Origin of the sequence: Geobacter sp., assembly GCF_030834625.1 — a bacterium.
Classification (GTDB): Bacteria; Desulfobacterota; Desulfuromonadia; order Geobacterales; family Geobacteraceae; genus Geobacter.
Map to the genome: position 1 here is coordinate 1 of NZ_JAUQXO010000029.1, position 44,133 is coordinate 44,133.

The 44,133-nt window shown below is 63.5% G+C and carries 41 protein-coding genes and 1 tRNA gene; 8 read left to right on the forward strand and 34 right to left on the reverse strand.

Features of this window, described 5'->3' with window-relative positions:
- The 5 genes from RCH91_RS07755 to RCH91_RS07775 form a co-directional block, all read right to left on the reverse strand.
- The coding region (locus RCH91_RS07755; protein ID WP_306534066.1) for an MFS transporter at positions 1-1,347 on the reverse strand (1,347 nt) is incomplete at its 3' end.
- A gap of 81 nt (positions 1,348-1,428) precedes the next feature.
- A complete protein-coding gene (locus tag RCH91_RS07760) occupies positions 1,429-2,295 on the reverse strand; it encodes a MaoC/PaaZ C-terminal domain-containing protein (protein ID WP_003086287.1) in 867 nt (288 codons plus the stop codon).
- Positions 2,279-4,426, reverse strand: coding sequence for an acetate--CoA ligase family protein (locus RCH91_RS07765; RefSeq protein ID WP_033995870.1), 2,148 nt, complete (start codon positions 4,424-4,426; stop codon positions 2,279-2,281). The genes RCH91_RS07760 and RCH91_RS07765 overlap by 17 nt, the downstream gene beginning before the upstream one ends.
- 109 nt (positions 4,427-4,535) lie before the next feature.
- Entirely contained in the window at positions 4,536-5,687 is a 1,152-nt protein-coding gene (locus RCH91_RS07770) for a thiolase (protein WP_033995868.1), read from the reverse strand.
- The gene (locus RCH91_RS07775; protein ID WP_003086280.1) at positions 5,684-6,070 is read right to left on the reverse strand and encodes a Zn-ribbon domain-containing OB-fold protein; all 387 of its coding nucleotides are present in this window, start codon (positions 6,068-6,070) and stop codon (positions 5,684-5,686) included. Before RCH91_RS07775 ends, RCH91_RS07770 begins: the two co-directional genes overlap by 4 nt.
- A gap of 157 nt (positions 6,071-6,227) precedes the next feature.
- On the opposite strand from RCH91_RS07775, the gene RCH91_RS07780 reads away from it, so the two are divergent.
- Entirely contained in the window at positions 6,228-7,028 is an 801-nt protein-coding gene (locus RCH91_RS07780; protein WP_003108626.1) for an IclR family transcriptional regulator, read from the forward strand.
- A 39-nt stretch (positions 7,029-7,067) separates the two neighbouring features.
- Here the strand turns inward: RCH91_RS07780 and wapB are convergent, their stop codons facing one another.
- From wapB to RCH91_RS07915, 27 genes are all read right to left on the reverse strand, one after another.
- A complete protein-coding gene (gene wapB / locus RCH91_RS07785) occupies positions 7,068-8,060 on the reverse strand; it encodes a 1,2-glucosyltransferase WapB (RefSeq protein ID WP_073657354.1) in 993 nt (330 codons plus the stop codon).
- A gap of 350 nt (positions 8,061-8,410) precedes the next feature.
- A tRNA-Ser gene (locus RCH91_RS07790) sits at positions 8,411-8,500 on the reverse strand.
- 93 nt (positions 8,501-8,593) lie between these two features.
- Positions 8,594-9,304, reverse strand: coding sequence for a phosphoribosylaminoimidazolesuccinocarboxamide synthase (gene purC, locus RCH91_RS07795; RefSeq protein WP_003108622.1), 711 nt, complete (start codon positions 9,302-9,304; stop codon positions 8,594-8,596).
- A 28-nt stretch (positions 9,305-9,332) separates the two neighbouring features.
- Positions 9,333-10,091, reverse strand: coding sequence for an MBL fold metallo-hydrolase (locus tag RCH91_RS07800; RefSeq protein WP_003123205.1), 759 nt, complete (start codon positions 10,089-10,091; stop codon positions 9,333-9,335).
- Positions 10,030-11,220 carry an outer membrane protein assembly factor BamC gene (gene bamC / locus RCH91_RS07805; RefSeq protein WP_003086271.1) on the reverse strand — a complete coding sequence of 397 codons (1,191 nt, stop codon included), beginning with the start codon at positions 11,218-11,220 and terminating at the stop codon, positions 10,030-10,032. Before bamC ends, RCH91_RS07800 begins: the two co-directional genes overlap by 62 nt.
- A gap of 17 nt (positions 11,221-11,237) precedes the next feature.
- The gene (gene dapA / locus RCH91_RS07810; protein ID WP_306534067.1) at positions 11,238-12,113 is read right to left on the reverse strand and encodes a 4-hydroxy-tetrahydrodipicolinate synthase; all 876 of its coding nucleotides are present in this window, start codon (positions 12,111-12,113) and stop codon (positions 11,238-11,240) included.
- Positions 12,114-12,155: 42 nt separating this feature from the next.
- Positions 12,156-13,409, reverse strand: coding sequence for a diaminopimelate decarboxylase (gene lysA, locus RCH91_RS07815; RefSeq protein ID WP_306534068.1), 1,254 nt, complete (start codon positions 13,407-13,409; stop codon positions 12,156-12,158).
- A 133-nt stretch (positions 13,410-13,542) separates the two neighbouring features.
- Positions 13,543-14,295, reverse strand: coding sequence for a fibronectin type III domain-containing protein (locus RCH91_RS07820; protein WP_306534069.1), 753 nt, complete (start codon positions 14,293-14,295; stop codon positions 13,543-13,545).
- Between the two features lie 82 nt (positions 14,296-14,377).
- Positions 14,378-15,754: an argininosuccinate lyase gene (argH, locus tag RCH91_RS07825; RefSeq protein WP_306534070.1), complete on the reverse strand. Its 1,377-nt coding sequence runs from the start codon at positions 15,752-15,754 to the stop codon at positions 14,378-14,380.
- A 101-nt stretch (positions 15,755-15,855) separates the two neighbouring features.
- Complete coding sequence (locus tag RCH91_RS07830; RefSeq protein WP_306534071.1) at positions 15,856-17,019, reverse strand: hypothetical protein; 1,164 nt, start codon at positions 17,017-17,019, stop codon at positions 15,856-15,858.
- Between the two features lie 10 nt (positions 17,020-17,029).
- Complete coding sequence (locus RCH91_RS07835) at positions 17,030-17,473, reverse strand: NUDIX domain-containing protein (protein WP_306534072.1); 444 nt, start codon at positions 17,471-17,473, stop codon at positions 17,030-17,032.
- A gap of 73 nt (positions 17,474-17,546) precedes the next feature.
- Entirely contained in the window at positions 17,547-18,767 is a 1,221-nt protein-coding gene (locus RCH91_RS07840; protein WP_306534073.1) for an argininosuccinate synthase, read from the reverse strand.
- 30 nt (positions 18,768-18,797) lie between these two features.
- Positions 18,798-19,709 carry an ornithine carbamoyltransferase gene (argF, locus tag RCH91_RS07845; RefSeq protein WP_306534074.1) on the reverse strand — a complete coding sequence of 304 codons (912 nt, stop codon included), beginning with the start codon at positions 19,707-19,709 and terminating at the stop codon, positions 18,798-18,800.
- Positions 19,706-20,908 (reverse strand): acetylornithine transaminase, encoded by a 1,203-nt coding sequence (locus tag RCH91_RS07850; RefSeq protein WP_306534075.1) that lies wholly within the window; start codon positions 20,906-20,908, stop codon positions 19,706-19,708. The genes argF and RCH91_RS07850 overlap by 4 nt, the downstream gene beginning before the upstream one ends.
- Positions 20,909-20,990: 82 nt before the next feature.
- Positions 20,991-21,869 carry an acetylglutamate kinase gene (argB, locus tag RCH91_RS07855; RefSeq protein WP_306534076.1) on the reverse strand — a complete coding sequence of 293 codons (879 nt, stop codon included), beginning with the start codon at positions 21,867-21,869 and terminating at the stop codon, positions 20,991-20,993.
- Positions 21,870-22,017: 148 nt separating this feature from the next.
- Positions 22,018-23,142: a hybrid sensor histidine kinase/response regulator gene (locus tag RCH91_RS07860; protein WP_306534077.1), complete on the reverse strand. Its 1,125-nt coding sequence runs from the start codon at positions 23,140-23,142 to the stop codon at positions 22,018-22,020.
- Positions 23,143-23,176: 34 nt separating this feature from the next.
- Positions 23,177-25,807: an alanine--tRNA ligase gene (gene alaS, locus RCH91_RS07865; RefSeq protein ID WP_306534078.1), complete on the reverse strand. Its 2,631-nt coding sequence runs from the start codon at positions 25,805-25,807 to the stop codon at positions 23,177-23,179.
- A gap of 52 nt (positions 25,808-25,859) precedes the next feature.
- A complete protein-coding gene (locus RCH91_RS07870; RefSeq protein ID WP_306534079.1) occupies positions 25,860-26,327 on the reverse strand; it encodes a regulatory protein RecX in 468 nt (155 codons plus the stop codon).
- Positions 26,328-27,491, reverse strand: a complete 1,164-nt coding sequence (locus tag RCH91_RS07875; protein ID WP_306534080.1) for a type IV pilus twitching motility protein PilT — start codon at positions 27,489-27,491, stop codon at positions 26,328-26,330.
- 3 nt (positions 27,492-27,494) lie between these two features.
- Positions 27,495-28,514 (reverse strand): recombinase RecA, encoded by a 1,020-nt coding sequence (gene recA, locus RCH91_RS07880; protein ID WP_306534081.1) that lies wholly within the window; start codon positions 28,512-28,514, stop codon positions 27,495-27,497.
- A gap of 125 nt (positions 28,515-28,639) precedes the next feature.
- Positions 28,640-30,772 carry an ATP-binding protein gene (locus RCH91_RS07885; RefSeq protein ID WP_306534082.1) on the reverse strand — a complete coding sequence of 711 codons (2,133 nt, stop codon included), beginning with the start codon at positions 30,770-30,772 and terminating at the stop codon, positions 28,640-28,642.
- 29 nt (positions 30,773-30,801) lie between these two features.
- Positions 30,802-32,043 carry a competence/damage-inducible protein A gene (locus tag RCH91_RS07890; protein ID WP_306534083.1) on the reverse strand — a complete coding sequence of 414 codons (1,242 nt, stop codon included), beginning with the start codon at positions 32,041-32,043 and terminating at the stop codon, positions 30,802-30,804.
- On the reverse strand, positions 32,040-32,489 hold the full coding sequence (locus RCH91_RS07895) for a phosphatidylglycerophosphatase A (RefSeq protein ID WP_306534084.1): 450 nt from the start codon (positions 32,487-32,489) through the stop codon (positions 32,040-32,042). The genes RCH91_RS07890 and RCH91_RS07895 overlap by 4 nt, the downstream gene beginning before the upstream one ends.
- Positions 32,486-33,658 carry a nickel pincer cofactor biosynthesis protein LarC gene (gene larC / locus RCH91_RS07900; protein WP_306534085.1) on the reverse strand — a complete coding sequence of 391 codons (1,173 nt, stop codon included), beginning with the start codon at positions 33,656-33,658 and terminating at the stop codon, positions 32,486-32,488. The genes RCH91_RS07895 and larC overlap by 4 nt, the downstream gene beginning before the upstream one ends.
- Positions 33,659-33,665: 7 nt before the next feature.
- Entirely contained in the window at positions 33,666-34,415 is a 750-nt protein-coding gene (gene larB, locus RCH91_RS07905; RefSeq protein ID WP_306534086.1) for a nickel pincer cofactor biosynthesis protein LarB, read from the reverse strand.
- A 155-nt stretch (positions 34,416-34,570) separates the two neighbouring features.
- On the reverse strand, positions 34,571-36,154 hold the full coding sequence (locus tag RCH91_RS07910; protein WP_306534087.1) for a peptide chain release factor 3: 1,584 nt from the start codon (positions 36,152-36,154) through the stop codon (positions 34,571-34,573).
- Between the two features lie 127 nt (positions 36,155-36,281).
- Complete coding sequence (locus tag RCH91_RS07915; protein WP_306534088.1) at positions 36,282-36,788, reverse strand: DoxX family protein; 507 nt, start codon at positions 36,786-36,788, stop codon at positions 36,282-36,284.
- Between the two features lie 152 nt (positions 36,789-36,940).
- Here RCH91_RS07915 and hemB point away from each other — a divergent pair, with 152 nt between their 5' ends.
- The 4 genes from hemB to RCH91_RS07935 all read left to right on the forward strand — a co-directional run bounded on the left by hemB (position 36,941) and on the right by RCH91_RS07935 (position 40,416).
- Positions 36,941-37,918 (forward strand): porphobilinogen synthase, encoded by a 978-nt coding sequence (hemB, locus tag RCH91_RS07920; RefSeq protein WP_306534089.1) that lies wholly within the window; start codon positions 36,941-36,943, stop codon positions 37,916-37,918.
- Between the two features lie 248 nt (positions 37,919-38,166).
- Positions 38,167-39,255, forward strand: a complete 1,089-nt coding sequence (locus tag RCH91_RS07925) for an MBL fold metallo-hydrolase (RefSeq protein ID WP_306534090.1) — start codon at positions 38,167-38,169, stop codon at positions 39,253-39,255.
- A gap of 92 nt (positions 39,256-39,347) precedes the next feature.
- Positions 39,348-39,731 (forward strand): antitoxin Xre/MbcA/ParS toxin-binding domain-containing protein, encoded by a 384-nt coding sequence (locus RCH91_RS07930; RefSeq protein WP_306534091.1) that lies wholly within the window; start codon positions 39,348-39,350, stop codon positions 39,729-39,731.
- Positions 39,691-40,416 (forward strand): RES family NAD+ phosphorylase, encoded by a 726-nt coding sequence (locus RCH91_RS07935; protein WP_306534092.1) that lies wholly within the window; start codon positions 39,691-39,693, stop codon positions 40,414-40,416. The genes RCH91_RS07930 and RCH91_RS07935 overlap by 41 nt, the downstream gene beginning before the upstream one ends.
- An 8-nt stretch (positions 40,417-40,424) precedes the next feature.
- On the opposite strand, the gene RCH91_RS07940 is transcribed toward RCH91_RS07935, so the two are convergent.
- Together RCH91_RS07940 and RCH91_RS07945 are read right to left on the reverse strand one after the other, a co-directional pair.
- Complete coding sequence (locus tag RCH91_RS07940; protein ID WP_306534093.1) at positions 40,425-40,859, reverse strand: type II toxin-antitoxin system VapC family toxin; 435 nt, start codon at positions 40,857-40,859, stop codon at positions 40,425-40,427.
- Positions 40,856-41,122, reverse strand: coding sequence for a ribbon-helix-helix domain-containing protein (locus RCH91_RS07945; protein WP_306534094.1), 267 nt, complete (start codon positions 41,120-41,122; stop codon positions 40,856-40,858). Before RCH91_RS07945 ends, RCH91_RS07940 begins: the two co-directional genes overlap by 4 nt.
- Before the next feature lie 169 nt (positions 41,123-41,291).
- Between RCH91_RS07945 and RCH91_RS07950 the strand changes: the two genes are divergently transcribed.
- From RCH91_RS07950 to RCH91_RS07960, 3 genes are all read left to right on the forward strand, one after another.
- The gene (locus RCH91_RS07950) at positions 41,292-42,005 is read left to right on the forward strand and encodes a hypothetical protein (protein WP_306534095.1); all 714 of its coding nucleotides are present in this window, start codon (positions 41,292-41,294) and stop codon (positions 42,003-42,005) included.
- 72 nt (positions 42,006-42,077) lie between these two features.
- Entirely contained in the window at positions 42,078-43,727 is a 1,650-nt protein-coding gene (locus RCH91_RS07955) for a hypothetical protein (protein ID WP_306534096.1), read from the forward strand.
- A 70-nt stretch (positions 43,728-43,797) separates the two neighbouring features.
- On the forward strand, positions 43,798-44,016 hold the full coding sequence (locus tag RCH91_RS07960) for a hypothetical protein (RefSeq protein ID WP_306534097.1): 219 nt from the start codon (positions 43,798-43,800) through the stop codon (positions 44,014-44,016).
- Positions 44,017-44,133: the final 117 nt, after the last annotated feature.

A 44,133-nucleotide genomic window follows, 5' to 3' on the forward strand; every position in this document is an offset into this window, starting at 1 on the left:
GGCCGCGCGCCGCTCGGCGGTATCCACGGCACTGCCCGGCGCTTGCCGTCGGGAAGCGCTCTCGGCATCGCGGGACTCGCGGTTCGGGTCGTAGAGCCGGTCCGCAATGAACAGCGCCGGGATCAGCCCGGTGAGCACGTAGGTGATGCCCATCACCAGGAAACCCGCGCCGATCGACACGTGGGTGGCCAGCAGGCCGATGCCGGCGGGCGCCACCGCCGCGCCGATACGACCCAGGTTGTAGGCGGTGCCCACCGCCGAGCCGCGGACGCGGGTGGAGAAGCTCTCGGTCATGTAGGTGGCCAGCACCCCGACCGGAACGCCGTAGATGAAGCCGAAGGTGATGAGGATCCAGAGGATGTTGGAAGGCGAGTGGTAGAACACGATCAACGGCATGAAGGCGGCGCTGCCGATGGCCCCGGCGGCGAAGGTCAGGCGCCGGCCGAAAAGATCGGCGCAGACACCGGCGGCGACCTTGCCGAGGATCATCGCGCTGTAGGTGCCGACCATGTAGCCGGTCATCGACTTGAAGTTCATCCCCAACTCGCTCTCCAGGTAGGACGGCATCCAGTTGTTGGTGCCGTAGTAGCCGAACAGCAGGAAGCAGGAGGTGAGGCTCCAGAGCAGGAACATGCCGCGCGTTTCCGGATCGCCCAGCATCCGTCCCAGCGGGCCGGCGCCGCCAGCCTCGGCGTGGCTCTGCGGAGCCGCGCCGGGACGCTGGCGCCCGGCCTGGGCCGCGAGCCAGGACGGCGACTCCGGCACCCAGGGCCGCAGGGCCAGGCAGCCCAGCGCCGGCGCCACGGCGGTGAAGAACAAGGTGCGCCAGCCGAACTCGGGGATGATCTGCCCCGCCAGCAGGGTCGCCACCAGGTAGCCCACGGTCCAGCCGGCCTGCATGGCGGCGAGGATGGTGGTGCGGTACTTGGTTCCGACGCACTCGGACATCAGGATGTTGCAGGCGACGAACAGCGAGCCGAGGCCGAGCGAGGCGACGAAGCGGATCAGCGCGAACTGCCAGTAGTTCTGGGTCAGCCCCAGCAACGCGGTACCGATGGAGAACAGCACGATGGTCCAGGTCACCACTCGCACCCGGCCGAAGCGGTCGCAGCACCAGCCGCCATAGATACCGCCGACGGCCATGCCGGCGAGAGTCAGGCTGCCGAGGGAGCCGGCTTCGAAGTTGCTCAGGCCGAATTCGGCCTTCAGGCTGTTGAGGCTGTAGGCCAGGAACATCAGGTCGACGCCGTCGGCGAGCAGGCCGAGGAAGCAGAAGACGAAGGCGATCAGCATGGTGCGCCGGGAGATGGCCGGCGCCGGGTTCGGGGAAAGCGCGGTTGCATTCATTATTCTTGTTCTCGCAAGCAGGATTTCGGTTGATCTTCACGGCAGCCCGACGGTCGTTCCCTCGCGCCACCGCCCTTCGCTTCAGTCCGGCCGCTCTGGCGGCGGACCTACCCGGCCGTTGTCCAGCACCACCACATCGCGCTCGACGACGCGAGTGCGGAACGAGCCGTCGCTCCACATCTCGGTACGCAAGGTCTCGCCGGGAAACACCGGAGCCGAGAAACGCACCTGCAGATGTCCCAGTTGCTCCGCGCGGTAGTCGGCGAGCCCGCGCAACACCGCGTGGAATGCCACGCCGAGGGTGCACAGGCCATGCAGGATCGGCCGCGGGAAGCCGGCCCGCAGCGCTGCCGCGGGCTCCGCGTGGAGCGGGTTGTCGTCGCCGTTGAGGCGGTAGTACAGGGCCTGCTCCGGACGGGTCGGCAGGTCGAGTCGCAGGTCGGGCGTCCGTTCAGGCAAGCGATGCGGCATTTCCGGCACCTGCCGGGAACCACCGAAGCCGCCGTCGCCACGAAGGAAGGTGGTGCTGCGGGCGACAGCCAGCACCTCGCCGCTGAGCGCGTCGCTGAGCACCTTCTCGCTGTAGAGCAGCGCGCCCTTGTCGGCGCCCTTGTCTACCAGACCGGTGACCCGGGTCCGACCGATCACCTCGCCTTCCGCCGGCAACGGCCGCCGCCACTCCAGGCGCTGCTCGCCGTGAACCAGGCGCAGCGCGTCCACGCCAGTCGCCGGATTGCCCAGCCAGAAGCCCGGATGACCGAGCACCAGGGCCATGCACGGCAATGCCTGGAGATCGCGGCACGGATCGACGTAGACCAGTTGGCGCTCGTCCAGCGGGTCGCCGCCCAGACCGAGGGTCAATGCGTAGAAGGCGCTGTCGCGCCGGCTGTAGCGCTGGCGTACTTCGGGGATCGGGTAGTTCAGGAGTACCTCAGGATCGAGCGCCATCGGCCACCTCCTCGACTTCCAACACCGCATCCACCGCCCAGGCGCCCTGGCCCTCCGGCAAGGCGATGACCGGGTTGAGGTCCACCGAGCGCAAGCGCTCTCCCGCCTCCCAGGCGAACCGCGAGAGATTCGACAGCAGCCGTGCCAGCGCCGCGACGTCGGCCCGCGGCCGGCCACGCGCGCCGAGCAGGAGCGGCGCGCCTCTGATGCTACGGATCATCGCCTCGGCTTCGTCGACCTCGAACGGGCAGCGGCGGAACACCACGTCCTGCAGCACCTCGACGAAGATCCCGCCCAGGCCGAACAGCGCCACCGGGCCGAACAGCGGATCGCGCTGGATCCCCATGAAGCACTCCACCCCACCCTGCAGCTGACGCGCCACCAGGACGCCATCGAGACGCGCCTGCGGCGCCTTCTCGGCGGCCCGGCGCAGGAGCAGTTGGAAACCGGCGCGTACCGCGTCCGCATCGCTTACGCCAAGCAGCACGCCGCCGATTTCCGACTTGTGCTGGATGTCCGCCGAGGCGAGCTTCAGCACCACCGGGTATCCGATGCCCTCGGCGAAGGCAACCGCCTCTTCGGCACTGCCCAGCACCGCCTCGGCGGCGGACTCGATACCGGCGCGCGCCAGCAGGCGCTTGGCCTCGGCTTCGCCGGGCGTGGAGGCGGGCAACTGTAGCCCGCCGGCAGGCCGGCGCAGGCGCAACGGCCGGGCGAAGGCTTCGCCGAGCCGCCCCATGGCCTGGATCGCCACTACCGCCCGGGTGGGGTCTTCGAACAGTGCGAAGCCGGCCTCCTCGTAGGGTGCCAGCTCCTCCCCCTCGCCCATCACCGAGACCACGAACAGACGCTCGGGATGAGCCTCCTTGATCCGCCGGAACTGCTCGGCCAGACGCGCGCCGATGGAGGCGGCGGTGCCGGCCTGGGTGAAGAAGGCGAGCAGCGAACGGTAGCCACCGTCGACCACCATCGACTCGGTAAAGTCGCGCACCAGCGTCAGGTCGTTCAGGGCCTGCGCGGTGCAGTCCACCGGGTTGATCGGCGAAGCGAAGGACAGCCGTGCCTTCAGCCGCTCCTGGGCCATGTCCGGCATCGGCGGCATCGGCAGGCCGACTTCCTCGGCGACATCGCTGACGATGATCCCGGCGCCGCCGCTGACGGTGATCATGCCGAGACTGTTGCCCAGCGGATAGATACGCCGGGTGGCGAGGTAGGCGATGTCCATCAGTTCCTCGGTGGTCCTGGCGCGGATCACCGCGTAGTCGTCCAGCACGGCGTCCAGCACCTTGTCGTCGCCGGCCAGCGAAGCGGTGTGGGACAGCGCCGCGCGGCTACCCAGGGCGCTGCGCCCGACCTTGTGCAGGATCACCGGCTTGCCGGCGCGATGCGCTGCCTCCAGGGCGGCGAGGAAGCTGTCGACGTTGCGGATGGATTCGGCGTAGGCCATCACCACGTCGATCTCCGGCGACTCCACCAGCCAACCGATGCTGTCGCCCAGGGTGACGTCGGCCTCGTTACCGGTGGCCACGCAGATAGGGGTTCCCAGGCGCCGCTGGCGCGCCATGCCGAGCAGGTGCGCGCCGTAGGCACCGGACTGGGTGGCGATGCCTACCCGGCCGGGCAGCGGTACGCCACGTTCCAGGCTGGTGGAGAAGAACGCGTAATAACCCAGGTTACTGTTGAACGCGCCCAGCGCATTCGGACCGAGCAGGCGCATACCGTGCTCGCGGGCAGCGGCTACCACCGCATCCTGCATCGCCGCGCCGGCCTCGCCGACCTCGCTGAATCCGGAAGAGAACACGATGGCACTGCGCGCCCCCTGGCGGCCCAGCGCCCGGACGGTCTCCAGCACCTGAGGCGCAGGCACCGCGACAATGGCCACGTCCGGTGCCTGCGGCAGCTCCGCAACGCTGGCGAAGGCCGGCAGCCCCTGGATTTCAGCACGATTCGGATTGACCGGGAGGATTTGCCCGGCATAGCCATGGCGCAGCATGTAGGCGATGGGACGGCCACCGATGCGGGTCGGGTCGCTGGAGGCGCCGATCACCGCGACCGAGCGTGGTTCGATCAATGGAGTAAGACTGGCGAAACGGGGAGCGTCGATGAGCTGTTGCGAGTGGTTCGCTGACATGGGTTCACCTGATCCGTTTGTCTGTGGCCGGCACGACAACCTTCTCGCGGGCGAGCGCGCCCGCGGGACGCCGCCACGGCAGCGCCCGGAAGGCCTGTCGGCCAGGGGTCTAGAGCGTGTCGCCGGTGCCGAGCAACGCGGTTACCTGGCTGGACAGCGTGCCGCCGTTGCCGTGCAGCAACGCCACGTCGGCCTTGGCCAACTGCCGCTCGCCGGCCTGGCGGCGGAGCTGGGTCACCGCCTCGATGATCAGGAACATCCCGTACATCCCCGGATGCACGCAGGACAGCCCGCCACCGTTGGTGTTCACCGCCAGCTCGCCGCCGGGCGCGATGCGTCCACCCTGGACGAATGGGCCGCCCTCGCCCTTGGCGCAGAAACCCAGGTCCTCGAGGAACAGCAGGGTGTTGATGGTAAAGGCGTCGTAGAGCATCACCAGGTCGATGTCGGCGTGCCGCACACCGGCCATCTGCATGGCTCGCGGACCGCTTTCCGAGGCCGCCGTCACGGTGAGGTCGGGCATCGACACGATCGAGCGATGCCACTGCGCTCCGGCCGCGCCAAGGAAGTACACCGGCGCATTGGGCAAGTCGCGGGCGCGCTCGGCGCGCACTACCACGCAGGCGCCACCGCCGTCGGTGACCAGGCAGCAGTCGGCGGCACTCAGCGGGTCGCTGACCATCCGCGCGGCAAGGACGTCATCGACGCTCAACGGCCCGCGGGCGAACGCCTCAGGATTCAGGTTGGCCCATTGCCGGGCAGAGACCGCCACCTCGGCGAGCTGCTCGCGTGTGGTGCCGTACTGGTGCATGTGCCGGCTGGCCGCCAGGGCATAGGCGGTGATCGGGTGGCGCGGCTTGTAGGGCGTCTCGTGCCATTGTGGCTCGCTCATCGATACCAGGCGGCCGCCGGCGGTTCGCTGGTTGGAGCCGTAGCAGATCAGCGCAGCGTCGCAGAGACCGGCCTCCAGTGCCAAAGTGGCCTGCAGCAGGTGCAGCTCGAAACTGGAGCCGCCGATATTGGTGCCATCCACGAACTTCGGGCGGATGCCGAGGTATTCGGCGACCGACAAGGTGGGAAAGGCATGGGAGCTGGTGGCGGCGAAGATCGCGTCGATGTCGGAAAGCTTCAGGCCGGCATCGGCAATGGCCTTGAGCGACGCCTGGCCGAGCAGTTCGATGGCGCTGTAGCCCGGCGCCTCGCCGACGCCGGCGCTACCGATGCCGACGATGGCGGTCTTGCTACGGATGGCCGCGCTCATGGTCGTCCCTCCTGGTGGGGAACGAACACCACGACATTGGCACCGTCCTGCTCGACGATGCGCGCCTGCACACGGGTGCCGATCGGCAGGCTCTGGTGCCCGTCGATCCGCGACATCATGCGCACGCCCTCGTCCAGGTCGACCAGCGCGACATTGTGATTGCCGCCGCGGGAGCGATTGACAGTGATCGCGTAGAGCGTACCCAGGCCGCTGGCGGGAACCCACTCGAGATCAGTCTCGCCGCTACCCGGCACCAACTGGCGCGGGTAGAACACATGGCGACCGCTGGAACGGCTGCGCTGCAACATGAAACGGCCCTGGGCGAGAAACGCAAGGTACTGCGCCTCAGGTCCCGGAGTACTGCCATCGGGAAGATCTGCCACGAGGTTTCTCCTTTGTTCTTGTCGACCTTTGCTGCAAAGTGCATCGCGCTGGACGCCGAACCGGATACTGCTTCCGTCCCCGGTTGTACGTTCCGGAAGGCCAGAATATATTCACTATCGTGAATGTCAATCACAATACTGAATGAAAAGAGGAAAAATGACCAAGGACGCCACAACCAAAGGCACCAGCAGCAAAGATGTCGGCGCGGTAGTGAACGCCATTCAGATACTTCGCCACCTAGCCCACGCCGACGGACCGCAAGGCGTGGCCGCCATCGCTCGCGCCACCGGCATCAGCCCGAGCAGCGCCTTCAATATCCTGCGCACCCTGAGCAACGAACGGCTGACCTCCTTCGACGATGCGGGCAAGACCTACCAACTGGGCCTTGGCCTGTCGGAACTGGCCGTAGGATTCGTCGGACGCAGCTATGCCGACCTGATCCAGCCAGAGCTGGAGCGACTGAGCCTTGCCCACCACATCCTCATCGCCCTGTGGCAAGTCACCGACGATGCGCACATCCGCGTCATCGCCCTTGCCGCACCGCCCGTCGCCCACGTCAACGTCGCCGTCGGCACGCGCCTGCCGGAACTGGTCGGCGCCGCCGGGCGTTGCATTGCCGGCCTGCGCGAACTGCCGGAGGACGAACTGCGCCGCCGACTGACCCGCGTGCGCTGGGAAAATCCGCCGAGCTTCGAGCGCTACCAGGCCGAAGCGTCCGAGGCCGTCGAGCGCGGCTGGGCTATCGACCAGGAACACCTCTACCGCGGCGTGAGCATGGTCGCCAGCGCCATCACCGACCGCGACGGACAACCGCGCTTCGCCATCTCCGCGATCGGCATCAGCGCCCAGCACCAGCCCGACGACCTGGAACGGATCGGCACCAGCCTGCGGGATACCGCGCGCTTCGTGAGCCGCGCGCTATTTCCCCAGGGCGAGGCACTGAAGGAGAAATCCTGAAATGGCATTCAACCCATTGAAAGATTAGCCGGCCAGCCGTCATCGACCCTCGACGCCGGTACCATCCTTCAACCCGAGGACCGGCAGATAACGGAGAAAGCGCCAGAATCGCTTCAGCGTCACCCGGTCCCACGCTCGCAGCGGCACCGAGCGGAACAACTGCCAGGCATATCGCCCATCCTGGACAACAGCCTTCTTCAGTACCTTGTTCAGGATCAGTTGCCGGGCCCGGCGATAATTCGGGTGAGCCCGATAAGGCTCGATGGCTTGCATATCCGCCTCGTAATTGAGCTTGTACCTGCCGGACAGACCGCTTCCATGCCGGCGATAACGCCCCATGTAGGCCGGCAGTCGATGAATTTCATAGCCCTGCGCCGCGATCCTTAGGGTGATCTGGAAATCCTGCACGCGAATCAACGGGTCGAAGAAATCCGCCCGCTTCATCGCTTCCATGCGGTAGAGCGCCGTCAGCGGCATGACCACCAGGGTCTCGGCCAATGCTGCATCGAACCCCCAACGCTCCACACACCCCTCGCTGAAACCGTCTCGCGCCACTTCGTTACCAGCACTGTCGATACAGATATTGAAACCGCCCACGCACCCGACCTCGGGGTGCGCAAGCAAGTAGTCGACGCGCGTGTCGAGCGCTCCAGGCAGGAGAATGTCGTCCAGGTCGGGAGTCATCACGAACTCGCCCCGCGCATGACGCAAACCGTGATTGAGCGCGTCGCTCACCCCTCGGTTAGCCTGGCGGTAGAGCTGGAAACCGTGACGCTCGCGGAGCATGGCGAGACGCTCATAGGTGTCGTCCGTGGATCCGTCATCCACCACGATCAACTCGAGATTGGGATAGCCCTGCGCGTAGATGCTGGCGATCGCCTCGTCCAGATACTTCGAGATATTGAAACAGGCGCAAACGACGGAAACGAGCGGACGCATTTCTTCCTCCCCAGCCCCGGCTCCGGGACTCGGCACAAACCGATATCCTGGCTGTCCGCCGGAGGGAAACCGTGCCATGCAGCTCGGCCACACATCCGCGGCGCCTTCAAGCGCCGGGATACTAAGAAGAACCGCACCGACCATCGAAACCGGCAGGTCGCCCGACGCGGCGCCCGAAGGACAGAAAATCGGAAGCGGTGGAGAAATGCGCGCTCAGCGCACCCACGAAACCCAGGCAGAGCGGGACGACCACCCAGAGGAGAAGGAAGGGCAGAACCAAGGAAGGGCCCGCAGCATTCCTAGGAAAGCTGCACGACCTGGCCGGCACCCGAAACCATGGCACGGCTTTTTCGCCCGCCCGGCAGAGGGGATGCCCGAACGCTCGCCAGAAAAGACAAAGCCCCCGGAACGCCAGGCATTCCAGGGGCTTTGCTCATATGTAATGGCGGAGAGATAGGGATTTGAACCCTAGGAGCCATTGCTGACTCAACGGATTTCGAATCCGTCCCGTTCGACCACTCCGGCATCTCTCCGTGCGGCGCGCATGATACCAGCTTGTACGAAGAACGCGAAGCTTTCTTGAAGATTTTTTCGCGTTCTTTCAGATGGTTGCGCGCGTTAGGAGGTTAAAGCGGCACGCCCAGGCGCTTGGCTACCTCTTCGTAGGCTTCGATCACATCGCCGAGGCCCTGGCGGAAGCGGTCCTTGTCCATCTTCTTGCGGGTTTCCTTGTCCCACAGACGGCAGCCGTCCGGGCTAAACTCATCGCCGAGGACGATCTGGCCATGGAACAGGCCGAACTCCAGCTTGAAGTCCACCAGCAGCAGACCGGCGTCGTCGAACAGCTTGTTCAGCACTTCATTGACCTTGAAGGAATAGGTCTTCATCTGCGCCAGTTGCTCGGGAGTGGCCCAGCCGAAGGCCTGGACGTGGGATTCGTTGATGAACGGATCGCCCAGGGCGTCGTTCTTCAGGAACAACTCGAAGGTGGGAGGAGTCAGGGCGATGCCCTCTTCCACGCCGAGGCGACGCACCAGGCTACCGGCGGCGAAATTGCGCACCACGCACTCGACCGGGATCATGTCGAGCTTCTTCACCAGGCACTCGGTATCCGACAGCAGCTTGTCGAACTGGGTCGGAATGCCGGCAGCTTCCAGCTTCTGCATGATGAAGGCGTTGAACTTGTTGTTCACCGCGCCCTTGCGATCGAGCTGTTCGATGCGCTTGCCGTCGAAGGCGGAGGTGTCGTTGCGGAACAGCAGGATGAGACGATCGGCATCGTCGGTCTGGTAAACCGACTTGGCTTTGCCGCGGTAGAGTTCTTCGCGTTTTTCCATGATGGGCTCCGCTTACGGGTAATAGGGCCTAGGCGATCTCGCGCCAATCCAGGCCTGAATGCTGATCGGCCACCTGCAGCCAGCCCGGATCGCACCCGAGGGTGTCGACGAAGGTTTGCCGGGCCAGCTGCGGCGAGTTGTTCTTTTCGCTGAGATGGGCCAGCACCAGGTGCTGCATGCGGCCCCAATCCAGCTGCTTCACCAGCTCTGCGGACTGATGGTTGTTCAAGTGCCCTCGCGAACCGCCTACGCGGGCCTTGAGAAAATAGGGATACGGGCCACCGGCAAGCATCGTGCTGTCGTGGTTGGCCTCGACCACCAGAGCATCCACCGCACGATAGCACTCCAGCACCTCGGCCGTGGCCATTCCCAGATCGGTGAGCATGCCGAAGCGCCGCTGCCCGTCGGACAGCACGAACTGGGTAGGCTCGCGGGCGTCGTGCGAGACGCCAACCACCTGCACTTCCAGCCCGCGGATCGCCAGGCGCTGGCCGGCCCTCAACAGCTCGGCGGGGTGCACCGGGCGGCGCATGCCGCTCAGGGTACCCGCACTGAGATAGACCGGGATTTGGTAATGCCGCGCCAGCAGTTCGACGCCATGGATGTGATCGGCGTGTTCGTGCGTGACCAGGATCGCGTCCAGCTGCGCGGGGCTCAGCCCCAGGCGCGCCAGACGCTTGATGATTTCACGCAGCGGGAAGCCGCAATCGATCAGTATCCGGGTGTCAGAACTGCTCACCAAGGCCGAATTGCCCCGGCTTCCGCTGCCCAGAACCGCGAACCGCATTGCGCATGCTCTCCTGGAGTTTTTCCAGTACGTTTTGCGCGACATCGGCCGGCGCAGAGGTGTTGATGTCCTTGTCGACGGTGACCTGCACGGCGTCGCTGACGGTGGTCAGGCGGACCTGGTAGCGCTGCGCCTTGGCGTCTTCCTCTTCCTTGGTCTTCTCGCCGCCGCCGAACAGGCGACTGAAGAACCCGGGCTTGTCTTCGTCGGGCTTCTTCGCCCCTTCGGCGATGTTCACGTAGTACACGCCAAGGCTGCGGTTGAGGTCGTCGACGCGGATATCGGCGTTATCCAGGGCACGCCCGACGCTGACCCAGGAGCGGTCGAAGTCGGATTGCAAGGTCAGCACCGGGTTGCCGCTGCCGTCCTTGCTCAACTCGAAGGTGCCGGGCGTGTCGTAGATCGAGTTGGCTGCCAGCAGGGAGACCGAGCCGCCCTGCTCGGCGCTGCGCGCCATGCTCGCGACCATCTCGTCGAGCAGCGCCGCGTCGAGGCTCGGCGCCACCGACTTGCTCGGCCAGCTCGGGCTGCTGGTGTCACCGGCGGCGCGGGTCTGGCTGAGCACGTAGACCTCGCTGGTATTGCTTTGCACGCCGGGCTCGATACGCACCCGAACCCGTGCCTGGCCGTCCGGCTCGACACCGCTCACGCGGCTGCTAAGGCGGCGTGCCAGCGGTGCGGAAAGCTGCGACAGCGATTGCCAGTCGGAACTGAACTCGCCGGTCTGCGGGCGCTCGTCGGCGATGCGGAAACCGTTCTCCTCGAAGAACTGCCGGGCCACCGGCCAGACCTCCGCCGGCGGACGCTGGGCCACGACCCAGCGGCTATCACCGCTGCGCTGCAGGCTGTAGTCGCTGATGTCGCCGGCGTTGGCCAGCGGCTGCGGACGCGGAACCTCGTACTCACCCTCTTTTTCGTGGGTGGTGGCGACGTTCAGCGGAATCGGCAGCAGCGGATCGAGCGGCTTGCTGTGCACCCCTTCGGGCAATTGCATGGGAGGCGTTTCGCGGGCGCCGAGGTAGTCGTCACCGCGGTCGCGGAAATAGCCCTCCGGCCCCCACAGCCAGCCGCAGCCGGAAGTGTTGCCGATAACCAGGGCGAGGGCGGTCAGTCCAGCCAGTCGCTTCATTGCGTGGAGCTCCTTGATCAAGCCAATACGCCGGTCTGGCGCATGGCCTGACGCAGCGGCTCGTGGCAACGCGGGCTGAGCCAGGTCAGGGGCAGGCGGATGCCCTCGGGGATCAGACCCATCTCATGCAGGGCCCACTTCACCGGAATGGGGTTGGATTCGATGAACAACGCCTTGTGCAGCGGCATCAGGCGGTCGTTGATGGCGCGCGCGGCAGCGGCGTCGCCGCGCATGGCGGCGGCGCACAGGTCGCTCATGGCGCGCGGCGCGACGTTGGCGGTCACCGAGATGTTGCCCTTGCCACCCAGCAGCATCAGCTCGACGGCAGTGGCGTCGTCGCCGGAATAGACGAGGAAGTCCTTGCCGACGCGCTCGATGACTTCCTTGGCGCGTTGCAGGTCGCCGGTGGCCTCCTTGATGCCGATGATGTTCGGCACCTTGGACAGGCGCTCGACGGTCTCCGGAAGCATGTCGCAGGAGGTGCGGCCCGGTACGTTGTAGAGGATCTGCGGGATCGCAACGGCTTCGGCGATATGGCGGAAGTGCTGGTACATGCCTTCCTGGGTCGGCTTGTTGTAGTACGGGGTCACCAGCAGCACGCCGTCGGCCCCGGCCTCTTTCGCCTTCTGGGAAAGCTCGATGGCCTCCTGGGTGGAGTTGGAGCCGGTGCCGGCGATGACCGGAACCCTCTTGTTGACCTGGTTAATGACAGTCTTCACCACGTCCATGTGCTCGTCGTAGTCCAGCGTCGACGCCTCGCCGGTGGTGCCGCAGGGGACGATGGCGTCGGTGCCGTTGGCAATCTGGAATTCCACGAGCTCCCGGAGCTTCTCGAAGTCGACCGCGCCGTTAGTGAACGGGGTGACGATTGCGACAATGCTTCCCTTGAACATAATTCGTTCCTCCTTCAGAGGTATATGAATCTGGGTTATGGGTTACAGAAACGACGCGATTCTCTCGCCTTTGACCAGTTCTTCGACGGTCTCGCGCTCGCGGACCACTTCGAACGTGTCCCCCTTTACCATCACCTCGGCCACTCGCGGCCGACTGTTGTAGGAACTGGACATGGCGAAACCGTAGGCGCCGGCGGACATGAAGGCCACCAGGTCGCCCTGCCTGAACATCGGCACCTCGCGCCCCTTGACCAGGAAGTCGCCCGACTCGCAGATGGGGCCCACGATGTCGGCGACGATCATGCCGTCCTGGTCTTTGGTGACCGCCTGGACCCCGTGGTAGGAGTCGTAGAGGGCCGGCCGGGCCAGGTCGTTCATGCCGGCGTCGATCATGATGAAGTTCTTTTCGTCACGGGCTTTGGTGTAGAGGGTCTTGGCCACCAGGATGCCGGCATTCCCCACCAGGTTGCGCCCTGGTTCGAAGACCAGGTGCATCCCCAGATCTTTCGTCGCGGCAACGATCTCCTTGCCGTAGTCGGCCGGCAGGGGGGGTTCTTCGGCGTTGTACTGGATGCCGAGGCCGCCGCCGCAGTCGAAGTACTTGAGGTCGATCCCCTGGCTGCGGAGCTTGCCGATCATCACCTTCAGCTTCTCGATGGAGTCCACGAAGGGGTTGACCTTGGTCAGCTGGGAGCCGATGTGCATGTCGATGCCGATGACGTCGATCCCCGGCAGGGTCTTGGCCCGCGCATACTCTTCCATGGCCCGGTCGATGGTGATGCCGAACTTGGCGTTCTTGAGGCCGGTGGTGATGTAGGGGTGGGTGCCAGGGTCCACGTCGGGGTTCACCCGGATGGCGATGCCGGCCTTCTTACCCATACGTGAAGCGATCTCGGAGATGCGGGTCAGCTCCTGCTCCGACTCCACGTTGAACATGAGGATGCCGGTGTTCAGGGCGTACTCGATCTCGTCGTCCTTCTTGCCGACGCCGGAGTAGACCACCTTCTTCGGGTCAACGCCGGCCTTGAGGGCACGGAAGAGCTCACCGCCGGAGACGATGTCGACGCCGCCGCCCAGGTTGACGAAGGTCTTGAGCACCGACTGGGTGGAGTTGGCCTTGACCGAGTAGCAGATGGTATGGGGTACGCCGGCAAAGGCCTCGTCAAAGGCGTTGAAATGACGGGTCAGGGTTGCGTGGGAGTAAACGTAGACCGGACTCCCCACCTTGGCGACGATCTCCTTGAGGGAAACATCCTCGGCAAAGAGCTCGTTACCCTTGTACTGAAAGTGATTCATGACTTCCTCCGTTTATAAAAAAGTGTCTCATCGCCACGGCGTAAATAAAAGTGGGTATTTGTATCATGGGAGGCGGTAAAAAGTCAAAAGATTAGAGGCTTACCGGCCTATCAGGAGTCTTCGAAGATTGCAGCTATTCCGGATCGGCCAGCTTTCCCTGCGCCTCGTTGGAAACGGCACCCTCCACGAGCTGGCCGTCGACGTCAACGACCGCCCGCACCGTGTAGACATAGGCGGCGCCCCGCTCCAGGCGTAGGTCTTCATACTGCCGATCGCTGATCGGCGTTGGGGTGAGGAGGACAAGGGTGCCGACGTCGTCGCCGCGCCGGCGATAGACGTAGGCGCCGACGGCCGTGCCGGCGGTGATCGAAGGGATTTCCCACTGGAGGACCACGCCGGTGGCGCTGGCCGTGGCGGCGAGGCGAGGGGCGGGCGGGGCCGCAACCTTGGTGCGGCGGGCCCGGTTGGAGGCGCTGCTCTCGGTGCCGTCCTTCTTGAAGGAGATCACCTTGTACTGGTAGATCGCGCCGTTGGTCACGTCCCGGTCGGCAAGAACGTAGCGACCGTTGAAGAACCGCACGTCCTGGAGATATTCGAGGTCAACGGTCTTGATGAGGGTATAGGCGGTGGGGCACTCCTCACAGTCCTGATCGGGGGGGAGCACCGGCCGGCGGTAGACCCTGAAGCCGGCCAGTCCCTCCAGCGGCCGCCCCCCTGCATCCTTGCCGGGCGCGGGCCAGGAGAGGTAGAACGCATCCTCCTTCTGCTCCACCGACAGGGCGCTGACCGGGGCCGGCACAAAGCTTTCGGGGGGGACCAGCGGCCCCTTCTTGCCGCAGGCGGAGAGGAGGAGAAACCCGATAAGAACAAGATATTTTGCTTTCATCTGTCCGTCCGTAGGGGCGAAGCATGGCTCGCCCTTGAAATACCACCAACCCGAGGACGAGGCATGCCTCGCCCCTACGCCATCATCGTCCCGCCTTGGCCCGCTCGATCTCCGCCTTCACCCGCTCCAGGGCGGTGCCGCCGGTGGCGGCCCGGGCGTTCACCGACGCCTCCAGGGTGATGGAGTCGAAGATGTCCTCGCCAATCTTGTCCGAGAACCCTTGCCACTCCTCCAGGGTCAGGTCGGGAAGGTCCTTGCCGTTGGCGATGCAGTAGGCCACGGTCTTCCCCACCACCTCGTGGGCGTCGCGGAACGGCATCCCCTTGCGGACGAGATAGTCGGCCACGTCGGTGGCGGTGGAGAACCCCTTGGCGGCCGCGGCCCGCATGTTCCCGGTGTTGATCCGCATCTCCCGCACCATGTCGGCGAAGATCTTGAGGCTCCCCTTCACGGTGTCGATGGTGTCGAAGAGGGGCTCCTTGTCCTCCTGCATGTCCTTGTTGTAGGCCAGCGGCAGGGCCTTCATGACCGTGAGGAGCGCCATGAGGTTGCCGTAGACCCGGCCGGTCTTGCCCCGGACGAGCTCCGGCACGTCCGGGTTCTTCTTTTGGGGCATGATGGAGGAGCCGGTGCAGAAGGAGTCGGTCAGCTCCACGAACTTGAATTCGCTGGTGGACCAGAGGATCAGCTCCTCGGAAAAGCGGGAAAGGTGCATCATGAGGATCGACGAGGCGGCCATGAACTCCAGGGCGAAGTCCCGGTCCGAGACCGAGTCGAGGGAGTTGCGGGTCACCTGGGGGAAGTCCAGGAGCTCGGCCACGTGCTCCCGGTCGATGGGGAAAGTGGTCCCGGCCAGGGCTCCGGCCCCCAGAGGAAGCACATTCATCCGCCGCAGGCAGTCCTCCATCCGACCCTTGTCCCGGGTGAACATCTCCACGTAGGCCATCATGTGGTGGGAGTAGAGGATCGGCTGGGCGGTCTGGAGATGGGTGTATCCCGGCATGATGACGCCGAGATTGGTTTCCGCCTGGTGGATGAGGGAATCCACCAGCATGTCCAGGTAGGCGGAGATCTCCACGATCTCGTCCCGGAGGTAGAGGCGGATGTCGAGGGCCACCTGGTCGTTGCGGGAGCGGCCGGTGTGGAGCCGCTTGCCGGCCTCGCCGATCTTCTCCGTGAGGCGCGCCTCGATGTTCATGTGGATGTCTTCAAGGGCCACGGAGAAGTCGAACTTCCCGGCCTCGATCCGGATGAGGACCTCCTGGAGACCGGTCACGATCTTCTCCACCTCGGCCATGGGGAGGATTCCCTGCTTGCCCAGCATCCGCGCGTGGGCGATGGAGCCCCGGATATCCTGGTGATAGAGCCGCTTGTCGAAGTCGATGGAGGCGGTGAACTCCTCGACGAATTTATCGGTCGGCTCGGAAAAGCGGCCGCCCCAGAGTTTTTCGTGTGCCATGGTTGTCTCCCGAATGTCCGTTCATTGTAGGGGCGATCCTTGTGATCGCCCTGATACCTTGATGTCGGGCGAATACAAGATTCGCCCCTACGTATCAGCCGTTATACGTCCTGCCCGATTTCGAATCCTGCCACCATTTCGTCTCCACTCACCCGCACCCATCCGCCGTCCTGGGACCAGCGCATGATCGTGTGCACTTTCAGGGGGACCCGTGTGGTGCGTGGGTCGATCTCGTGGTGGAGCGGCAGGTTGAAGTAGTAAAGCCGGGTCCCCGTGCCGAACCGGAGCCGGCAGACCGGCGCGCCGTCAAAATCGTCGGTAGCGAACTCGGAGAGTTGCACCGAGGCCAGGCGGTGGGTCCGGTTGATGACGACGGAGGAGTTGCCGAACACCCGGTCCCCAGGGGCATCTACGATCCGGGTTTCGTCTGAGGTGTTACCGAAGACGGTTACCGTCTCCCGCACCCCCGGCGTATCCTCCAGGTACTCGCCGTAGAACCCCGAGAGGACGTCCCGGTAGGCCCGGTGCTCCGGCTTCGGGTTGCACTGAACCACGAAGATGGTGTCCAGGGTCTGGCGGGTGCTGAAGTAGAGCTGGTTCGCGTGGTCGATGATCTGCCTGATGTTGGAGCTGTAGAGGTCGCGGTAGAGGTAGTCGAGACAGATCAGAACCATGAAGTTGAAGCAGGAGGGGCGGCTCCGGAAGAGGTAGAAGTGGCGCCCCCGGTAGAGGTCGTGGAACTTGTCCAGGAACTCCTCGCCGTGGAAGGGGTGCGATTTCGCCTCAAGGAAGACCCGGAGTTTCCCCGTCGCCTCTTTAACCGCCACGCAGCACCAGTTCACCGGCATCTCCAGCACGTCGCCCGAATCGATGTCCCGGTCCACCAGTTCGATGGCCTCGGCGTTGTCTTCCCGGAAACGCTCCAGCATTTCCCGGTAGCTCTTGAGGCTCACGTGCTCCACGCCGAACATGGTGACGGTGCTGGGGCGAAAGCGCCCGTCGATAAAGGCGAGCATCTCGTCGAAGCGGGCCACGGGAACATGGGTCTCGGGAAACATGAGGAAGTGAAGCTTCTTCAGGTTCCCCTCCCCCTCAGCCACCAGGTCGAGGATCGACCGGATCATCTCCCACTGGCGGTCGGGCTCAACGATGGCGAACCCCTTCTCCGCCCGCCGCAGGTGGTTCGGCACCTGGGCGATCATGCAGTGGAGGTGATGCCCCAGCGGGTATTCGAGATTCACCTTCTTGTCGATGATCTGGACCATGGGGACCTTGTCACGTCTCGCAGCTACAGAGTTCCGGGAAGAGTCTGCCGAGGATGAAGCGGGTCCCCTGCGGCATTTGGTAGCCAGCCAACTCGCCCCGGGGAACCCAGCGGGCCTCCTCCACCTCGTCGCGGTTGTGGTCGATGTCGCAGTAGAGGGGACGGCAGAGGTAGAAGAGGATGATGAAGTGATAGTTGTCCTCCCCCGGCGTCACGTGCTCGAAGACGTCGATGAGGCTGTCCACCTCCACCTGGAGTCCCACCTCCTCCATCACCTCACGCTGGAGGGCCGCGATGATCGGCTCACCCAGGTCGATCTTTCCCCCGGGCATGACCCATTCACCCTTGAAGGGGTTCACGTTCCGCTTGGTGAGGAGCACCTGACCGTCGCTGTCGACTATGACTGCGACGACGGAGGTGACGATGTGGTCTTTCTTGAATGTCTTGTCGGCCATGGGATATGCAAAGGGACACGGCAAACCGTGTCCCTGATGTCATGATTCAGAGAGTGCGGAAAAGGCGCGTTTTCTACTTCTTCCCCTGCATGAGCGACCTGATCCGCAGCCGCAGGGAGTTGATCTTGATGAACCCGGTGGCGTCGGCCTGGTTGAAGACCTGATCCTTCTCGAAGGTGGCGAAGTCCAGGTTGAAGAGGGAGTTGGTCTCGGACTTGCGCCCCACGGTGCGGCAGTGCCCCTTGTAGAGCTTCACCCGGGCCACGCCGTTCACGCACTTCTGGGAGTCGTCAATGAGGGTCTGGAGCATCTCCCGCTCCGGGGAGAACCAGTAGCCGGCATAGACCTGGCGTGCGTACTCGGGGATGAGGGAGTCGCGGATCCGCATCACCTCCCGATCCATGGTGATCTGCTCCACGGCCGAGTGGGCCTCGCGCAGGATGGTGCCGCCGGGGGTTTCGTACACACCCCGGGACTTCATGCCGACGGAGCGGTTCTCCAGGAGATCCACCCGGCCGATGCCGTGTTCGCCACCGATGTAGTTCAGGTGGGCCAGGAGCTGGGCCGGGCTCATCTTCTCACCGTCAACGGCCACGGCGTTGCCGTTCTTGAACTCGATCTCCACGAACTGGGGCTTGTTGGGGGCCTTCTCCGGCGCCTTGGTCAGGACGTACATGTTCTCGGGGGGCTCGGCCCAGGTGTCCTCCAGGATGCCTCCCTCGAAAGAGATGTGGAGCATGTTGCGGTCCGAGGACCAGGGGCGCTTCTTGGTGACGGGGATCGGGATACCGTTCTTCCTGGCGTAGTTCACGAGGGCCTGGCGGCTGTTCAGCTTCCAGTCCCGCCACGGGGCCACCACGGTGATGGCCGGGTCGAAGTGGTAGTAGGCCAGCTCGAAGCGGACCTGATCGTTCCCCTTGCCCGTGGCGCCGTGGGAGACGGCGTCGGCACCCTCGATCTTCGCAATCTCCATCTGCCGCTTGGCGATGAGGGGGCGGGCGATGGAGGTGCCGAGGAGGTAGTGTCCCTCGTAGATGGCGTTGGCGCGGAACATGGGGAAGACGAAGTCCTTGACGAACTCTTCCTTCAGGTCGTCGATGTAGACCTTGTCGGCGCCGGTGGCAAAGGCCTTGTCACGGATCGGCGCCAGCTCGTCGCCTTGGCCCAGGTCAGCCGAGAAGGCGATGACCTCGCAGCCGTACTCGTTCTTGAGCCACTTGAGGATGATGGATGTGTCGAGCCCGCCCGAGTAGGCGAGGACGATCTTCTTCACGTCTTTGTGCGCTTTGGCCATGTGGATCTCCTTTGGATAGGATAAAGTCAGTTACTTCATCAATGAAGCCATGATTGCTTTCTGTACGTGGAGCCGGTTCTCGGCCTCGTCCCAGACGGCGGAGCGGGGGCCTTCGATGACGCTGTCGGTGATCTCCTCCCCCCGGTGGGCAGGGAGGCAGTGGAGAACCATGCAGTCGGGCTTTGCCAGGGAAACCAGGGCATCGTCGAGGCAGTAGCCCTGGAACGCCACTTCGCGCTCCTTCTGCTCCCGCTCCTGCCCCATGCTGGCCCAGACGTCGGTATTGATGACGTCGGCGTCGCGCACGGCCTCCTCCGGATCTTCCGTAATGGTAATGCTTGACGTAGCGTTCTTCTGTGCCCAGTCCCAGACGTGCCGGTCGGGCTCATACCCGGTGGGGCAGGCCAAGGTCAGGTCGAAGCCGAGGATGGCGGCGGCCTCGATCCAGGTGTTGGCCATGTTGTTGCCGTCGCCGACCCAGGCGAATTTCAGACCCTCGTACGTTCCCTTGTGCTCCATGACCGTGAAGAGGTCGGCCATGATCTGGCAGGGGTGGAAGAGGTCGGTGAGGCCGTTGATGACCGGCACGGAAGAAAACCGGGCGAACTCCTCCACGATCTCCTGGCCGTAGGTGCGGATCATGACGCCGTCGCAGTAGCGGGCCATGACGCGGGCCGTGTCCTTGATGGGCTCGCCCCGCCCCATCTGGGACGTTCCCGAGGAGATGAAGAGAGGGTGAGCGCCAAGCTGAAAGACCCCCACCTCGAAGGAAACGCGGGTCCGGGTGGACGACTTCTCGAAGATGAGGGCAACGCTTTTCCCCTCCAGAAGCCGATGGGGTATCCCCTGCTTCTGGTTGTCCTTCAGCTCCCGCGTGAGGATGAAGAGTCCGTCGAGCTCCTCTTTGGTGTACTGATTGAGGGCCAGAAAGTGCCGGGTCATTGCGTCATCTCCTCCAGAATGCCGTCGAGGACGGCGATCATTTCATTCACTTCCTGCTTGGTCACCACCAGGGGGGGCACGAACCGGAGCACCCGGTCCTGGGCCACGTTGAGGAGAACGCCCCGCTCAAGCCCCTTGACCACGATGTCCCCGGCCGGAACGGAGAGCTCCATGCCGATCATGAGGCCGATCCCCCGCACGTCGGTGATGAAGGAATACTTCTCCTTGAGCCGCTCCAGCTCGCCCGTGAGGTACTCACCCATCTCCTCGGCCCGGTTCAGGAGCCCCTCCTCCAGCACCGCCCGGATGGCGGCGACGCCGGCGGCGGTGACCAGGGGGTTCCCCCCGAAGGTAGAGCCGTGGGTGCCGGGGGAAAAGGAGGCGGCGATCTCATCCTTCGCCAGCATGGCGCCGATGGGGGCGCCGCCGGCCAGGGCCTTGGCCAAGGTCATGATGTCGGGGACCGCGTCGAAGTGCTCGTGGGCGAAGAGCTTGCCGGTCCGGCCGATCCCCACCTGCACCTCGTCGAAGATGAGGAGGAGGCCGTGGCGATCACAGATCTCCCGCACCTTGCGGAAGTAGTCGGCGGAGGGGACCACCACGCCCCCCTCCCCCTGGATCGGCTCCAGCATCACCGCGCAGGTCTGAGGGGTGACAGCAGCTTCCAGGGCGTCGGCATCATTGAACGGGACGTAGGTGAAGCCGTGGAGGAGCGGGTCAAAGAACTTCTGCACCTTCTCCTGGCCGGTGGCGGAGATGGTGGCCATGGTCCGGCCGTGGAAGGAGGCAATTGCCGTGATGATCCCGTAGCGCTCGGCGTCGCCGGTCTTCTCCCGGGCGTACTTGCGGGCCAGTTTGATGGCCGCCTCGTTGGCCTCGGCGCCGCTGTTGCAGAAAAAGGCCTTGTCGGCGAAGGAGTGGGCGCAGAGGAGCTCGGCCAGCTCGATCTGGTTCGGGATGTGGTAATAGTTGGAGCAGTGGATCATCTCGGCGGCCTGCTTCTGGAGGGCCGCTACCACCTTGGGATGGCAGTGCCCCAGGTTGTTCACCGCCACGCCGGCGAGAAAATCCAGGTAGCGCTTGCCGTCGGCATCCCAGAGGACGCACCCTTCGCCCCGCACCGGCACCAGGGGATACCGGCCGTAGGTCTTCATGATGTATTTGTCAGCCTTGGCTATCCATTGAGCGGAAGTATTCATGGGGTTGATCCTCGTGCACAGGGTTGATGGTGCGCCTGTCCGTTTCAGGCCTCTTACCGGGGCTGGATGCCGACAGAGTAATTCATCGGTGGATCTCGGTGCCAACACCAACATCGGTGAAAATTTCCAGAAGAACCGCATGGAGGACCCGGCCATCGATGATTGAGGCCTTCTTGACCCCCTCCTCGATGGCGTCAACACAGCAGGTGACTTTGGGAATCATGCCGCCGGTGATGACACCGTCGTCAATGAGCCGCGGGACTTCATCAAGGACAATGCTGGGGAGAAGCACTCCCGCCTTGTCCTTGACCCCCTCCACATCGGTGAGGAGAATCAGCTTCTCTGCCCTGAGTGCTCCGGCCACCCGACCCGCCACCAGGTCGGCGTTGATGTTGTAGCTTTCACCGTTCTCCCCCACCCCTATCGGGGCGATGACCGGGATGAACTTGCCGTGCTCCAGGGTCTGGATCAGTTCCTGGTTCACCTTGACCACGTCCCCCACGAAGCCGATGTCCACCTTCTCCAGGGAGCCGTCCTCCTGCTTCATCTCCTGGAGGAGCTTCTTGCAGAAGAGGAGGTTGCCGTCCTTGCCGGAGAGCCCCACGGCCCGACCGCCGTGCTGGTTCAGGTACCCCACCACTTCCTTGTTAACCTGGCCGGTCAGGACCATCTCCACCACCTGCATGGTGGCGGCGTCGGTGACCCGCATCCCCCGCACGAATTCGGAGACGATGCCGTAGCGCTTGAGGGTCTCGTTGATCTGGGGGCCGCCGCCATGGACCACGACGGTGTTGATGCCGAGGGATTTAAGGAGGATAACGTCGAGGGCGAAGGATTTCTTCAGGGCCTCGTCGGCCATGGCGTGGCCACCGTACTTGATGACGATGGTCTTGCCCGAGAAGCGCCGGATATAGGGGAGCGCCTCCATCAGGGTGTTGGCTTTTTCGATGAGATGCTGCACGCGGATGAACCTCCCGTTCGTCGGAAAGTGGGGCTGAAAGGGGCTCAAGAAAGGTGCAACTATAGCAGATAGCGGGAAATAATCAACACGAAAGGCGGGTTTAGCCTCTCCTGAAGAGGAGGTGGGAACAGCCGATGACGGGCACCGTTCAGGATGAAACGGATGGATTTCGGGGGAGGGCGATGGTGACGCGGGTCCCCTTTCCCGGCTCGCTCTCCACGGTGATGGTGCCGCCGTGGAGCTTGACGAACTCGCGGGCATAGAAGAGGCCAAGGCCGAAACCGCGGATCTGGCCGGTCCCCGCCGGGTCCACCTGGTAGAACTTCTCGAAGATCTTGGGGAGTTCCTCCTTGGAGATGCCGACGCCGGTATCCTCCACGGTCAGGCGGCAGTCGCCGTACTCCTCCTTCAGGGAAAGGGTGACGGTTCCCGTCTCGTCGGAGAACTTGAAGGCGTTGTCGATCACCTGACCGATGGCAAAGGCGATCTTTTCCCGGTCAACGGGAAGGGGGGGGAGAGGGGTCAGGTCGAAGGTCGTTCTGACACCCGGCTTGGCGGCCGCCTCTTTGGAAGCGGCGACCAGGGGGCGGATAATCTCATGGAGGCTGCACGGCTCCGGCAGCACACCTTCGCCCGCAGCCATAAAGCGGCTGAAAACGAGGAGTTCGGCCACCAGCGATTCCAGGTAGCGGGATTCACCGCAGATGAGCGCCAGGTTCCGACGCGATTCCGGGTCGTCCGGATCATAGACCCCGCTCGCCAGGTTCTGGAGAAAGAGGGAGATGGCGGTGAGGGGGGTGCGGAACTTGTGGGAGATGAGGGAGAGGAAGTTGCTCTTGAGCCGGTCCATGCTCCTGAGGTTGGCGAGCTCCTCCTTGAGGGCCTTCTTGTCCAGGGCCTTATCCACCGCCGTCTTGAGCTGGAGGAGGTTCAGGGGCTTGGTGATGAAGTCATCGGCGTCTGCCCTGAGGGCGTTGAGAATGATGTCCTTCTCGGCGTAACCGGTCATAACGATGACCACGAGGGTCGGTTCAATCTCTTTCAGGCGGCGCAGGAGTTCTATGCCGTTCAGCTTTGGCATCATGACATCGGTGAGGATGACGTCGATCCCCCCCTTTTCGAAGAGGCGCAGGGCCTCCTCTCCGTCTCCCGCCTGGATCACCCGGTAACCCTTGAGGGCCCGGGCGCAGAGGTCGCGGATCACCGCCTCGTCGTCCACCACGAGGATCGATTTCAAGTCCCGCTCTGCCTGGAATTTCGTCACAACGTCCATGGGACTCTGACCTCTCCCTCTCCTGCGAACCTGCTCAGCCGATGAGCCCGTACACCATGCCGAGGGCCTCGGCCAGTTTTTCGGGCTGATTCCCCCCAGCCTGGGCCAGCTCCGGCTTGCCGCCGCCGCTCCCGCCGATGACCGGCGCCACCTGCCGGACAATGTCGCCCGCCTTGATGCGCCCCGCCAGATCCTTCGTGACCGCCACCAGGAGGTTGGCCTTCCCGTCCTTCTCGCACCCGAGGGCCACTACCCCGGAACCGAGACGATCCTTGAGGGTGTCGGCCAGCTCCCGGAGCTTCTTCGGATCGTCCACCTCCACGGTGACCGCAAGGACCTTGACGCCGTTCACCTCCCGGGCATCCGCCAGGAGATCCCCGGACCGGGCCGCGTTGAGCTGCCCTTGGAGCGCCTCGATCTCCCGCTGCATCTCCCGCTGCCGGGCAAGGAGTTTCTGGAGCCGGTCCACGTTGTCTCCCCCCTCTGCCTTCATGAGGGAGGCCATCTGCCGCTTCTCCTCCTCCATCTCCTGGGTGTAGCGAAGCGCACCCATGCCGGTCAGGGCCTCGATGCGGCGCACGCCGGCGGCGATCCCGGCCTCGGAGAGGATCTTGAAGGAGCCGATGTCGCCGGCGGCCCGGACGTGGGTGCCGCCGCAGAGCTCGGAGCTCACCTCCCCCACCTTGACCACCCGCACCCTGTCGCCGTACTTCTCGCCAAACAGCGCCGTGGCGCCGCTCTCCATGGCCTCCTCGACGGCCATTTCCCGGGCGTGGACCGGATCGTTCTCCATGATGAACGTATTGACGATCTCCTCCGCCCGCCGGATCTCCTCCGGGGTCATGGCGGCGAAGTGGGTGAAGTCGAAGCGGAGCCGGTCCGGGGCCACCAGGGAGCCGGCCTGCTTTACGTGCTCGCCGAGCACCTGGCGGAGCGCCGTCTGGAGGAGATGGGTGGCGGTGTGGTTTCGGGCCGTGGCGTCCCGGTCCACGGACGCCACCTTCAGGTCGCACGCCTCGCCTGCCTTCAGGGTACCCTCGACGACGGTTCCCCGATGAACGATGAGGTCGGCGAAGGGGCGGATCGTGCCGGTCACCCGCACGTGGGCGGAGCCGGTGGAGATGGTGCCGGTGTCTCCGGCCTGGCCGCCGGACTCGCCGTAGAAGGGGGTCCTGTCGGTGATGATCTCCACCGTATCACCTGCCTTCGCCTCGGCCACCTCGACTCCCTCCCGGAGGAGGCAGCTGATCGTCCCGTAGCTGCACTTCTCGTCGTAGCCCACAAAGGCGCTCCTGATCCCCCGGCTGTGGAGGGTCTTGTGGATGGCGGCGATCCCCTCCTCGCCGGAACCCTTCCAGTGCTCCCGGGCCTGCTCCCGCTGGCGCTCCATGCAGACTTCGAAGCCGGGCTCGTCGATGGTGAACCCTTCGGCTTGAACGATATCGGCCGTGAGGTCCGTGGGAAAGCCGAAGGTGTCGTAGAGGCGGAAGAGGGTCTCGCCGGGGATCACCGTCTTTCCCTCACGCTTCAGCTCGGTCATGGCGTCGTTCAGGATGGCGAGGCCCCGGTCAAGGGTCTCGGCAAAGCGCTCCTCCTCGGCCCGAATCACCTTCTTGATGTACTCTTCACGCTCCAGGAGCTCCGGGTAGGAGCCCCCCATCATCTCGTTCACCGCGTCCACGGTCCGGTAGAGGACCGGATCGGCAAAGCCGAGCATCTTGGCGTGGCGGGCGGCCCGGCGCATGATCCGGCGCAGCACGTAGCCCCGTCCCTCGTTGGAGGGGAGGACCCCGTCGCAGATGAGGAAGGTGGTGGCCCGGGCGTGGTCGGCAATGACCCGCATGGAGACGTCGTCCTTCTCGTTCTCCCGGTAGCGTTTCCCCGAGAGCCGTTCCACCTGCCGGATGACCCCCTGGAGGAGATCGGTGTCGTAGTTGGATTTCACCCCCTGCATGACGGTGCAGATCCGCTCGAGCCCCATGCCGGTGTCGACGGAGGGCTTGGGGAGCGGGGTCATGGTCCCGTCGGCGGAGCGGTTGAACTGCATGAAGACGTTGTTCCAGATTTCCATGTAGCGGTCGCAGTCGCACCCCACTGCGCAGTCGGGACTGCCGCACCCCACCTCAGGGCCGTTGTCCCAGAAGATCTCGGAGCAGGGGCCGCAGGGGCCCGTGTCACCCATGGACCAGAAGTTGTCCTTCTCGCCGAAGCGGTAGATCCGCTCCCGGGGAACCCCCTCCTGGTGGTGCCAGATGTCGGCGGCCTCGTCGTCGTCGGTGTAGACCGTCACGTAGAGGTGATCCCTGTCGAGCCCCAGGTCCTTCGTGAGGAACTCCCAGGCGTAGGCGATGGCCTCCTTCTTGAAATAGTCGCCGAAGGAGAAGTTGCCGAGCATCTCGAAGAACGTATGGTGCCGGGCGGTGCGCCCCACGTTCTCCAGGTCATTGTGCTTGCCGCCGGCCCGCACGCATTTCTGGGAGCTGGCGGCCCGGTAGTAGCCCCGGTCCTCCATGCCGAGGAAGCAGTCCTTGAACTGGTTCATGCCGGCATTGGCGAAGAGGAGCGTCGGGTCGTTGTGGGGAATGAGGAGGGAGCTGGGGACGACGGTGTGGCCGCGGTCCTCGAAAAATTTCAGAAATCTTGCGCGTAGTTCGTTTCCGGTCATCGGGTCCTCTGTATCCAGGTGAAAGTGAAATGATACACTGAAAAGTTGAACGTCACTCGCAGGCGGAAACCCTCAGGGCCTCCAGAATGGCGGAAAGGGGATAGCCGCGCCGCTGGAACCAGCCGACAATCCGCCGCTTCTCCCTGGCATCGGCAGCCGCCGGATCGAAGGAAGGAAACTTGCCGGCCAGGATCGCCCTGATGGCCTCCCCCAGATCGTGCCCATCGGCGGCCCGGGCCATGGCGTCGGCCGCCATCTCCCGGGGGATTCCCCTGCGGACAAGTTCCCGGCTGAGCCTCGGCCCCACCATTTTGCCATCGGCCAGGGCCGATTCCGCGATCCGCTCTGCCAGACGCCGGTCGTCCAGATACCCCAGCTCCCGCAGGCGGACGACGACCGATTCGATCTCCTCCTGGCCGATTCCCCTGCGCCGCAGCTTCAGGGTCAGTTCCGCCTCGCTGTGGTCACGGCGGGAGAGGATGTCGAGGGCACGGGTGAACCCGCTCCGCTCCTCCCCCATCTAGAACTTCTCGATCAGGTCGGCGGCGGGAGCCTCACCCTCGGTGGCGGGGGCCTCGTCGTGGACGAAGTCGTCCCACGTGCTGTCGGACGTTGAGGAGATGCCCGACACCTTGAGGGCGAAATCGTCCGGGTTGGAGGACTGGCGAAGCGCCTCCTCATAGGTGATGAGCTTGCTGGTGTAAAGCTGCATGAGTGATTGGTCGAAAGTCTGCATCCCGTAGGTGGTGAACCCTTGGGCTATGGCCTCGGAAAGGAGCTTCGTCTTGTCCTTGTCGTCGATGTATTCCTTGATCCGGGCGGTGCCGATCATGACCTCAACGGCCGGGACCCGCCCCTTGCCGTCGGTCCGGGGTACGAGCCGCTGGGAAATGACCCCCTTGATGACCCCCGAGAGCTGGAGCCGGATCTGGCGCTGGTGGAAGGGGGGGAATACCGAGATGATCCGGTTGATGGTCTCGGCGGCGTCCAGGGTGTGGAGGGTCGACATGACCAGGTGCCCGGTCTCGGCCGCATGCATGGCGGTCTCGATGGTTTCCAGGTCCCGCATCTCACCCACGAGGACCACGTCCGGGTCCTGGCGCAGGGCCCCCTTGAGGGCCGTGGAGAAGGAGAGAGTGTCGAATCCCACCTCCCGCTGGGAGAGGATGCTCTTCTTGTCCCGGTGGAGGAACTCGACCGGGTCCTCGACGGTGATGATGTTGCAGGTCCGGTGCTCGTTGATGTAGTCGATCATGGCGGCAAGGGTCGTGGATTTGCCGCTTCCCGTGGTGCCGGTGACGAGGATGAGCCCCCGCTCCTCCATGGCGAGCTTCTTGATGACCGGCGGGAGGGTCAGGTTCTCGATGGAGGGGATGCCGAAGGGGATGAAGCGGAAGACCATGGCCACGGTCCCCCGCTGGGAGTAGATGCTCACCCGGAAGCGGCCGAGGCCTGGGACCCCGTAGGCCACGTCGCACTCGTAGTGCTCCTCGAAGAGCCGCTTCTGCCGCTCGTTCATGATGGCGAAGGCCATGGCGCGCACCTGGTCGGGCGAAAGGCGCGGCGCATTGGGAATCGGCCGCAGCCGCCCGTCGATCCGGACCACCGGCGGAAGCCCCGTCTTGATGTGGACGTCGGAGGCCTTGGCCTTGGCTGCTATGGCGAGGATGTCATTGAGTTCCATGGACTACGCCGCCTTATCCTTCCCCCCTTTGCGGGGGATGCCGGCCGTCTCGTAGATCTTCTCTTCGATCTCGGCGGCCATCTCGGGATGCTCCTTGAGGAAGTTCCGGGAGTTCTCGCGCCCCTGGCCGATCCGGTCCGCACCGTAGGAGAACCAGGCACCGCTCTTCTCCACGATCTTGCGGTCCACCGCCAGGTCCAGGAGATCCCCCAACCGGGAGATCCCCTCACCGTAGAAGATGTCGAACTCCACTTCCCTGAAGGGGGGAGCCACCTTGTTCTTCACCACCTTCACCTTGGTGCGGGAGCCCACGACCGCATCCCCCTGCTTGAGGGTGGCGATCTTGCGGATGTCGAGGCGGACCGAGGCATAGAACTTGAGGGCGTTGCCGCCGGTGGTGGTCTCGGGGCTGCCGAACATGACGCCGATCTTCATCCGGATCTGGTTGATGAAGATGACGCAGCAGTTGGACTTGGAGATGATGCCGGTGAGCTTGCGCAGGGCCTGGGACATGAGCCGGGCCTGGAGCCCCACGTGGGAGTCCCCCATGTCCCCTTCGATCTCAGCCTTGGGGACGAGAGCCGCCACGGAGTCGACGATGAGAACATCGACGGCGCCGCTCCGCACGAGCATCTCGGTGATCTCCAGGGCCTGCTCGCCGGTATCGGGCTGGGAAACGAGGAGGTCGTCGGTCCGGACGCCGAGCTTGCGGGCGTAGCCGATGTCGAGGGCATGCTCGGCATCCACGAAGGCAGCGATGCCGCCCAGCTTCTGGGCCTCGGCGGCGATGTGGAGGGCCAGCGTTGTCTTGCCCGACGACTCGGGACCGTAGATCTCGATGACCCGGCCCCGGGGGACGCCGCCCACACCGAGGGCGATATCCAGGGAGAGGGCACCGGTGGGAATGGCGTCGATGTCCGGCAGTGCCTCGTCGGCGCCCAGCCGCATGATGGCACCCTTGCCGAACTGTTTCTCTATCTGGCTGAGTGCCAGTTCAATCGCCTTCTCGCGTTCCTGGGTCACGAATTCCTCCTCGGGAGTCGCCGGCAGGGGCGGAAAATCGGCCCTGTCCGGCGTAGTTGATCAGAAATATCACAGGTGTTTCATCTTTTTCAATGGGTATCTTCCGGACCCCTACGCAGCTGCGGCTACCCGCCACCTTCATCCCCATGGTCGTCCCGGAAAGGGGAGATACCGTGTCCGGCGAGGGGGAGAGGAGGCTGACAGAGGCACTCCTCAAGGGGAAGAAGCACGAAGAATGCGCTGCCAAACCGCGCATCCGGGTCGACACCGGGGCTCTCGACCCAGACCATGCCGCCGTGGGCCTCCACCATCCCCTTAACGATGGCGAGCCCCAGGCCGGCCCCCTTCCCCTGGAACTTGTACTTGCCGCTGGAGTGGTGATTGATGTCGCCCACCTCGTAAAACTTGTCGAAGATCTTCACCTGCTCGTCAGGACTCACCCCTATCCCGTTGTCGCGAACCTCCACCTCCAGATAACTCCGCCCCCCCGCCTGGGCAAGGAAACCGGGATTGAAGCGGGCGAGAACCTCCCCCTTCGACGTGAGCCCCTGCCGATCCACCACCCGCGCCGAGACCATGATAGTCCCGCCGTCGGGGGTGAACTTGATGGAGTTTTCCAACAACTCGGTGAAGATCTCCCGGAAGCACTCCCGGTCGCCGCTGCAATGGGGGAGCCCCTCCAGGTTGGCAAAGACGATGGAGAGGTTCCGTTCTGCCCGCAGGGGCTCCAGTGCCTCAAGGACCTCCTCGAATACCTGGGAGATGTGGAGAGTCGACCGGCTAACCGTGGCGGTGTTGGCCTCCAGCTTCGCCACCTTGAGAATGTCATTGACGATCTCGGAGAGCCGCTCCCCCCCCTGGTGGATCATGTCGAGGACCCGGCGGGCGTCGTTCCCCAGGCCGGAAGAAGGAGAGGAAAGGAGGAACTCGGCTCCGCTCATGATGCTCGTGAGCGGCGTGCGAAACTCGTGGGAGATCATGCCGAGAAAGCTCGACTTCATCCGGTCGATCCGCTCCAGCTCCTGGTTGGCCCGCTCCACGAGCATCAGGTTGGTGCGGAGCCGGTGCTGGGAGAAGGAGAGCTCGTGGCTGCTCCGCTCCAGGAGCCGGAGGGACCCCATGAGTTCCTCGCTCTTCCACTTGTGCTCGTTGAAGAGCCGGGCGTTTTCGATCACGATCCCCATCTGGACGGCGATGGAGAGGAAGAGGGCCACCTCGTCGTCGCTGAAGCGACGTTCCTTCCGGCTCAGGAGATACATGACGCCGGTGACGCGGTTGCGGGCCGAAAGGGGAACACCGGCAAACCCTTTCCACCCCTGGACTGCCGGTGACGAGCCGAAGCGGCACTCCGTCGCCAGGTCCGCCAGGGTGAGGGAGGCGCCGGTGTCGGCGATCCGCTCCAGGGGACCTTCCCCCTCCCGCCGCGCCAGGAGAAACCGGAGCTGTTCGGGAACGTTGACGGCGGCGGCAGGCCGAAGCTTTCCGTCCCGCTCCCGGAGATGAATGCCGCCCCCGTCAACGCCGAAGGCCTCGATGGTCTCGCGCAGCGTCACGTCGAGCACCGTCTCCAGCTCCATCTCCTGGTTGGCCCGGGCGATGATGCCGATAAGGGTGGAGAGTTCCCGGTTCCGCTGACGGTTCTCCCGCTCGGCCCGGTACTTGAAAGTGATATCCCGGACGACGGCGTGAACCACTTTTTCGTCCCCCAGGTCGATGAGGCGGGCATCGATCTCGCCCAGGAAGGACTCCCCCACCTTGCGGCGGAAGGTGATCCCGTCGGACCGGCCCCTTCCCCGCCGGGCCACCCGGTGAACGAGGGAGGTGAATTTCTCCTGGTCCTCCTCGAGAACCAGATCCTTCCCCCGCAACTGGGTCATCTCCTCCTTGTCGTAGCCGAAGAGCTCGGTTCCGCGCCGGTTCACCTCCACCAGCATCCCCGTGTCGGCGCTGAAGACGAAAATAGCCGTGCCGGCCCCCTCCAGGAGACTGCGGTAGCGGCGCGCTGTCTTGTCCAGCTCCCGTTGGACCTGCATCAGCTCGTGGACGTGGGCCAGGGCCTCCTCGCCCTTCATGCGGCGGTAGCTCATGGCCATGAAAATGAAACCGATAAGGAGGAAGACGATGACATGGGGCAGGAAGCCGAAGATAGGGGCGTCATGGAGGTGGTAGGTGAATAGCGTGCCGACAAGCCCCCCAAGGAGCACAAGGGCGCCCACCCAGCCGACAACAAAGTATTTCCGTTGGTTTGGTGAGGACATGACTACCTATTCATCCCTCCGGGATGGGCCTAACCCGCAAGAAGCCGCCTTCTCAGCCAGTCCATGGCCGTAACCGCGGTGATCGTCCTGATCCTGTCGCGGTCTCCCGAAAAGTGATACCCCTTGGCCGTACAGCCGGCACGGTCCGCAAGGGCAATGAACACGGTGCCCACCGGCTTGTCCGGACTCCCCCCGTCGGGCCCGGCGATGCCGGTTACGGCAAGTGCCAGGTCGCTGCCGGCGAGTCTTCGTGCCCCCCTGGCCATGGCCTTGGCCACCTCGGCGTTCACGGCCCCCTTCTCCGCCAGCAGCCCATCGGAAACGCCGAGCAGACGCGCCTTGGCATCGTTGGCATAGGTCACCGCACCGAGGAGAAAATAGGCGGAACTGCCGGAAATGGCGGTAATCCGAGCGGCGACGAGGCCGCCGGTGCATGATTCTGCCAGGGACAGGGTCATCCCTGTCTCCCGGAAGAGGCGGGCAACGGTCGTGTCGATGGTCTCGCCGTCCCCGGCGACCACGTGGCCGCCGAGCCGCTCCCGCACCAGGGCCGCCATATCCTCCAGAAGCGCTGCCAGCGCTCCCTCGTCGGCTCCCGTGGCCCGGAGCTTCACCTGGACCACCGGATACTCCACGCAGTAGGCAACCGCAAACCCCGGCCGGGACCGGTCGAGGTCCGAGAGGCGGGAGCCGATCTCCGCCTCGGAGAGGCCGAACACCGTGAGGGTCGAGGTCCGGGTGCACTGGTACCCCCCGCGCCGGGCCAGGACCAGGGGAAGTACCGTCTCCTCCAGCATCACGGCCATCTCGGCGGGGACGCCGGGGAGAAAGATGAGGAGGCATCCGTCGAGAAGGAGATGAAAGCCGCTGGCGGTGCCGGTGGGGTTCGGTATGAGCTCCGCCTTGGCCGGTAGGAGGCACTGGCGCCCGTTGGCCGGGTGCATCTCCCGCCCCAGCCGGACGAAAAATTCCCTGAGCCGCGCCATAGCCTCCTCGTTCAGGACGAGGCGCCGGCCGGTGGCCCGGGCCGCGGCCCGTGCGGTCACATCATCGTCGGTGGGACCGAGGCCGCCGGTGGCGACGATCACATCATGCTCCCGCGCGAGACTCTCCAGGGCACCCGCAATTGCCCCCTCGTCGTCCCCAACGGTCAGCTTCCGGGCCGTGGCGATGCCCGCGTCGGCCAACCGCGCAGCGATCCGGGCGGAGTTGGTGTCCACCACCTCCCCAAGCAGGAGCTCGTCACCAATGGAGAGAATCGCCGTTTTCACAGAAACCTCAGGATCACATGGAGCGCAGCGCAGGCGTAAAGCCCGGCCACCACGTCATCGAGGACGACGCCGTAGCCGTTTTTCACCTGCTGGTCGAAGTACCGGGCCGGCGGCACCTTGACGATGTCGAAGAACCGGAAGAGGAGAAAGCCGATCACGATGCTCCGCCAGTCAGCCGATACCCCTGCCATGGTTATAAGGAAGCCGATCACCTCGTCGATGACGATCTTTCCCGAGTCCTTCTCGCCGAACTCCCGCTCCGCGGCCCCCGAGACCCACGAGGCCAGAAAAAAGAACGGCACGAGGGTCGTGAGGTAGAGCCAGAGGGGAAGCTGCGCCAACACCAGATAGAGGGGGATGGCCCCCAGGGTCCCCACCGTCCCCGAGGCCACGGGGAAAAACCCGGTGCCGAACCAGCTTGCCGCGCAGACAACGAATCCCCTCATGGCTGGCCCGCCTCCCGCTCCACGATCCGGTAGACCTCCAGGAGCGGCATCCCCCGTTCAACGGCGATGCGGCGGCACGCGTCGTACTCAGGGGTCACCCGCACCACCCGTTCGCCGTCGCGGATCACCTTTACCGTCACGGGGCCGAGGGAGGTATGCCGCTCCTCCTTGTCGCGGGCCAGTTTGAGCCGTTCGGCCGGGTAGAACCGGACCCCGATGGCCGACGTCTCCCGAAGCATCAGCGAAGCGAGTTCGTCCCGCCGCTCGGGGCGGACGATGACGGTGAGCTTCACCGCCGGGCGGTTCTTCTTCATCTGCAGCGGCGAGTACGCGGCGTCGAGGGCCCCAGCCTCCATGAGCCGTTCAAGGACGTGGCCGAGGATCTCCGGATTCATGTCGTCGATGTGGGTTTCGATGACCGCCACTTCGTCCCGCTGAAGCCGGCCTTCCGTCTCGCCGAGAAAGATCCGCAGAACATTGGGGATATCATCGAAGTCCTTGGTGCCGGCCCCGCAGCCAATCCCGGTGACGGTCATGGCCGGGGCCCGGCCGAAGCCGTCGGCCAGGGCGGCCAGGATGGCGGCGCCGGTGGGGGTAACCCGCTCCCCGGCACCCGCCTCGCCATGAACCGGGATCCCCCGCAGGAGCTCCGCCGTGGCCGGCGCCGGCACCGGCAGGCGTCCGTGGGCCGTCTCCACGAAGCCGCTCCCCAGGGGGAGGGGCGCGCCATGGATGGCGTCGATGCCGAGCCAGTCGATGGCGGCGGCGGCGCCGACAATGTCCACGATGGAGTCCACGGCGCCCACCTCATGGAAGTGGACCTGGCCGATCTCCACGCCGTGGACCTTCGCCTCGGCCTCGGCCAGGCGGAAGAAGACCCGCTGGGCCTTCTCCTTCACCCCCTCCGCCAGGGAGCTCTCCTCGATCATGGCGGCGATGCCGGTGTAGTGGCGGTGGGGCTGGTGCTCTTCCACATGCACCACGAACCGGGCGGCAGCGATTCCTTTGCGGCTCGTCCGCTCCATGGCCAGGGAGTAGCTCGAAGGGGGAAGTGAGAGGCACGCCACGGCGTCGCGCACCACATCGAAGGGAACCCCCAGGTCAAGAAGGGCCGCAACCGTCATGTCGCCGGCGATGCCGGCGTAGCAGTCGAAATAGAGTATCTTCAAAAAAACCTCAGTCCCTGTTGATCTTGCTGGCCGCCACGGCGGCGCCGAAGCCGTTGTCGATGTTCACCACCGTGACGCCGGCGGCGCAGGAGTTGAGCATCCCCAGAAGCGCGGCGATGCCGCCAAAGGAGGCGCCGTAGCCCACCGACGTGGGGACGGCAATGACCGGCCGGTCCACCAACCCACCAACGACGGAGGGGAGCGCCCCTTCCATCCCCGCCACCACGATGAGGACGCTGGCGGCAAAGATAGCCTCCCGGCGGGCCAGGAGCCGGTGGATGCCGGCCACCCCCACGTCGTAGAGGTGCTCGGCGTCGTTCCCCAGCATCCGGAGGGTCACCAGGGCCTCGGCAGCCACCGGCAGATCGGAGGTGCCAGCCGAGATGACGAGGACCGTCCCCCGGCCCCGGCGCTCCACCGGCTTCTGCTCAAGGGTGAGGCAGCGGGCGTCGGCGTGCCAGACGGCGGCGGGAAAGGCCTCTTTCACCGCCAGGGCCTTGGCCTCGTCGAGGCGGGTCACGAGGATATTGTTTCCCCTGGCAACCAGGGAGGCCATGATCCGCTCGATCTGGCCGATGCTCTTGCCGGCGCCGAAGATCACCTCCGGGAAACCCTGGCGGAGGCTCCGGTGGTGGTCCACCATGGCATCCCCCACGTCCTCGAAGGGAAGGTGCCGCAGGCGCTCCAGCACCTCGTCCTCGTCGAGGCTTCCGTTCTTGAATGCGCCGAGAAGGGTTCTAAGTTCGTTGGGGTCCATACACTCCGCCTGATTCATCTGAATATTCTATCAAAAATAGCATCGTTTGCAGGGGTTGGAAAGGAAGGAATCATGAAGGGAATAGGCGGGAAAAGACGATGGCGAAACGCGGGGGGAAGGCGGTTGCCCTCCTCCCCGCTTGGTCGGAGGACGGTTCAGCTATGCTCCCGCGTGGCGTGGAAGGTGAGATCCTTCCAGTTGTCCATGGTGTTGTCGAGTCGCCACTGGGAGCTGGCGAGATAGGCCAGGTTCCCCTCGCCATCGATGTAACAGCTCATGACCTCTTTCTTCTGGAACTCTTCCAGCTTCTTCTTCTCGCCGGTCACCCACCGGGCCGTGGCGTAGGCGGCGGGCTCGTAGGCGGCCTTCACGTTGTACTCGTGCTCCAGCCGGTGCATGACCACGTCGAACTGAAGGACGCCGACGGCCCCCACGATCCAGTCGGCCCCCATCAGCGGGCGGAAGACCTGGGTGGTCCCCTCCTCGGCCAGCTGGGTCAGCCCCTTCTCCAGGGCCTTGGACTTCAGGGGGTCGAGAAGGCGCACTTTACGGAAGTGCTCGGGGGCGAAGTTGGGGATGCCGGTGAACTTGAGATCTTCACCCATGGTGAAGGTGTCGCCGATCTTGATGGTGCCGTGGTTGTGGATGCCGATGATGTCGCCGGGGAACGCTTCCTCCACGTGGGTCCGGTCCTGGGCCATGAAGATGGTGGCGTTGTTGATGGCCACCTCGCGGCCGAGCCGCACGTGGCGCACCTTCATGCCGCGGGTGAACTTGCCGGAGCAGATGCGGAAAAAGGCGATCCGGTCCCGGTGGGCCGGGTCCATGTTCGCCTGGATCTTGAAAGCGAAGGCGGAGAAGGGCTCCTCGTAGGGGGAAACGGTGCGGGAAACCGCCTCCCGGGGGAGCGGCGCTGGCGCGTTTTCCACGAAGGTGTCCAGAAGCTGCTGGACCCCGAAGGTGTTGATGGCACTCCCGAAGAAGACCGGGGTCTGGAGGCCGGCCAGGTACGCCTCCTCCTCAAAGGGGTGGGCCGCCCCTTCCAGAAGCTCGATGTCCCCGCGAAGCTCCGCGGCCTGGGAGCCGAGGATCTCGTCGAGGCGCGGGTCGTTGAGGCCGGAGAGCGAAATGACGCTGCCGGTCCCCCGCTCCGCCTCGGCGTCGAAGATGATGAGCTCCTTCGTGTAGAGGTGGTAGGTGCCCCGGAACCGCTTACCCATGCCGATGGGCCAGGTCATGGGGGCGCACTGGATCTTCAGGACTTTTTCGATCTCGTCGATGAGCTCGAAGGGGTCGCGCCCCTCCCGGTCCAGCTTGTTGACGAAGGTCATGATGGGGGTGTGCCGCAGGCGGCAGACATCCAGGAGCTTGATGGTCTGGCTCTCGACCCCCTTCACCGCGTCGATGACCATGAGGGCCGAGTCCACGGCGGTGAGAACCCGGTAGGTATCCTCGGAAAAATCGTTGTGACCCGGGGTGTCCAGGAGGTTCACCTCGTAGTCCCGGTAGGTGAACTTCATGACCGACGAGGTGACGGATATCCCCCGCTGTTTCTCCATCTCCATCCAGTCGGAGGTGGCATGGCGGGCCGCCTTGCGGGCGCGCACCTCGCCGGCCTGCTGGATGGCGCCGCCGAACAGCAGCAGCTTCTCGGTGATGGTGGTCTTGCCGGCGTCCGGGTGGCTGATGATGGCGAAGGTCCGCCGGAGATCGATTTCCTGCTCGTTGTACTTTGTCACGTCACTGCTCCGTCAAATGCTTGGGTATGCTGCCGATGGACACAAGAAAAGGCGAAGAAGAAATCTTCGCCTGAAGTGACTATACAGGAAAACAACAGGAAGGATCAAGCAGTTAGGGACTGAGGCTCTATCGCCTGAAAAAGTAGCGGTCCACGGACCACGCCCCCCCGCCGGTGAAGACCAGGGCCAGGGCCATACCGAGGAGCGCCAGGTTGTACTCGATGCCGTCCCCCCGGGGGCCGTTGAGAAAGAAGCCGTTCACCCAGTTGACCTTGTACATGGCCACCGCCATGGTGGCGGCGATGCCGAACCCCGACAGCCGGGTGAGGAAGCCGCAGAGAACCCCGATGCCGCCGCCGAACTCGGCGATGATGGCCAGGAGAGTCAAGACCGGCGGGATGCCGAGCTTCTGCTCGAACGAGGTGAAGGTGGCGGTGAGACCGTGGCCGCCGAAAACGCCCAGAAGCTTCTGGGAGCCGTGGGCGATGAAGATGACGCCGAGGGGTATCCGGATCATGAGAAGCGCCAGGGAATCGGCCGCGGCACCCATGTTTGACTTGGCCATGGGGAACCTCCTGATGGTAAGCGTGCCGGCAGCGGCAAATCCGTTGCCGGCCGTTGCTATTCTTGCCACAAAACAGCGTCCGTCCGCAACGGAAAAGCCGAAACCAGGAATAGTCTCAAAACGGTTCCGGGCAAAAATGTTTGAGGGATGACGGTCTCCTGGGGTAGTATGGGATGATTAGCAGCCACTGCACCCCATCAGACCCCAAGGAGATACGAACCATGTTCTTTCCCACGTTCCGCGCCCGCAGAATCAGAGGCAAAGAAGTTTTCCGCCGGATGGTAAGCGAGACCACCCTTTCCGCCACCGACCTGATCTACCCCATGTTCTCCGCCTTCGGCAAAGGGATCAGAAAAGAGATATCCTCCATGCCGGGGATCTACCAGCAATCCATCGAGCACATCGTCGAGGAGGCCCAGGAGGTCCATGAGCTGGGGGTTCCGGCGGTGATCCTCTTCGGCATCCCCGAAACCAAGGACGCCGTGGGGAGCGACGCCTACGCCGAGCACGGCATCATCCAGGAAACGATCCGGGCCATCAAGAAGCAGGTGCCGGGGCTGGCGGTCATCACCGACGTCTGCATGTGCGAGTACACCGACCACGGTCACTGCGGCATCATCAGAGACGGCGACGTGGACAACGACGAGACCCTGGAGCTCCTGGCCAGGGAGGCCCTCTCCCACGCCGAGGCCGGGGCCGACATGGTGGCGCCGTCGGACATGATGGACGGCCGGGTCATGGCCATCCGCGAGATCCTCGACAACCACGGCTACAAGCACATCCCCCTCATGAGCTACGCCGTAAAGTACGCCTCGGGCTACTACGGCCCGTTCCGGGAGGCGGCCGAGTCGACGCCGCAGTTCGGCGACCGCCGCTCCTACCAGATGGACCCGGGGAACCGCCGTGAGGCCATCCGCGAGGCCCGCATGGACGTGGAAGAGGGGGCCGACATCATCATGGTGAAGCCGGGGCTGCCGTATCTCGACATCGTCCGGGACCTGCGGGAAGAGTTCGATCTTCCCGTGGCGGTCTACAACGTCTCCGGCGAGTACAGCATGATCAAGGCCGCGGGCCGGGCCGGATGGATCGACGAGGAGCGGGTAATGATGGAGACCCTCATCTCCTTCAAGCGGGCCGGCGCGGATCTCATCCTCACCTACCACGCCAAGGAGGCGGCGCGGGTCCTCAAGAGAGGATAGCCCGCATTTGTGCTACACTGAAAAGGCCTGCCGGATGGCGGGCCTTTTTTCGTATTCAGCTTTTCAATCTTTGAATAACACGGAGAGACGGAGTACACGGAGAAAACCAACAGACTGAATTATTTCGTTATAAAATCAGAACATGACATCAATCAGATACTCCTTGAAGGATAGCTGACCAATTCTACTCCGTGGTCTCCGTTTCTCCGTGTTATTAAATGTTTTTTTCAGGTCCGATGGGTATCGCCATGAAACGCCTCCCCTTCCGCTACCTGGAGCCCACCTTCTGCGCGGGGCTCCTGGACGACCCGGTCCTCCTGGTGAACGTCCGTCCCCTGGGCTGCGCCATCCTCGTGGACTGCGGCCAGCTCCACCACCTGGCCAAGCGGGTCTTCAAGTCCCTCGACGCCATCTTCGTCACCCATGCCCACATGGACCACTTCATGGGGTTCGACACCCTGGTCCGCCACATCCACGTCTCCCCCCGGACGGTGGAGCTCTTCGGCCCGCCGGGGATCGCCCGGAGGGTCACGGCAAAGCTGGCCGGCTACGACTGGAACCTGACCGAATCCTACTGGTGCGCTTTCCGGGTCCACGAAGTCCATCCTGGCCGGACCCTCCACTTCATCTTTCCCGGCGCCGAGGGGTTTCCGTGCCGCCCCGAGGGGGAATCGCCGCGCCTTGGAACGGAGATCTACCGCAACCCGTTCCTCACGGTCGACGCCGACCTCTGCGACCACAACGCCATCCCCACCCTCGCCTTCCGGATCACCGAGCGTCCCTCCTTCTGGATCGACGGAGATAAAGTAGCAACTGAACATCTCGTGCCGGGGGAGTGGCTGCGGGAGCTGAAGAGCCGCTTCTACCGCGGGGAGCTGGATGGAAGGATGATCACTGTCCCCTGCCGGACAGCCGACGGTGGCGTGGAGGAGCGAAGCGTCGATGGCCGTCACCTCTTCGAGGCGATCCGCCGGGACCAGGAGCCGGCCAGCATCGGCTACCTCACCGACATCGGCACAAGCGATGCGAACCTGGCCACGGTACGGCGGCTCCTGGCCGGCGTCACGCTCCTTATCTGCGAGTGCTCGTTCCTGGCCGCCGACGAGGAGAAGGCCCGCACCTCCCACCACCTCTGCACGACGGATGTGTCGGCACTCGCCCGGGAGCTCCGCCCCGGCTGGCTCCTCCCCATGCACCTCTCCAAGAGCTACAACACGAAGGGCCACCTCATTTACGATGAGCTGGCCCTTCCGCCGGAAACCCGGCTGATCCGGCTCCCCGAGCACCTCACCCCACGGCCGCTGCTGCCGGCAGAATTTCCGAAGCTGGGGGAATGAGTGGGAATTGCTGACCCGATGACAACCTTGCACTAGAAATAATTATTTGATATTATTTCTCCAGATAACAATCCAGCAATCAGGGGGAAGCAATGGGCCAAACCAGGCGTGCAGCACATGTTGCCGGCAAAGAAGCGGTGCTCTCCAAGGCTGCCGTTTCCGCAGCGGGAATCCTTAGCCTGTCCCAGGTAAAGCTGGCCCAGATTCTCGGGGTGAGCACCTCCACCGTGTCGAGGCTCCACGCCGGCACATATCTCCTTTCCCCTGACAAAAAAGAATGGGAGTTCGCCGTGCTCCTCGTCAGGCTGTTCCGCTCCCTCGACGCCATCGTGGGCGGTGGCGCCGAAGACGCCCGGCGCTGGCTGAACAGCACGAACCACGCCCTGGCCGAGCAGAAGCCTGCTGACCTTATCACCTCGACGGAGGGACTTGTCCGTGTCGTTTCCTACCTGGACGCCAGACGCGGTATCGTCTGAGGGCCGGCGCCTCATCGAGAAAATCTGGCGAATCGTCGAGTCCCAACACATCGCCTCAACCATGAAGCTCGTGGATACCCTGGCGGAACAGGAGCTGCTCGAAGAGATCCTCGAACAGAGCAAGCCGCCGCTCCTCCCCGCAGCCCGCGACTTCGACTATCTCCTCACGGCTCCTTTTCGCTACATCCCCTTTCACCCCGGCTCCAGGTTCCGATCCCCCACGGACCCCGGAGTTTTTTACGGAGCCGAATCGGTAGGGACGGCTGCGGCGGAAGTGGGTTACTGGCGATGGAGGTTTCTCCAGGAAACGGAAGGGCTTGAACGACTCGGTCCGGTATCCCACACTGCATTCAGCGTTTCCATCAATGGCCGGGGCGTCGATCTTCGGCTCCCCCCCTTCGACCGTTGGGAGGCGGAGTGGATGCATCCATCGGACTACGGCGCCACCCAGGCCTTTGGCAGAATTGCGCGCGAGGCCGGCATCGAGACGATCATCTACCGCTCCGTCAGGGCACCGGAACCCGGCTGGTGCGCGGCTGTCCTGACGCCCACGGCTTTTTCGACGAAAGAGCCGGATAGCGCCATGCAGACGTGGCATCTCGTCGTTACCGGAACCGAAGCCATCTGGCGCCGCGAGCACGGCGGGACATTCTCGTTTCTCACGACACGGTGGGAGACCCCGTAGTAGTTGTACTAAAACAGCTTCCTGAACCCCATCCCTATCAGTTCAAAGTGCCGGTCGGCCGTGAGCGCCTCGTTGATGCGCAGTTCCTTCATGACCACGAAGGAAGTGAAATCGGCGAAGGAAATGTCCGGCTTGTCGGCAAATTTCTTGCTCAGTTTCCAGGCGGTTTGCCAGCGCTCTTCGCCGATTCTCTCGATCCTGACCCTTTCGCTTCGCTGTGCGGCAAGGATGCCGTCGATGAAACTTTCGGTCCCCTTGGGAGTCGTCCGCGCCCGGAGGAGCGAGATGGTTTCGGCCAGGATGTAGTCGCTGGTCACCGGCACCCCTCCCGCAAGGACAAACTCCCGGTAGAATGCCGTTGCCTCGCCGTGGCGGCGGTCATCACGATGGGCAATGGCAAGCCATCCCCAGGTGTCGAAAAAGACCGTGCGGGGAGCCTTCATGACGCTTTCTCGCCACGCAGGTACTGTTCGTGGTTGTCCGCCAGGTCGCTTGGGCCTCCTTCGCACACACCCGCCAGGGAGAGAAGGCTGTCGGCCTCCTCATCCGCCGGGGGATAGACCGCCCCCGCCCCCTCCTCCGCCACCAGGCGGTCGATGGCCCGGCGGACCAGCTCCGCCACCGGCACGTTCAGGCGCCGGTGCATCTCCTCCAGCATCCGCTTCTTGTCTTCCTCGATGAACATCTGATATCTCACCATTGTCATGGCTTGTCTCCTCTCCGCACTACATACACACATCATACCCACAGATCATGTGTATATCAAGAAAGGAAATCGGGACGCTATCCAGACAATTTCCGAGGAGAAATCATCACATTGTGCAGCCGCCTTATTAGGGATTGAAAACCATCATCCCCAGAAGGAGGCACTATCAATGATGCAGGAATACCCGAACAGGAATGAATGCGACTTCTCCCTTGAACTGTTCGACCAATGCGACTGCTGCGGCACGGCAATTCGTTACGGCAATGCTATCCTTGAGGTCTGCCGATTGGTGGAGCGGCGCGGGATTGACATGGACACCGGCCGCGAGATTATCACGGTAATCGATCAGGCCCAGCTGGCCTTCCTCTGTGCCGGCTGCGCCAACCGGCTTGCCGATCGCCAGTTGGTCATGAAACGTCTTATGGCCTTGCTTGATTTGCCTGTATCTGACTCGAACCCTGTTCCGGCAATTAACGATCAAACGGCTTCGCAACCGGAAATCTGCAATCTCTGCGGAACTAAGATAGCGGGCGACAAAGAACGAATCACCGTCGCGCGCCGCATTGCTCAAGTTGATTACGGGGGAGTATGGGAAAATGCCATCATTACGACGATGGATGCGGAAGATATGCTTTATTTCTGCATTGACTGCGGCAACGACATGGGCGCGCCGAGATTGAGCGAAGCAGTGCTGACGGTAGTGGCTGAAATGGTCCCTCCGGTAATCAGTTCCGAAGAATCCTGGGGATTGTTGTATACGGCCGGAATCCGATCTTCCCTTCCTTTCAAGGAATCAGCGGAAGACGACAATCGTCCCCTCGCGGCAAAAAAGCTGGAAATGGTCGAAGATGCAGTGCGTACGGTGCGCAACTCGACGGAATAGAGACTCTGCATCATATTATGCCGATGCCTTTATTCCCCTGCGGCACTCCGACACCGAAAGGACGATACAGACATGAACTGGCAGACGATAATCAAACTTGCCGCAGAAGGTGGCACCATAACTCTTGAAGGCAGACAATTGCGTAATCGATCGTGGCGATTCAGGGTTATGACCAACGAACCCGACTTTATTGAAGAATTTTTCACTAAGCATGAACTGAAAGAACTTCACTCTGCAAGATCAGGAATTTTCCGAGAATTTCAGGACGCAATTGCCATGCTGGACGACACCTATGGGTCATGGGCCAACTTCTACCCTCTTGAGGTTAACCCGGATTTTCGGGATCATGTAGCTGTATTGGTGAAAGAACGGTGTCACGATATAGCGCAATTATCCGAGTGGGACTGTGCCTTACGGAGGACAAAACATTCCGAAGCTGCAGAGCATGCCAAAACTGAAGGTAAGTTCGGCTTGCCACACTCGGACTTTTTTTCAAAAACTGACATCAGGTCATCCCCCACGATCCAGAGCCAGAGGGGAAGATCGACAGGGATTGCAGAGAACAATGCCGAACGGGAGACAACCATGACGGAACTGAACGTAGGTGACAGAATCTTACACGACTGGCACGGCCCGTGTGACGTGACTTTCATCGGGAACGAATACATCGGCATCTGCACTGAAGAAGGCCAACATATTCTCACCCGGAAAGACGCCATTGATTTTGAGTTATGGAGTGAGGAGGAAGAATTTGCCTGGAAGACCGCTATAGGTGAAGAAAAAGCTTTGGCCGAGCTTGAATCGTCACGGCCCTGGCCCGAATCCACCTTTCATCACGAACCGACCGGCAGCGAGCATTTCATGGGGTCACATTGGGACCCATTTTATGAAGATGGAGCGGAAGAGTTGCTCCCGCGTCTGGCGGAGATACTTGAAAAGAGCGTGACTGTGCACAGTCATGGCGGTTTGTGCAAGTCGCTGCGGGAGATTCCGGCAGACTGGCAGGCCGGGTTTCATCTGATTTGGCCCTCCGCCGACCGTGGGATTGTCAGCAGCATCGCCACCGACGCGAACCAAAACCGTTTCTGCACCGCCTACCCCTTCTGGCCCGACGGCGGCAGACACCTGCTACGCCTGCGGGATGTACTGATATGGGAAAGTGGTGTCGAGGGACTGGTAACCGTGGAATTCGGAGAGGCCTCCCTTACCTTCTTCGACACCCTTTACCTGAACAGCCGCATCTGGTATGAACGGGGGCAGAATTTCGAGTTCTCCCTGACCGGCATTGCCTATGGGGCCAGTCCATCAGAGGACACAGCAATACCGTTCACCCGCCACCCAGAGCAGATCGCATGGGAGACGGAATTGGCGCAACTACGCGGCGAGGTCCCGCCGGAAGAGAGACCATCGACCATGAACATGACAGGGGCCGCCTTTTTTCTCAATATGGATGAATGGGACAAGGATGATTACTTCTTCCGTGGTCCGGTCAGAAAAGTTACACGGATACAGGATTTTCTCGGGCAGGATGGCTGGATTGTCCGGACGACTGTCCTGCGGCAATCAGGTTGTGAGCCGAAAGACTTTGACCTGGATATCCTCATAACCAACCGTGTATGGGATAGTGCTAACCCTCCAGAAGTGGGCCAGGATATTGAGGGAACACTTTGGCTGCAAGGGTATATGGTGCAGGATGTGACAGGGTTTTGTAGTGGGGACTAAGTCCTCTGGCACTGCTTCGCAGAGCGGGACAAGATGGATGCACGGATAGCACTTACTATGGAGGGGCAAAATGAATGCGGTGATCATACCAACAACCTTGAACAAAGATGCAGAAAGAAAAATCATGGCTTCTGACGCGATTGAACCTGTCACCTTCTCAAGCCTTGAATTGAGAGAATCTGACATTGAAGAGTTTGTAAGCAACAATCTTAACGCATTTCTTGGAGTGCAGGGATCAGAGGATATTCTCATTATCGGACGGCAAGTTATTACCACGGCAATTAAATAGTGCATAAAAAGCCGGTTTGTGATATCGTTCGGGCATGGAAAAGATCGATGCACGAACACTGAATCAAGAAGCGCAGGAGGCCTTGCGGAACCAGATCATAAGGCTGCGCAGGGCTGG

What these genes read in the sequence shown, in the direction of transcription:
- hemB (WP_306534089.1), top strand. Translation starts at nt 36,941, where the DNA reads ATGTTCTTTCCCACGTTCCGCGCCCGCAGAATCAGAGGCAAAGAAGTT.
- RCH91_RS07765 (WP_033995870.1), bottom strand. Translation starts at nt 4,426, where the DNA reads ATGTCAGCGAACCACTCGCAACAGCTCATCGACGCTCCCCGTTTCGCC.
- RCH91_RS07870 (WP_306534079.1), bottom strand. Translation starts at nt 26,327, where the DNA reads ATGGGGGAGGAGCGGAGCGGGTTCACCCGTGCCCTCGACATCCTCTCC.
- RCH91_RS07895 (WP_306534084.1), bottom strand. Translation starts at nt 32,489, where the DNA reads ATGAGGGGATTCGTTGTCTGCGCGGCAAGCTGGTTCGGCACCGGGTTT.
- RCH91_RS07945 (WP_306534094.1), bottom strand. Translation starts at nt 41,122, where the DNA reads ATGACAATGGTGAGATATCAGATGTTCATCGAGGAAGACAAGAAGCGG.
- RCH91_RS07875 (WP_306534080.1), bottom strand. Translation starts at nt 27,491, where the DNA reads ATGGAACTCAATGACATCCTCGCCATAGCAGCCAAGGCCAAGGCCTCC.
- RCH91_RS07930 (WP_306534091.1), top strand. Translation starts at nt 39,348, where the DNA reads ATGGGCCAAACCAGGCGTGCAGCACATGTTGCCGGCAAAGAAGCGGTG.
- RCH91_RS07835 (WP_306534072.1), bottom strand. Translation starts at nt 17,473, where the DNA reads ATGGCCGACAAGACATTCAAGAAAGACCACATCGTCACCTCCGTCGTC.
- purC (WP_003108622.1), bottom strand. Translation starts at nt 9,304, where the DNA reads ATGGAAAAACGCGAAGAACTCTACCGCGGCAAAGCCAAGTCGGTTTAC.
- RCH91_RS07925 (WP_306534090.1), top strand. Translation starts at nt 38,167, where the DNA reads ATGAAACGCCTCCCCTTCCGCTACCTGGAGCCCACCTTCTGCGCGGGG.
- RCH91_RS07940 (WP_306534093.1), bottom strand. Translation starts at nt 40,859, where the DNA reads ATGAAGGCTCCCCGCACGGTCTTTTTCGACACCTGGGGATGGCTTGCC.
- RCH91_RS07780 (WP_003108626.1), top strand. Translation starts at nt 6,228, where the DNA reads ATGACCAAGGACGCCACAACCAAAGGCACCAGCAGCAAAGATGTCGGC.
- alaS (WP_306534078.1), bottom strand. Translation starts at nt 25,807, where the DNA reads ATGACCGGAAACGAACTACGCGCAAGATTTCTGAAATTTTTCGAGGAC.
- RCH91_RS07830 (WP_306534071.1), bottom strand. Translation starts at nt 17,019, where the DNA reads ATGGTCCAGATCATCGACAAGAAGGTGAATCTCGAATACCCGCTGGGG.
- RCH91_RS07820 (WP_306534069.1), bottom strand. Translation starts at nt 14,295, where the DNA reads ATGAAAGCAAAATATCTTGTTCTTATCGGGTTTCTCCTCCTCTCCGCC.
- RCH91_RS07950 (WP_306534095.1), top strand. Translation starts at nt 41,292, where the DNA reads ATGATGCAGGAATACCCGAACAGGAATGAATGCGACTTCTCCCTTGAA.
- RCH91_RS07885 (WP_306534082.1), bottom strand. Translation starts at nt 30,772, where the DNA reads ATGTCCTCACCAAACCAACGGAAATACTTTGTTGTCGGCTGGGTGGGC.
- bamC (WP_003086271.1), bottom strand. Translation starts at nt 11,220, where the DNA reads ATGAAGCGACTGGCTGGACTGACCGCCCTCGCCCTGGTTATCGGCAAC.
- RCH91_RS07760 (WP_003086287.1), bottom strand. Translation starts at nt 2,295, where the DNA reads ATGGCGCTCGATCCTGAGGTACTCCTGAACTACCCGATCCCCGAAGTA.
- argH (WP_306534070.1), bottom strand. Translation starts at nt 15,754, where the DNA reads ATGGCACACGAAAAACTCTGGGGCGGCCGCTTTTCCGAGCCGACCGAT.
- dapA (WP_306534067.1), bottom strand. Translation starts at nt 12,113, where the DNA reads ATGTTCAAGGGAAGCATTGTCGCAATCGTCACCCCGTTCACTAACGGC.
- RCH91_RS07840 (WP_306534073.1), bottom strand. Translation starts at nt 18,767, where the DNA reads ATGGCCAAAGCGCACAAAGACGTGAAGAAGATCGTCCTCGCCTACTCG.
- lysA (WP_306534068.1), bottom strand. Translation starts at nt 13,409, where the DNA reads ATGAATCACTTTCAGTACAAGGGTAACGAGCTCTTTGCCGAGGATGTT.
- RCH91_RS07955 (WP_306534096.1), top strand. Translation starts at nt 42,078, where the DNA reads ATGAACTGGCAGACGATAATCAAACTTGCCGCAGAAGGTGGCACCATA.
- RCH91_RS07850 (WP_306534075.1), bottom strand. Translation starts at nt 20,908, where the DNA reads ATGAATACTTCCGCTCAATGGATAGCCAAGGCTGACAAATACATCATG.
- larB (WP_306534086.1), bottom strand. Translation starts at nt 34,415, where the DNA reads ATGGACCCCAACGAACTTAGAACCCTTCTCGGCGCATTCAAGAACGGA.
- RCH91_RS07770 (WP_033995868.1), bottom strand. Translation starts at nt 5,687, where the DNA reads ATGAGCGCGGCCATCCGTAGCAAGACCGCCATCGTCGGCATCGGTAGC.
- RCH91_RS07800 (WP_003123205.1), bottom strand. Translation starts at nt 10,091, where the DNA reads ATGCGGTTCGCGGTTCTGGGCAGCGGAAGCCGGGGCAATTCGGCCTTG.
- argF (WP_306534074.1), bottom strand. Translation starts at nt 19,709, where the DNA reads ATGACCCGGCACTTTCTGGCCCTCAATCAGTACACCAAAGAGGAGCTC.
- RCH91_RS07960 (WP_306534097.1), top strand. Translation starts at nt 43,798, where the DNA reads ATGAATGCGGTGATCATACCAACAACCTTGAACAAAGATGCAGAAAGA.
- RCH91_RS07860 (WP_306534077.1), bottom strand. Translation starts at nt 23,142, where the DNA reads ATGGACGTTGTGACGAAATTCCAGGCAGAGCGGGACTTGAAATCGATC.